General features: G+C 53.9%; 40 protein-coding genes and 2 pseudogenes. 24 read left to right on the forward strand and 18 right to left on the reverse strand.

Features of this window, described 5'->3' with window-relative positions:
* The 6 genes from ACFPPD_RS08970 to ACFPPD_RS08995 form a co-directional block, all read left to right on the forward strand.
* Positions 1-1,500 (forward strand): WIAG-tail domain (locus ACFPPD_RS08970; protein WP_378081917.1); only part of this gene is annotated, 1,500 nt, incomplete at its 5' end.
* 207 nt (positions 1,501-1,707) lie between these two features.
* Positions 1,708-2,535 (forward strand): glycosyltransferase family 2 protein, encoded by an 828-nt coding sequence (locus ACFPPD_RS08975; RefSeq protein ID WP_378081920.1) that lies wholly within the window; start codon positions 1,708-1,710, stop codon positions 2,533-2,535.
* 3 nt (positions 2,536-2,538) lie between these two features.
* Positions 2,539-3,606, forward strand: a complete 1,068-nt coding sequence (locus ACFPPD_RS08980; protein ID WP_209749610.1) for a glycosyltransferase family 2 protein — start codon at positions 2,539-2,541, stop codon at positions 3,604-3,606.
* Positions 3,603-4,340: a glycosyltransferase family 2 protein gene (locus ACFPPD_RS08985; protein WP_209749609.1), complete on the forward strand. Its 738-nt coding sequence runs from the start codon at positions 3,603-3,605 to the stop codon at positions 4,338-4,340. Before ACFPPD_RS08980 ends, ACFPPD_RS08985 begins: the two co-directional genes overlap by 4 nt.
* Positions 4,341-4,518: 178 nt before the next feature.
* Positions 4,519-5,760 carry an S-layer homology domain-containing protein gene (locus ACFPPD_RS08990; protein WP_209749608.1) on the forward strand — a complete coding sequence of 414 codons (1,242 nt, stop codon included), beginning with the start codon at positions 4,519-4,521 and terminating at the stop codon, positions 5,758-5,760.
* Between the two features lie 121 nt (positions 5,761-5,881).
* Positions 5,882-11,062 carry an Athe_2463 domain-containing protein gene (locus tag ACFPPD_RS08995; RefSeq protein WP_378081959.1) on the forward strand — a complete coding sequence of 1,727 codons (5,181 nt, stop codon included), beginning with the start codon at positions 5,882-5,884 and terminating at the stop codon, positions 11,060-11,062.
* Between the two features lie 203 nt (positions 11,063-11,265).
* Here the strand turns inward: ACFPPD_RS08995 and ACFPPD_RS09000 are convergent, their stop codons facing one another.
* Positions 11,266-12,246: a ketoacyl-ACP synthase III gene (locus ACFPPD_RS09000; RefSeq protein WP_209749606.1), complete on the reverse strand. Its 981-nt coding sequence runs from the start codon at positions 12,244-12,246 to the stop codon at positions 11,266-11,268.
* A gap of 210 nt (positions 12,247-12,456) precedes the next feature.
* On the opposite strand from ACFPPD_RS09000, the gene ACFPPD_RS09005 reads away from it, so the two are divergent.
* The gene (locus ACFPPD_RS09005; protein WP_209749605.1) at positions 12,457-13,050 is read left to right on the forward strand and encodes a YhcN/YlaJ family sporulation lipoprotein; all 594 of its coding nucleotides are present in this window, start codon (positions 12,457-12,459) and stop codon (positions 13,048-13,050) included.
* Between the two features lie 165 nt (positions 13,051-13,215).
* Here the strand turns inward: ACFPPD_RS09005 and ACFPPD_RS09010 are convergent, their stop codons facing one another.
* On the reverse strand, positions 13,216-15,030 hold the full coding sequence (locus tag ACFPPD_RS09010) for a helix-turn-helix transcriptional regulator (RefSeq protein WP_378081925.1): 1,815 nt from the start codon (positions 15,028-15,030) through the stop codon (positions 13,216-13,218).
* Between the two features lie 398 nt (positions 15,031-15,428).
* Here ACFPPD_RS09010 and ACFPPD_RS09015 point away from each other — a divergent pair, with 398 nt between their 5' ends.
* The 3 genes from ACFPPD_RS09015 (at position 15,429) to ACFPPD_RS09025 (ending at position 20,782) form a co-directional block, all read left to right on the forward strand.
* A complete protein-coding gene (locus ACFPPD_RS09015; protein ID WP_209749604.1) occupies positions 15,429-17,192 on the forward strand; it encodes a dockerin type I domain-containing protein in 1,764 nt (587 codons plus the stop codon).
* Between the two features lie 12 nt (positions 17,193-17,204).
* Entirely contained in the window at positions 17,205-20,354 is a 3,150-nt protein-coding gene (locus tag ACFPPD_RS09020) for an S-layer homology domain-containing protein (RefSeq protein ID WP_209749603.1), read from the forward strand.
* 203 nt (positions 20,355-20,557) lie between these two features.
* Positions 20,558-20,782 (forward strand): helix-turn-helix domain-containing protein, encoded by a 225-nt coding sequence (locus ACFPPD_RS09025; RefSeq protein WP_019422432.1) that lies wholly within the window; start codon positions 20,558-20,560, stop codon positions 20,780-20,782.
* A gap of 446 nt (positions 20,783-21,228) precedes the next feature.
* Here ACFPPD_RS09025 and ACFPPD_RS09030 read toward each other — a convergent pair whose 3' ends face one another.
* The 6 genes from ACFPPD_RS09030 to ACFPPD_RS09055 all read right to left on the reverse strand — a co-directional run bounded on the left by ACFPPD_RS09030 (position 21,229) and on the right by ACFPPD_RS09055 (position 27,611).
* On the reverse strand, positions 21,229-21,489 hold the full coding sequence (locus ACFPPD_RS09030) for a hypothetical protein (protein ID WP_209749602.1): 261 nt from the start codon (positions 21,487-21,489) through the stop codon (positions 21,229-21,231).
* A gap of 154 nt (positions 21,490-21,643) precedes the next feature.
* Positions 21,644-22,744 carry a GerAB/ArcD/ProY family transporter gene (locus tag ACFPPD_RS09035; protein ID WP_209749601.1) on the reverse strand — a complete coding sequence of 367 codons (1,101 nt, stop codon included), beginning with the start codon at positions 22,742-22,744 and terminating at the stop codon, positions 21,644-21,646.
* A 23-nt stretch (positions 22,745-22,767) separates the two neighbouring features.
* Entirely contained in the window at positions 22,768-23,007 is a 240-nt protein-coding gene (locus tag ACFPPD_RS09040; RefSeq protein ID WP_209749600.1) for a hypothetical protein, read from the reverse strand.
* A 13-nt stretch (positions 23,008-23,020) separates the two neighbouring features.
* On the reverse strand, positions 23,021-24,193 hold the full coding sequence (locus tag ACFPPD_RS09045) for a Ger(x)C family spore germination protein (protein WP_378081930.1): 1,173 nt from the start codon (positions 24,191-24,193) through the stop codon (positions 23,021-23,023).
* Between the two features lie 29 nt (positions 24,194-24,222).
* Positions 24,223-25,677, reverse strand: coding sequence for a spore germination protein (locus ACFPPD_RS09050; RefSeq protein ID WP_378081962.1), 1,455 nt, complete (start codon positions 25,675-25,677; stop codon positions 24,223-24,225).
* Between the two features lie 266 nt (positions 25,678-25,943).
* On the reverse strand, positions 25,944-27,611 hold the full coding sequence (locus tag ACFPPD_RS09055) for a GMC oxidoreductase (protein WP_378081931.1): 1,668 nt from the start codon (positions 27,609-27,611) through the stop codon (positions 25,944-25,946).
* Between the two features lie 65 nt (positions 27,612-27,676).
* Between ACFPPD_RS09055 and ACFPPD_RS09060 the strand changes: the two are divergent.
* Positions 27,677-28,390, forward strand: a pseudogene (locus ACFPPD_RS09060) (ThuA domain-containing protein); the annotation flags it as partial.
* 93 nt (positions 28,391-28,483) lie between these two features.
* Positions 28,484-29,515: pseudogene (locus tag ACFPPD_RS09065) on the forward strand (aldose epimerase family protein); the annotation flags it as partial.
* 8 nt (positions 29,516-29,523) lie between these two features.
* On the opposite strand, the gene ACFPPD_RS09070 reads toward ACFPPD_RS09065, so the two are convergent.
* From ACFPPD_RS09070 to ACFPPD_RS09095, 6 genes are all read right to left on the reverse strand, one after another.
* Positions 29,524-30,618 carry a GerAB/ArcD/ProY family transporter gene (locus ACFPPD_RS09070; protein WP_378081934.1) on the reverse strand — a complete coding sequence of 365 codons (1,095 nt, stop codon included), beginning with the start codon at positions 30,616-30,618 and terminating at the stop codon, positions 29,524-29,526.
* A 21-nt stretch (positions 30,619-30,639) separates the two neighbouring features.
* Complete coding sequence (locus ACFPPD_RS09075) at positions 30,640-31,818, reverse strand: Ger(x)C family spore germination protein (RefSeq protein WP_209749596.1); 1,179 nt, start codon at positions 31,816-31,818, stop codon at positions 30,640-30,642.
* Positions 31,815-33,344: a spore germination protein gene (locus ACFPPD_RS09080; protein WP_209749595.1), complete on the reverse strand. Its 1,530-nt coding sequence runs from the start codon at positions 33,342-33,344 to the stop codon at positions 31,815-31,817. Before ACFPPD_RS09080 ends, ACFPPD_RS09075 begins: the two co-directional genes overlap by 4 nt.
* 339 nt (positions 33,345-33,683) lie before the next feature.
* The gene (locus ACFPPD_RS09085) at positions 33,684-35,390 is read right to left on the reverse strand and encodes a GMC family oxidoreductase N-terminal domain-containing protein (RefSeq protein ID WP_209749594.1); all 1,707 of its coding nucleotides are present in this window, start codon (positions 35,388-35,390) and stop codon (positions 33,684-33,686) included.
* Positions 35,383-36,042, reverse strand: a complete 660-nt coding sequence (locus ACFPPD_RS09090) for a hypothetical protein (protein WP_209749593.1) — start codon at positions 36,040-36,042, stop codon at positions 35,383-35,385. The genes ACFPPD_RS09085 and ACFPPD_RS09090 overlap by 8 nt, the downstream gene beginning before the upstream one ends.
* 292 nt (positions 36,043-36,334) lie before the next feature.
* Positions 36,335-37,711 carry a sensor histidine kinase gene (locus tag ACFPPD_RS09095; protein WP_209749592.1) on the reverse strand — a complete coding sequence of 459 codons (1,377 nt, stop codon included), beginning with the start codon at positions 37,709-37,711 and terminating at the stop codon, positions 36,335-36,337.
* A gap of 138 nt (positions 37,712-37,849) precedes the next feature.
* Here ACFPPD_RS09095 and ACFPPD_RS09100 point away from each other — a divergent pair, with 138 nt between their 5' ends.
* Positions 37,850-39,199 (forward strand): DRTGG domain-containing protein, encoded by a 1,350-nt coding sequence (locus ACFPPD_RS09100; RefSeq protein WP_209749591.1) that lies wholly within the window; start codon positions 37,850-37,852, stop codon positions 39,197-39,199.
* A gap of 21 nt (positions 39,200-39,220) precedes the next feature.
* Here ACFPPD_RS09100 and ACFPPD_RS09105 read toward each other — a convergent pair whose 3' ends face one another.
* The 3 genes from ACFPPD_RS09105 to ACFPPD_RS09115 form a co-directional block, all read right to left on the reverse strand.
* On the reverse strand, positions 39,221-39,517 hold the full coding sequence (locus tag ACFPPD_RS09105) for a YtpI family protein (protein WP_209749590.1): 297 nt from the start codon (positions 39,515-39,517) through the stop codon (positions 39,221-39,223).
* A 78-nt stretch (positions 39,518-39,595) separates the two neighbouring features.
* A complete protein-coding gene (locus ACFPPD_RS09110; protein WP_378081941.1) occupies positions 39,596-40,093 on the reverse strand; it encodes a hypothetical protein in 498 nt (165 codons plus the stop codon).
* Positions 40,094-40,099: 6 nt separating this feature from the next.
* Positions 40,100-40,426 (reverse strand): YtrH family sporulation protein, encoded by a 327-nt coding sequence (locus ACFPPD_RS09115; protein WP_209749589.1) that lies wholly within the window; start codon positions 40,424-40,426, stop codon positions 40,100-40,102.
* Positions 40,427-40,556: 130 nt separating this feature from the next.
* On the opposite strand from ACFPPD_RS09115, the gene ACFPPD_RS09120 reads away from it, so the two are divergent.
* The 9 genes from ACFPPD_RS09120 to ppk1 all read left to right on the forward strand — a co-directional run bounded on the left by ACFPPD_RS09120 (position 40,557) and on the right by ppk1 (position 52,312).
* A complete protein-coding gene (locus tag ACFPPD_RS09120) occupies positions 40,557-44,180 on the forward strand; it encodes a DNA polymerase III subunit alpha (protein WP_209749588.1) in 3,624 nt (1,207 codons plus the stop codon).
* Between the two features lie 100 nt (positions 44,181-44,280).
* Positions 44,281-45,015 carry an alpha/beta hydrolase gene (locus ACFPPD_RS09125; protein WP_209749587.1) on the forward strand — a complete coding sequence of 245 codons (735 nt, stop codon included), beginning with the start codon at positions 44,281-44,283 and terminating at the stop codon, positions 45,013-45,015.
* A 223-nt stretch (positions 45,016-45,238) separates the two neighbouring features.
* The gene (locus tag ACFPPD_RS09130) at positions 45,239-45,427 is read left to right on the forward strand and encodes a glutamate decarboxylase (RefSeq protein WP_135151778.1); all 189 of its coding nucleotides are present in this window, start codon (positions 45,239-45,241) and stop codon (positions 45,425-45,427) included.
* Between the two features lie 58 nt (positions 45,428-45,485).
* A complete protein-coding gene (accD, locus tag ACFPPD_RS09135; RefSeq protein ID WP_209749586.1) occupies positions 45,486-46,352 on the forward strand; it encodes an acetyl-CoA carboxylase, carboxyltransferase subunit beta in 867 nt (288 codons plus the stop codon).
* Positions 46,342-47,307, forward strand: a complete 966-nt coding sequence (locus ACFPPD_RS09140; RefSeq protein ID WP_209749585.1) for an acetyl-CoA carboxylase carboxyltransferase subunit alpha — start codon at positions 46,342-46,344, stop codon at positions 47,305-47,307. Before accD ends, ACFPPD_RS09140 begins: the two co-directional genes overlap by 11 nt.
* Before the next feature lie 48 nt (positions 47,308-47,355).
* Complete coding sequence (gene pyk / locus ACFPPD_RS09145; protein WP_209749584.1) at positions 47,356-49,110, forward strand: pyruvate kinase; 1,755 nt, start codon at positions 47,356-47,358, stop codon at positions 49,108-49,110.
* A gap of 105 nt (positions 49,111-49,215) precedes the next feature.
* Positions 49,216-49,707, forward strand: coding sequence for an acyl-CoA thioesterase (locus ACFPPD_RS09150; RefSeq protein ID WP_209749583.1), 492 nt, complete (start codon positions 49,216-49,218; stop codon positions 49,705-49,707).
* The gene (locus tag ACFPPD_RS09155; protein ID WP_378081946.1) at positions 49,698-50,108 is read left to right on the forward strand and encodes an FxsA family protein; all 411 of its coding nucleotides are present in this window, start codon (positions 49,698-49,700) and stop codon (positions 50,106-50,108) included. The genes ACFPPD_RS09150 and ACFPPD_RS09155 overlap by 10 nt, the downstream gene beginning before the upstream one ends.
* A 107-nt stretch (positions 50,109-50,215) precedes the next feature.
* Entirely contained in the window at positions 50,216-52,312 is a 2,097-nt protein-coding gene (gene ppk1 / locus ACFPPD_RS09160) for a polyphosphate kinase 1 (protein WP_209749582.1), read from the forward strand.
* A 24-nt stretch (positions 52,313-52,336) separates the two neighbouring features.
* On the opposite strand, the gene ACFPPD_RS09165 is transcribed toward ppk1, so the two are convergent.
* Positions 52,337-53,878: a Ppx/GppA phosphatase family protein gene (locus ACFPPD_RS09165; protein ID WP_209749581.1), complete on the reverse strand. Its 1,542-nt coding sequence runs from the start codon at positions 53,876-53,878 to the stop codon at positions 52,337-52,339.
* Between the two features lie 549 nt (positions 53,879-54,427).
* On the opposite strand from ACFPPD_RS09165, the gene citZ reads away from it, so the two are divergent.
* Positions 54,428-55,543, forward strand: a complete 1,116-nt coding sequence (gene citZ, locus ACFPPD_RS09170) for a citrate synthase (RefSeq protein WP_209749580.1) — start codon at positions 54,428-54,430, stop codon at positions 55,541-55,543.
* 285 nt (positions 55,544-55,828) lie between these two features.
* Complete coding sequence (gene icd, locus ACFPPD_RS09175; protein WP_209749579.1) at positions 55,829-57,121, forward strand: NADP-dependent isocitrate dehydrogenase; 1,293 nt, start codon at positions 55,829-55,831, stop codon at positions 57,119-57,121.
* Positions 57,122-57,671 lie beyond the last annotated feature (550 nt).

Below are 57,671 nucleotides of genomic sequence, written 5' to 3' on the forward strand. Positions count from 1 at the left end.
ATTAACTTGTCCGCCGGAAGCGTCGGCAGTGCGCATTTGCAGCTGGAAAGCATCGGCGGCGATCATTTGAAGCCGGAATCAGTGCAAGGTTTCCATCTAAGTAAAGGGGCGGTTTCAATATCGCACCTGGCGCCCGATTTGTTAGATTTGACCAAGATGGGAGAACGCCGGATCGATGCGGAGCGGCTGGAACCGAATGCGGTCGGTTCGGTTCATCTGCAGGACGGAGCCGTAGGCACCGCTCATTTGGCAGCCGATAGCGTGGGCGAACTAAACATTGCAAAAGGCGCGGTAACCTCCGAGAAGCTGGCAGAGGAAAGCGTGACCTCCCTTAACCTGTCCGCCGGAAGCGTCGGCAGTGCGCATTTGCAGCTGGAAAGCATCGGCGGCGATCATTTGAAGCCGGAATCGGTGCAAGGTTTCCATCTAAGTAAAGGGGCGGTTTCAATATCGCACCTGGCGCCCGATTTGTTCGATTTGACCAAGACGGGAGAACGCCGGATCGATGCGGAGCTGCTGGAACCGAATGCGGTCGGTTCGGTTCATCTGCAGGACGGAGCCGTAACGGAAGAAAAGCTTGCGGACGGTTCGGTCACGATGGAGAAGTTGGCCAAAGGTTCAGTCGGAGGGCAGCAGCTAGCGGAAGGTTCGGTTACGGGATTAAAGCTGGCACAGGGTGCCGTAAACCCCGACAATCTTTCTTATTCTCTTCTCGAGTTTATCTCTTTAGCAGGAAGTCCGATCAACGAAGATCGATTGCAGGATCATTCCGTTACTGCCGAGAAGCTTGCTTTCGGTGCAGTCGGAACCGAGCAAATTGCCAACGGCTCTATTACCGGAGAGAAGTTGCAGAATGGAAGCATCGGATCGGATCAATTGGCCGCGGGATCGGTTGACGCAGAGAAGATCTCCGTACGGAGCGTCAGCTCCTCGCACATCATCCCGCGTTCCATTCAAGGCTATCACCTAGGAGAACAAATTATTACCTCCAGACATCTTGATGATGAGGTTGTGACGGAGTCGCATCTCGCCGACGGCAGCGTGAGCAGCGCGAAGCTCTCGACAGAGGTGCAACAATTGCTGACGCAATTACAGCAAACACGGCAAGATTCAGTGGTAAGGCCCTCACCAAGAGACAATGACGCTCATCTCGGTGCAGGCAGCGTGACGACAGAGCATCTCGCCGACGGAAGCGTCAGCGGGGCGAAGTTGGCATTCTTTCCGATGGCGGCTCAATTGCCAGGAATCTCCCTCGCCTTCGGGAGCCAACATTATGCTTTTCAAGGCGCAATGGAAACAATCAAGCTTACCGTTTCCTTCTCATCCCCATTCGCAGATGATTCATACATCTTGATTGCAATGTCGGACCATCCTTCCTGCAGATGCGTTCTCGGCTGCAAACAGGCACATGAAGCGGAGCTGGAAATCATCCGTACACGCCTCGGACCGGAGCCTATAGGCTATATTCAATGGATTGCAATTGGGACAAAAAAGGATTAATCATTCCCTTATGTCATTTAAGAAATGAGCGCTAGCGGCACCGAATTTGTCGGTGCCGTTTTTGGTTTGCCGATGACGAGCTTAAAACAGTACATATGCCGTTACGGATTGATACATCACACATACAATATCATGTATACCGTTGCCCGAGTCTGAGGGGGGGATGGAATGGCGAACCAGTTCCGGAAAAACCGGAGACGTTCCCGATTGTCCGGCCGGAGCAAGTTAACGCGACGATTGTTGAAAGGAAAGCAAGAGTTCAATAAGGAAAGACCCATCATCGACACTCCTGCCGGACAAGAATCTTCTCCCGTCGTTTCCGTTATTGTGCCAGTCATGAATGAAAGAAAAACGTTGCGAAGAGTTCTGGAGGAAGCCTCCCGAGTGCATCCCAAAACGGAAGTCATTGTTGTCGTTAACGGTTCAACTGACGGATCACTGGAAATTGCCAGAAAAAGCGGCGCGAAGGTGTTGGTATATGAAAGTCCGCTTGGTCATGATGTAGGAAGATCGATAGGAGCAAGGGAAGCGCAGGGAAACATCTTATTGTTCATTGACGCTGACATGGTCATCCCTGCAGCTATACTGAGAGCTTTCGTTAATTCCATATCCCAAGGAGCGGATGTTGCATTAAACGATTATTCCGGTCCGGTGAAGAAGTTTACTGTTCACGGCGTCGTTCTTGCGAAGCATGCTTTAAACCAGTTGCTCGGCCGACCCGATTTAGAAGGCTCTTCCATTACAGCGGTTCCTCATGCGCTAAGTCGCAAAGCGCTTGATATCATCGGCACGTCCGCATTGTCCGTTCCTCCCTTGGCGCACACGATGGCCATCTTTGCAGGGTTGAATGTCCGTCGGGTCATTCACGTGAATGTCGGACAGCTTAATCCAATGCGTCAGGAACGAGAGCGCAAGCATTCCTTGGCTCCGTTAATTATGGGAGATCATTTGGAGGCCATTCAGTGGTGGTTGAGAAAGACGGATTCCCGGGGCGGATATGAAGACGAAGACCGTCAACGATGGATGGTGAGGTAATGGATGAATAAAAGGCAAAGCAATCGGAACAGTAGAAATATACGTACCTCCTCGTTCAGCCGCCTTATGTCCCCAAGCCAGATTCATGCGAAAAATGCGCTTTCGCGAGATCGGAATTATGGTGTAAAACATGGAAAAAAGTGGCGCGAAAAAGAAACGGTTGGCAATATCCGGGAGCGGCTGCAAGAAACTGCTCATAAGAAATGGAGCCGATATTTTCATAAGGAGGATGCCGGGAAGGGGGCGGATTGGAAGGTTGTTCTCCAAAGAGGTAAGGAGTACACATCCGGTTTTATGAAAGGTGCCGGCGTATATACAAAAATGGTTCCGGTGCCTCTCCGAAACACCGCCGCCGCTATCGTTTGCGCCAGCCGTCATACGAAGACTTTGCAAAGCGTTCTAAAAGAACTAAGCGCATTACCCCTACAAGAAATCGTCGTTGTGCTTCATAACGCATCGGACGAAACATTTTCCCATGTGCGGAGTTACAGCAATACATTGATTGCCCATTTTCCCGAAGCGATAGATCCGGACGTCGAACGGTCTTTGGGTGCTAAGCTGACTAGTGCGGATACGCTTCTGTTCGTCGATGGGGAATTCGCTGTGAATGCGGAAAATCTGGCACGTTTCCTATGGGAATGCGACAGCCGCATGGATATTGCGTTAAATGACATTTCGACAAAAATGGGATTGTTTAATCAAAGAGCGGGGACCGAGTTTTTCCGTGAATTCTTGAATAGAAGCTTAAACCGCAAGGATTTAAGAGCCAATTCTTTATTGTCGTTGCCTTTTGCCCTTTCCCGAAATGCGCTCGATACGATAGGGGTTTCGACCCTTTCGGTACCGGTCAAAGCGCACGCAACGGCTATTCTAAGAGGTTTGCGTATCGGTGTCGGCGGCTCGGTGAAATCCCGTGTCAATCGCAAGCCTATGGTTTCCGGCGAGAAATGGAGAAGAATAGCGGGGGATCATGTCGAAGCGTGGCGGGAAGCCATGACTGCCAAGGGCAGCAGATTGAATTTTGCCGATTCGATCCGTAATCGAAGTGTTCTGGGGGACTGGGAAAGATGAAGAGAGCCTCGATCATTATTCCAACTAATAATCAGCTTGATTTTCTGCAAAGCTGTATTTTATCCATACGCAAGCATACCGACATTCCCTACGAAATTATTGTTGTCGACAATGCATCAACAGATGGAACAGCAGAATGGTGCCGGAAAGAGAAAATCCCTTTTATTTCCATCTCGCGAAATAAAGGGTTTTCGTCTGCTTGCAACAAAGGCCTGTTGCTTTCATCCGGGGATACCTTGGTTCTACTGAATAACTATTCATTGGTTACGCGCGGATGGTTAAGTAATTTAACCGCGGCGCTATATAGCGGATCTGATGTCGGAATTGTCGGTCCGGTAACCAACTATGCGATCGGATCGCAGCAGGTCCAATATCCTTTTGAGAATATCGATGATTTTCAAAGAATCGCTGAGGAAGTAAATGTTTCCAATCCGGTTAAGTGGAAACGGGTCGAAAGAGTCGCCGGTATTTGCTTCGTGTTTCGGCGGGAACTCATGGACAAAATCGGCCTTCTTGATGAGCGGTTTACCCCTGGACATTTTGAATATAATGACTATTGCCTTCGCGCGAGGCAAGGAGGGTACAGTCTGCTCATTTGCCATGACACTTTAATTTATCATGAGGATAGTGCCGTCCTTCGGCAAGAAGGCATTCAAGATCAACATTCGCTGGCGGATCGAAATTACCAATTGTTTATGGATAAATGGCAATTGGATCGAGGGTCGTTTATTTAATCTTTTACAAATTACTTATTGACGAGCGTAGAATGTTGTTTATATAATAAATTATCTAAATATTGGATATTGATGCGAGGAAGCACCCGCAAACGTTGTGACGACGAGGGCCTGCTTTCTTTTTTATTGCCTTCGGCAAGTAATCGTTGATCCTAATTGAGCAAAGGGGCGTTTATTCGTGAAAAAAGGTTTGTTGATTTTGTTGGTGGCGGTGCTTATTTCAGTAATTCCTATGCGAGCTGGCGCAGTTGAGGTAGCGGTAACTTCTGCTGCATTTAAGGATGTGCCGACAACGCATTGGGCTTATGCCTATGTAATGGAGGCCGTCGAGAAGGGGATCGTCAAAGGGTTTCCGAACGGAACCTTTAAACCGAACGATCCGGTAACCGTTGCGCAGTTTTTGCAGATGATGTTTCTCTCTATGGCCGAGAAGGACGAGAGCGGGAAACTTTATTGGGCGAAGGCGCAGGTAGCGCTTGTTCCCGATTGGGTGATCGATAGTCTTTATGATCCGAGTATTAGTTTTACGCAAGGATCGCCTTGGTACATCAATTACGTGAAAAGTGCAAAAGCACTGGGAGTTATTCGTGAACAACAATACGATGGCAGGTTTAATGAGAATCTGACTCGAGAGCGTGCGGCTTGGATGATCAATACGTTAGATGGTTACTTCCGTGGGCCTATTGGTGATGATTATGCAAAAGTTGCCGGGCCGCAGTTCTTTAAGGACTTGAGCAGGGCGCTGGACGATTATTCTCGCTATGAAATATCCAAGGTTGCACTTCGGGGGATCATGACGGGTAATAATGGCTTCTTTAATCCAACAGCTTTTATTACGCGCGCTGAAGCTGTAAAAATCGTATCCTTGTTGCCTGACGCTTCCAAGCGCAGCCCTGCGAAGGTTAACTTGACTGGAGTTCCTTACTCGATGGTCAAAAACCCAGGATATGATGATGGGGTCTTTGTTTTTGCAAATGCTGAAATGAAAAAAGTATACGATACTCTTCGGTCTTCTCAATCCTCATTTGCTGGCGTAACAGATAGTGCATTTGCGCATCTTGGGTATTATCAAAATGATGAAATGAAGGAAAAAGCATTTAAACAAAACTTCTATTTAGACTTCAATGATCAAAACATTTACGATGATTTGAATTTTGGTTTTACTGGAAACAATTATACGATTTCTTTGGGAACAAATTCCGGTTTTGCGGAGAGGGCTTCCAAACCATTGAATGAAATGTTAGCGATGATATATAAGGATCCGGATCCGGTAAAAAAACTGATTGACACTGCTGTTGTATCAAGCCGAGATGCCTATCAAGTCAATCTCAAAAAAACATTCGAGCATCGAGATATTCTTATCACTTCTACGGGGAGAAAATTTTTGTTGATCTCCATTGGTGCATACAGTGATATGTAAGGTGCGGAAGTCTATGAAATTGAAGGGAAATCAAAAGGTTCTCTTCTTCTTGTTAATGGTACTATCTGTATCGATAGTTATGCCATTAGGTCCTGAACCGGCTGAAGCTGCTAGTATGGACATGGCGCAATGTATTCAAAAGAATGCAAATTTGAAACCGCCTCCAGGTTTCGATATTTGTATTCGTTTGTTGTCTGATGGCTCGATTAAATCATTTAATCAAAAGCTGTTTGATGACCTACGTGTTGTTGCTTATGGGACCATTGTAGAACTGAACACGAGAAGCAATGATTTTAAGGAAAATTGGCAAACGCTTGATGGCGATGAGCGTAAGAATACGGAAACCAGTATCGATCCACCACATCCTTATTTTTCGAAGAACGGAGAGCGAGGGGAATATCGTTATTATGGATACGATCGGAATGGGAGTAAATACACCAATCCGTATTTCTTAGACGATGCGAAAAGCGGAACAAGTCCCAGCTTAATGAAGTGGGTGTATCGTCCTTGGGAGAGCAATTTGACTGAAGGAAATCGACAAAAACCAAACAGTTTCACACCAGTTTTTGGTAGAAACTTCAATAGAGCAGAAGATGTTTATCGTGCGGGACCACAAGCTATAAACACATTCGATAAAATCGTCCAAAACGATTACTTCAACGGCGGAATCATCGAATCCTCAAGCAAAAACCGTACCCCAAAAGACCAAAATACATCCAAAACATCAAGACATCTATTCGACTACATGTATGTGGAGCAAGTCCCTTCCGTATGGGCCGGCGGACAGGGGCGAATGTTTCATGAAAACAACGACGGTAGCGTATGGTATCAATCGTTTACATTGGACAAGCTTTCCGGCAAGAAGAAACCGGGTCTGAAATCCACGACCATCAAGCCCAAAGATAAACTGAAGGAGCAATACATCCTATCTAGCGATAGTTTGCAGACCCAAGTGGATCTGACGAAGGCGCCGACCACGTGGAAATGGGCATTTTCATTTGACTCCATCATCCATGATGATCGTAAAATAGACCTGGGCGACCAGGACGTGATGTACAAAGATCCTTTCCGGAAGCTCGAATACTATACGCGAAACGACGTCTCGTATTGGGAGTTTACGATTACCTACAACGTGGCCGGAACGCCGACGACGAAGACGGTCAAGACGAACGCCAACGGTCAAGTCATTTTCGACAACGGCCGTCAGATCGGACGGTTTACCGATCAGGCTATCACGTTCAACAAAGCTGATTTCACCAAAGACGATCAGGTCGTCATCCAGCTTCATGCCGAAGCTCACTACGAATCGCCAAACCCGTCTGCGACATTCGATGCCGGCAACTATACGTACACGATTCGATTCGGAGAGACGGTACTGCCGATTATCACGGACAAGCCCGGACGCGTTCCGCTTCCGGACTATCCGGAGATGCTGTCGTGCGTGGCGACGATCCCGAAGGATGCGTTCGATATCGTGAAATATAGTCCCTCGGACTCCACTGACGCAAGCAAGGTTCAATCACGACGAGTTTGGATCGATGGTATCCCCATCAATGACAGTGACTTCTTCGCCGGAAACTATATTTTCGGAGACGAAGCGGACGGGATACATCAAATAATGGTTCAGTGGACGCCATTCCCGTCCGCGGATCCGCTCGTTCCGCCCGATTACGATCCCGGCTGCCAGAGAACGCAATGGGTTAACGTCCATGACACGATGCCGCGCGCGCAGTTCCTCTTAAACGGCGGATTGTTCAAAGAAAACCGGAAATGGACGGTAGACGACACGTCCGCGCTTGCGATCGATCCTTTCGTCGAAGCGGCTTACCCGCTTAACGATTGGCAGTGGTCATGGATAGCTCTCGAGGATAGCGATCTTGCGGATCGAGTGCTGCCGCTGGACGGAACCCGGCACAAAGAATTCATGTTCAAAAAACCGGGACGGTATCAGCTCGCGCTTACGGTCACGAATGCGCTCGGGCGTACTTCGGACCCTTACGTTCTGCCGTTCAGCGTATTGCGCGACGAGGACCCGGCAGTCGTCTTCTATCCGTATTCGAGTCAGATCAGCAGGGAAGACGCGCTGACGCTTTTCGACGATCCGGTAAGCACGGACGGCGATATCATTACGAATCAAAGCTTTAAGGTCTATTACGACGCCGACGGAGACGAGACGTATTCGCGGCTCATCGACTCATTCGATAGCGTCGCTTCGATCTCCCAGTATAAACCGCCGTCTTCGTTGCTCGGCAACTATCGGATCGTCGTTACCGTCGAAGAAACCTTCGGTCAAGAGTCGTTCCCGGAATACCTCGCGCCGGCGGACAAACGCTCCACTACGAAGCAATTCGAGTTCGAGATCGATAACTATATTCCGTATAACGATATTTATACGGACGTGCCCGCGACTCGCGCTCAGGTGGATACGTACTTCCTTGCCGACAAGAATCTGGCCCAATCTAAGATCGATTACCTGAACGGTAACGGAGTAACGATTAGCAATATGCTCAGGCAAACGGGGACGGATCCTCAAGTAAACGTCTGGGACATGCATACGTACACGTACAGTCAGCCTTCTTCGACGGTTTACAACACCGGAACGAGTTACCCACCATCTACTTATTATTTCTGCAGTAGCGGCTATTGCGGCACGCTTAACCGCGATAGCTTGACGGATAACGGCTCCAACGTCGATTTCGGGCACGACGAAACGAAAACAAATTCCGATAGCCATGGAGCGTCTGCATCGTGTTCCGTGGGCGGATTCGTTGCAGCCGGACAACCGAACGACCCAACGTCATGCGATAGCACGTATTCTTATAGCGACGGCAGCGGATATTCGGGCACGTTGTCCTGCAATTACAATTATTCGAGCAGTGGCGTATACGATAGCAAAGGCAAATACTTGGGGTTCAACTGGACGAGGACGTGCTCTTATTCCGGGACGGTAACAAAAACGTGGGAGACAACGTTTCACGTCTACGATTGGCGTTGGGTCAGCAATTATTATGGTTATTACTCCGGCACGATTTACAAGGACGTGAGGCAGCCGTTCGCCAATCCGTTTACGCGGACGACATCGGTCAAATACGTGATTTACGTTTCCGATGGCATCGTGAACGATTTGGCCGATTTTAACAAGATCAAGGGATTATCGGACGCATCGATCATCTTGGTCGGATCGGATGCCATTAAGGCTCAATCAAGCCCAGCCGAACACATCAAGAACACCGGTCAACCAATCGAAGAGCTCGTCAAAAGTATCGTGGATCTGATTGCTTCGAAAAATCCCCCGTCGGCCAGCCAGATCGTCCAAGTCGACGAAAGCTTTAGCTTGTTGACGGAAGAATCGGACCCGGAATCCGACCCGATCGTTCAGCGGCAAACGATGTACGTCCACGACGAGAGCTATTTCGATCATCCGACCGGTCAAGCCGCATTCGCGATAAGCGAATACGATGCGAGCGGCTGGACGACGGAAACGTTGAAAAGCAAGTTCGGTCAGACAGGGAAGTACGACGTGTATCGACGGGTAAAGGACCTTCCTTCCCCCGATCCGAAACTGGCGAAATACGGCTACTACTCGAACGAAGCGGTAACGACCCTCCTCGTCCATCGGAAACCGATCGCTCAAGCAACGCTCGATTGGACGTACGATACGGGCTGCAGCTGCTATCGAACGAAGTGGGTAGACAAATCGTACGATCTGGATCACAACGTTAGCGACCCGGTGAAGAAAGGGATCGTAGACCGTAAGATCCGTTATAGCTTCGAAGGGGAATGGTATTACAAAGTTCCTGACGAGCTCGCTCCGGGAACGTACCATTTGGAATATACGGTGAAAGACGTCGAGGGCGCTTGGAGCGATCCGTTCGTGCTGGATTTCTCGTTAGCCGCCTCGCCACCGCCGCAGCTCGAGGCGAAGCTCAAAGCAACGGATGCGGCGTTCGCCATCTCCACGGGCGTGCCGGCCAGCGAGAGCGTAACCGCCTACGAGTTGTGGACCCGGTTCCCGTTTTCCGTCGATCTGAACTTTACGATGGGATCGCATATCAATAAAACGGCTCCGTACTTCACGGGAACGAAAACCGGCAGCGACGTCGATTGGAACGACTACAATACGACGATTCCGGCGACGACGCCCGACGGGACGTATTCGTACCGGATCCAAGCGAACGGTTCGAACGGGACGAACGCGTACAAGGATTTCAGCGTCAAAGTATTGACGCCGATCCGGCTCGCGCCTTCTGTCGTCTCTCCTGAAGGGGATGCCGTAGGGACGATCGTTCTCGGTTACCCGGTGACGCTGGCGGCGGGCACGACGGAGTATCCGAGCCAGACGACCGTCGTCGCCTTCAAAGGCCAGCCGTTCCAACGCACGGTTACGCTAACCGGGCAGGTGACCTCCGTCATCGGCGCCGGCAAGCAAAATTGGAGCGCGCCCTTCACGCCTACGGGAGCCATCCCGGACGGCACGTATACGTTCGAATGGACTTCACGGACGCCGAACGGCAATTCGGAAACGAAGACGATGCAAATCGAACTCATTCATAATACGCCGCCATTCGGAGACTTCAAGCTGTATTCGTACGACGCGAACGATTCGGCGATGCCGATCTTCGAGGGCGACGCGCTCCACGTTCGCCCCGTCGGATTGGGGGATAAAGAGCGCGCTCCGTTGACCGTACGTTACGAGCTGACCGATCCCGCGGGCACGAAAGCCTACGATCGCGTTTTCCCCGCCGTCTATCCGTACCCGGCGACCGTAGGCCCGGATTACGGACTGCCGACCGGAGCGGCGGCGGCCGGAACGTGGACCGCCAGAATGACGATCAGCGACGGCAAAGCCGCGCCGGTCGTTCGCGAGAAGACGTTTCTCGTCCGGCCTCTCGGCGTGCAAGGGTACGTAAACCATACCGAAGCGTGGGAGCTCAACCGGCTACGATATAACCGGAAGAACCCGGACTCGCCGCGGCTGCCGAATGTGTTCTGGGCGGGAGAGGTGTTCGCGCTCGAAGCGACGGTCACCGATACGTCTTCGTCCGGCACGAAGCCGACGTCGGTCGTCGCCGCGGCGTCCCCGGAGCTCCGGAAAGCATTAAGCGCGGTCGGCGCCGGCCTGTTCTGGCGCGGCCTGTTGCGGGAGGCGGACACGAATCTCGTGTTCAAAGAACTGCCCGGGGGCGCTTACTCGTTCGTTTTCCAAGCGACTTACAGCAACGGCGTCGTTAAAACGTCCGTCGTCCCGATCGAAATACGCGGCACGGTGGACGAGTACGCTTCGGTTCATCGCGTTCAATAACCGCCGCCAGCCGGCAACGAAACCGGAAGCGCCCGTTTTCTTCGTCCCGAGACGAAAGAACGGGCGCTTTTTGCCTGCTTAAATTCGCCTTCCGGACGAGTAAGTATCCAAGTCCAACCATGCCCGATTGCGGGTGATGACCGGACGGACTGGCGGAGTTATTCACGCGACAATCGGAATCGCGTTAGATCCGTTCCGATCGATTAGATCGTCCAGCGGAGCAATAGGCCGGAGCGCGTCAGACCTGAGCCAAAGCCGTAGAGCGCCATCAATTGGCCTGCCGCCAGCTTGCCTTCGCGGTAAGCGGCGTCCAAGGCGAGCGGGATGGACGCGGCCGACGTATTGCCGTTCAAGGCAACGCTTTGCAACGCTTTATCCATTGGCAAGCCGAGACGCTCGCAGATCGCTTCGATCATGCGCAGATTCGCGCTGTGCGGCACGAACCAGTCGAGCTGCTCCAGCGGAAGACCGGCGCGTTCCAGCAAATCTTTAACGCCTTCGGGCACGACGGTGAGCGCCCACTTGTATACTTCGCGGCCGTTCTGGACGATCTTCGCTCCCGGGTCGCAATAGACGTGCAAGCCTCCCGAACCGTCGGTGTCGGCGTTGGCCGCGAGCAACGAGCCTTCGGCCGCCGCTTCCAGAAGGACGGCCCCCGCGCCGTCGCCGAACAGAATGCAAGTCGAACGGTCGGCGTAATCGGTGATTCTCGTCAGCGTCTCCGCGCCGATGACGAGCGCTTTGCGGTACGCGCCGGACAACAGCAGTCCGTTCGCGAGCTGAAGCGCCGAGACGAAGCCCGCGCAAGCGGCGCTGACGTCGAGCGCGAACGCGTGCTTGGCGCCGATCGCCGTCTGCACTTGAGAGGCGACGGAAGGGAACGGACGCTCGGGCGTCGTGGTGGCGACGAGAATCGCGTCGATCTCTTCCGCGAGGACGAGAGGGAACCGGGCAAGCAGATTGCGAACGGCCGCGACGGCCAGATCGCTCGTCGTCTGATCTTCCGCCGCGCGATGGCGGACCTCGATGCCGGTTCGGCGAACGATCCACTCATCGTTCGTGTCGACCAACCGCTCCAAATCCACGTTCGTGATCGTCGCCTCTGGAACGTAACTGCCGATGGCCGCGATGCGGGCATTCGAGACGAATGCGTCTTTACGATCGTTAACGGTGGCGGTGCTCATGGCGATCACTTCCTTTTGGTGTGTGGATTTAGTACCAGGTATTAGTATCTGTTGCTTATAATCTAACGCCATTCGCCGATTCTGTCAAGACGAACAAAGGCCTTTCCGATTCGATTCGCCGCGCATATTCCGGAATGCCGGAGCGCAAGCTATGCATTGGCGAACGTCGCCGATTTCAAGACTAGCTATCGAACAAGGGGGCAACGACGAATGAAGGCTAAACGAGCCGGCTCGATGATGACGTGCATGCTAATAGGATTGACAATCGCGCTATCGGGATGCATGGAAAAGACGGGAGATCTCGGCAACAAGAACATACGGCCGAACGCCGTCGGTAACGGCAAGCAGATGAGGTTCGCGAACGACCAGGATAACGAGCGGAACCGGATAGACGGCAACCAGCGCATCAACAACAACATCGTCGGTATGCACGGCAACTCGAATCTTCAACTCGGAGAGAAAGTCGCCGCGAAAATCGCCAAAATGCCCGGCATCGACTCCGCATACGTCATGATCACGGAAAACAACGCATACGTCGCCGTGAAAGAGAAAGCCGGAGGGACGACGAAAACGAACAGCGTTAACGCGACGCAAGCGCGGAAGGACAAAATCGCGGACTTGGTCAAAGCGTCGTCGCCGACGGTCGAGAACGTGTACGTGTCCGCGAATCCGGAGTTCGAAAGCCGGATGGCCGGCTATGCCGCCGACGTGCGCATGGGGCATCCGCTTCAAGGATTCCTCAGCGAGTTCAACGCCCTCGTCGAGCGGGTGTTTCCCGCGGCATCCGGCAGCCGGGACCGCTAATCGCCGAATACGATCGGCGATCGTCGGCCGCGACGCCAATTAGTTGACAGCGAAAAGCCGTAAACGCGAGGTGACACACCTGCCGTTTGCGGCTTTTTACGCTGCGACTGCCCTATTTTTGCAATCACGCATTACGACCCATGACTTTGCACAATCCGAGATTTCTTACCGATTCGCCGCAGGGCTTGTCAATCGTTTAAACAACTGTGTTCTCGACCTCGCTCCCGCTTTATTCAGCAATTTGCTTACATGTTTTTTCACGGTGTTTTCATTAATGAACAGCTTTGCGGCTATCTCTTGGTTTGACATGCCTTCCATAACGAGGGCTGCTACTTCTTGTTCTCTCTTCGAAAAATCGAAACTTCCGGCAGCCGGCATGGGCTTGTTGGGGAAAGCATTCCGAATCAGCGCATCGCAATACTCGAGCAATTTCCGTCCGCGCAAATCCAAACGGAATGTCCGCGACGGGTACTTCTCGCCATAAAGGTAATGGGCCGCCCCTTCGACTTCTTCGTAGCCTAGGCGACTGGCGATTCGCCAATTTTCTTCGAGCGGAGTCGAAAATAATATCATTTTCCTTTTGGAGGAGAGATTCATAAGCAAGCGGGAAATCTCGGATTCCACGCCATGATCCGCATCTTTGCGGGTCTCAGCGTGGAAGATAAACCAACCGGCCGGTTGATCGGGAGGGGAACGGTGTTCCTCGAACTCCTTGGCCGATAGTACTTGAAAATAATTTTTAGTGGTCGGAAACGTGCTTAAGTAGGCAATGGAATCGCGATGAATCGGGATGGTGACGAATACGCCCATCATTTCGTCGGAATGGTTTTTGACCATGCGGATCGTATCGCGGCCTAACGGGAGTATTTCGAGCGGCTCCAGAAGCGGAAGCAGCTTTTGCTCGTAAGCGGCCATGAGTTCATGGTGATTGCCGTCCCAAAACATTTTGCGGTAATTTTGGCTGTTTTTCCGGCGCTGTTCCATGTACTGTAGCATTTCTTTGACATTGTCGCGACGGACCTCTTCTACATAGCACGCGTTCTCGGGCGTGTTTGCCAAATAATTCGAGCGCATGACGGAACCGCCCAAAATATAGAAGAGGTTCGTAATGACGAACGAGTCGTCCGTAAGCTCGGATTGGTCAAGCTGCCGAAGGTAGTATCGGGCGCTTCGTTCCATCAGCTTGCCGTAGTACTCGGGCGAGCTGTTTTGCAAATGATTCGCGAGCGCATGACGCAGTAAATCATGCATGACCCAGCCGTTCCCTGGATGCAATCGCATAAACGAAAGCCGGGTAACCGCATCAAAGCTTGAAGAGGAAAGGGTACAGGACAATAGCCACTCCAGCAGCTCCTTATTAAAACTGCGCACCACAGACCCCGCTTCGATCAAATGCCGGATTTCTTCCGGCACTTCGCGCAGCCAACCGGCCGCAATCTCCGCGAAGGCATGAGCCGGTTCTCCGCTTCGCCCTGATTTTGCGAATTTTGGCCGTTCCGACGGCGATAAGGCCATCACGAGCGACAACGTTAATGGATGTCCTTGCGTAAAACGATAGATGTCGTCGGCCCGCACGTTTTCCAATGTTCCGAATCGTTGGATATATTTCATGCACGTCTCGCGGTCGAATGGGCTAAGCGGTAAGGCTTGTAAGATTTGACGCCACGCCGGCGAGGCGATCCAGCTACCGGCAAGGGGCTTCCTGCCGGCAATGAGAACTCGGACGCTCTGGTCCAGCCCGGAGACGAAAAAATCCCGAATCCAAGCATCGACATCATTCATTTCTTCATAGGTATCGAAGGCAATGACGGCCAGTCCGTGTTGTCGGGCGAGTTCGTTGACGATGTCGACGCAGTTTGAACCTTCGTCGCATGGATTCGGATCTCGAAAAGGCCTAGAAGCAAAGATGATCGCGCGCGCAAGAGCGAAGGGGCTGTGATGGAAGTCCCTGCTGTCTACGCGTATTAACGGAACGCTCATGTCCGCTGCTCTTCGATCAATCTCATCCAACAGAAAACTTTTGCCGATGCCGCCTGTCCCGTGAATGTTCAGCACTCTTTTTCGATGTTCGTTTCCATAGAGAAATTCATGAGCGATACGAAGCTCGTCCGTGCGCCCCGTAAAGTAATGCCGTTCCGCATGTTGAATTTGCTGTCCGATCGTAAGCGATTTCTTGATGTGAGGTCACCTTCCATGGGTTTATGCAGCTTGTACCCCATATATCGGATGCCTGATGCCGCCGGATGAGAGCCGGAGCCAAGAAAAGTACACTTTCGTGTAATAGGAATTTTAGGAGTTTTCTTTAAAATTGGAGTAGAGAACGTGTCAAATTTTGTCGGAAAGAGAAAGAAATCGACGAGAATGGAAAGGGGAAAACGATGAAACGAAAACTGCTTAGCTCATCGGACAAGAAAATAGCATTGGGGGTCTTGCTCGCTGTTGTTGTCGTAATACAACTAATGATCGGCAATAACAGGGCTTTGGCAGCATCCGGTTGGTCGATGGTGGATGGCGGAGGTACGAGCGGGTTGAATGCGGATCCTTCATGGAGCGCATATTCCTCCAGTCTGATCGTCTTCGACAATGCTTTATATGCCGCGTGGTTGGAAAATAACGGAAACGGAAATCAGGTTCAAGTAAAAAAATACGACGGAACGGTGTGGACAAGTACAGGCGGCGGATTGAATGTAGATTCGACGAAAAATGCGACAATGCCCAATCTGTCTGTGTTCAAAAACTCTTTGTATGTTGCCTGGTCAGAATTTAACGGAACCGCGTATCAAGTTCGGATCAAGAAATATGACGGAACGAGTTGGACAAGCGCGGACGGCGGCAGCGGGCTGAATGCGGATTCTTCAAAAAAAGCAGAAAATCTCAACCTGGCTGTCTTCAACAATGATTTATATGCGGCTTGGAATGAAACCAATGGAACCGTCAATCAAATTCGGGTCAAGAAATACGACGGGACGAGTTGGACAAGCGCGGACGGCGGCAGCGGATTAAACGCGGATTCTTCGAAAAATGCTTTAGATGTCAAACAGTTCGTATTCAACAACGCTTTATATGCGGTGTGGCGTGAACATAACGGCACTATCTATCAAATTCGGGTCAAGAAGTATGACGGCGCAAGCTGGACAAATGCAGACGGAGGCAGCGCATTGAATGTGGTTTCTGCAAACGGCGCACAAAATCCAACTTTGATCGTATATAACAATGCCCTGCATGCGGCGTGGGAAGAACATAATGGGGCATCCTTCCAAATTCGGGTTAAGAAATACGACGGCACGAGTTGGACAAGCGCGGATGGAGGCGGGACGAGCGGGTTGAATGTGGATTCTTCCATAGCGGCCTCTTCTCCTAATCTGGCCGTATTCAACAACGCTTTATATGCGGCGTGGTATGAAAATAACGGTTCCGCCGATCAAATTCGGGTCAAAAAATACGATGGTACGAGTTGGACTAGTGCAGACGGGAACGGTATAAGCGGATTGAATCTAAGTTCTTCCCAATATGCAACTTTCCCCAATCTGTACGCATTCAACAACGCTTTATTTGCGGTATGGTCGGAACAAAACGGAAACGCCTATCAGCTTAGAGCGGCCATGTTGCCGGGGTCGACGGCAGCCGACGAGACGAACAATAGTGTCAGCGCCAGTCCGGCGAGCGTTGAGGCAGGCGGTTCGGTGACGTTGACGGCGGCGGGAGATCGGCAGTCGGCGATCGGAGCGGTGAGCGGGGACGAGAGGTATATTCCGGCAAGCTGGACTTCGACGGAGAGCGGGAAAACGGGAACGTACAGCTTGAACGGAAGCAATTACGAGTCGACTTATACGACGACGGTTGCGGGAAGCTACACGGTGACAGTGACGTTCACGAAGCAAACGTGGAACGGCAGCGTTTGGACGGATACATCGATAACGGATGAGAAGACAGCCGGCGTCAATGTTAAGAAGCCTATTGTAAAAGGCGACGGAAATGGAGACGGGGTGCTCAGTCCGGCAGACGCGCTGATGATCAGCAAATACGTAAAAGGCAAAATGACGTTGACGGATGAGCAGAAGCAGGCGCTGGACATGGACGCCGACGGGGATGTCGACGCCGCGGACGCGAAGCTTATTCTGGAAATTTACTCAGGAAAGTAAGGGGGGGTAAAGGTGAACCGTATTTTTACAAAAATTTTCCTTGTCCTGGCAATTTCGATGGCGGCGGGAAGCGTGCCGGGATTCTTTGACCCGGGAGCAGGCAAAGCCTTTGCGGAATCGGCGCATACGATTGAAGCCGGAAGCTTGCCGGGAGTACCGGGGAATTTCGTTGAGGTTCCGGTCTATGTGACGCCGGGAAATTCAATTTGGCAGTATCAAATTATCGTAGACTACGATTCTTACGTGTTGGAGCCGGATGGCGGGGACAGTTCGGTCATAGATGAAGCGAATGCCGATCATTTCACCGGCGATACATCAAGCGATAGTAGCATTAAGGTGACAGCTTCCAATTTCGGGGATTCCGGTTTCATAGACGAAAAACAGAAAGTATTTACGATTCGTTTCAAAATTAAAGATGTTGCTGCGCCCGGGGACTCGGTAATCGGTTTGTCCGGTACGGTCACAGAAGATACGTTGCCGATAACGGCTACGGCATTGTCTGGAAAAGTAACGATAACGGAGCGCGCCAAGGTTACGGTAGCTATTGGCAGCGTTGCCGGACAATCGGGTTCGACGGTGGAAGTTCCGGTAACCGTAACCAGCGCGACGGCAGGCATCGGGTCCTACGGGATTCGGATCGATTTTGATAAGGATGCGCTGGAGGTTAGTGGAATCGAACAGGGGTCCGGCGGCGACCTGTTTGTTTCGAACTACAGCAATACGGACGGAAAGCTGCTGGCGGCATGGGCGGACGCAAATGGCGGAGATAGTCCTATTGAAACGGCAGAGAAGCTGTTTGCCGTGACCTTTAAGATTAAAGATACGGCAACAATGGGCGTTAAAAGTCTCACTGTACAAACAGGCTCAATACAGAATTTTACGGTCACGGACGCATCGGCCTTTGAAATGGAAAAGACGCTTATTCCCGGAAAGGTAACAGTTGAGGTTATTCCCGCTAACTTGACCGCAATCCCCGGAGACAGCCAAGTCTCCTTGAACTGGAACAGTGTTGCCGGCGCGACCTACTACAACATTTATATGGGAACGCAATCCGGCGAATACGGTGATGCTCCAGCGGCAACGGCTTCCGGTACGACTTATGACATAACCGGACTGACAAACGGCACTGCCTATTATTTCGCTGTTAAGGCTGGCAACGAGGGAGGAGAAAGCGCGTTTTCCAATGAAGCGAGCGCAACCCCGCAGGCGGATGTAGAACCTAATCTTACCCTGGTCAGCATTGCCAGCGATAATACGAACTCTGTTTACGCAAAGACAGGAGACACAGCGACGCTGAAGTTTAAGACGAATGTTAGTCTAAACAGCCTGCCAACGGCAACAATCGCGGGCCAGACGGTAAACGTCGTAACGAGCGGAGACGGATACGAGGCTTCGTATACGTTTGCGGGAGACGAGACCGAGGGGATCGTCGCCTTTACGATTGACATCGGAAACGATCAAGCTGCGGAAACGACGGATGGCAGCAGCGTGATCTTCGATAAAACGGCGCCGACAGGCAGCTTGAGCTTGAACGGCGGAGCGGCTTCGACAAACACGGCACCCGTTACTCTCACAATCAATAGCAGCGATGGCACAGGTTCGGGAAGCGTCAAGATGCGTTTCTCGAATGACAACGCATCCTGGAGCGCTTGGGAATCGGCGGCGAGTACGAAAGCGTGGACGCTTGCTTCCGGCAACGGCGCGAAAACGGTATACATGCAACTGATGGACGCGGCGGGCAACACGACTTCCACCGCTATTGCCGACACGATTGAGCTGCGTGTTTCCACGTCGGACAACGACAATAACAGCACAGGAACTACTTTGCCGACAAGAGAAGTGATTACAGTAGATGTTGAGAACAGCGGATCGGATGAAGGCGGAGGTGTCTCGAAAGTTGTCATCAACCGCACAACGGACGCGAACGGACAGAAAAAGGACGAAGTGATGTTCACTCCCGAGCAGGCGGCCCAAACGGTGGAGCAGCTAGCGGCTGCCGGTTCATCTTCCGCGAAGATCGTCATTCTCGATCCGAAGGACGAAGTGGCGGAACTGGACTTGACCGTGCCGAAGGCGTCGACGGAGCTTCTGGCAAACGGAAACGTGAACTTGGAGTTTTACACCAATAACGCGCGGATTGAAATTCCGAGCGCGTCCCTGCAAGGGCTCACGGACGATCTGTATTTCCGGGTCGTGCCGATCAAGAAGGAAGACGAGCGTAAAGAAGTGGAGCAGAGGGCCAAGACGGAGCAGGTCGTACGCGAGGCGGCGGGCAGCGACAACGTCGAAGTGGTCGGCCGTCCGATGACGATCGAGACGAACATGCAGAGCCGCCGCGTCGAGCTTGTGCTGCCGCTGGGAACGACGTCCTTCAGCGAAGCGCAACTGCAGGATATGGGCATTTTCATTGAGCACAGCGATGGAACGAAAGAGCTGGTCAAAGGTGAAATCGTTCCTTACGACAATACCGGAAAGCTTGGCATCAAGTTTACGGTCAACAAGTTCAGCACGTTTACGATCGTGCATATGGAAGGCTGGCAGCAATCGCTGGCGGATGACGGCATGCACAAGGCCTATATCATGGGTTTCCGTGACGGTACGTTCAAGCCGGAAAAGGAGATCACCCGCGCGGAAATGGCGGCAATGCTGGCACGGATCTTTGATACGGATACTAGGCTGACCGTCAAAGCCTATACGGACGTAGCTGCAGCCTATTGGGCCAAGGACGCGATCGACATGGTTACGGCCATGGGCCTGATGAAGGGCTACACGGACGGCAGCTTCAAGCCGGAGCAGAAAATCGCCCGCGCAGAGATGGCTACCATCCTTTCACGGTTGCTTGAGAACGCGCAAGGCAGCGGCAAAGGCTTCACGGATACCGCGGGCCATTGGGCGCAGGCGGCAATCGAGGAAGCGCAGTCAGCGGGCATCGTCAGCGGATATGCGGACGGCAAGTTCCGTCCGGACCAAAGTTTGACGCGCTCCGAAGCCGTCACGATGCTTAACAAGCTGTTGGGCAGAGGTCCGTTGACAGGGGCTGAGCCGAAATGGAACGACGTTCCGGAGAAGCATTGGGCGTATGGCGCGATTCAGGAAGCTTCGATCGACCATTCGTTTGAGAAGAATGAGGGCGTCGGGGAAAAATACGTTCCCGGACCGTAATCCAGCAAGAGAGACAGAAAAGCCTCAAAGATCATTTGATCTTTGAGGCTTTTTCGTTGCGCGACACTAATGATGTTAAAACAAGGCGTTAGCCCATTTTCTTGGACCTTCGCACCACGGGAAAACCCCTTTCATATGATAAAGTTGACTGTATCCCTATACCTTGTAATCACACATTCCCGGGCAAGGAGGGGTGACAAACGTTGAAAGGCAGCGACCACAAGAGCAAATTCCTACTCACCAATCGGGAACGCGAAGTCTTCGAACTGCTCGTGCAGGACAAGACGACCCGCGACATTGCGCAGCAGTTGTTTATCAGCGAGAAAACGGTCCGCAACCACATCTCGAATGTGATGCAAAAGCTGAATGTCAAAGGTCGTTCGCAAGCGGTTGTCGAGCTTATTAAGCTCGGGGAGCTAAAGATCTAAAGCAGCAGTCGCAAGTTCATTGCCGCTTCATCGCTGGCGCAAGCCTTCTTTTTCGCTACCGAATCGGGGCGAGGGGGAAGGCTTTTTGATTTGTAAGCGTAAAATAGCTTCCATCTGATTACCAGGTGGGGCTATTTTACGCTAACAGTGGATATGAGGTTGAAGTTTCACATAGATAGCAAAAAACAAGCGATGTTTAATATCAGGGCATCGCTTGTTTCATAAAATCAATCCCAAGTATCCCGTCAAAACCGTATGGCTCTTGTATAGATCCGAGTTGGACAGGAAAATCGTTCAAAGCAACATGTTCAATTTGAAGCTCAGGGATCATCTGCTCATAGCAATTTTCACTTGTTCCCCTACTCCATACATTCGCTTTGCTCTGCCATTGATGAAATCAATGTAAATGCCAATCTGAGTAGGCAATCCATTTTGGAGTTGTATCTTCATGGGCGCTGCCGCACGCCTGAGAAGAACTCTTCAACAACCTCTACATCGCTTCGACTGGTATGGAAAACGTACAGTTCACGTGACGGATGCAGCTTGTGAAAATGCTTGTACCCGCTCCACGCTTCTTGCGGATTGTCGTAATTCTGTATAACCGCCATATCCTCCAACTGACGCACACGGTTATTGGAGCTTGCTTTTATCGCCTCCACTAATACAAAACGACTTGGATGCAATGCGGTTATTTCTCCCCATTTCATCGGCTCCACCTCGCTTGGTTTTCTTTGTTTGTATTATATCATAAACGTTAAAAGAGCAATGGATGTGGGGCAATGACTTTATTTGATCGATAAAATTCTCCATTTTCAAAATTTGATGGGGACGGGTCACCAAGGTTATTTTCACGTTCAAGGTTTATTGCGGGATATTCTTTCTCACGGAGGCGACGGCTGCAATTAGGAGAAAAGGGATTAAGTAAGCAAAGGTGGCCCATAACGGATGAATGACCGCGACGGAATTAATCCAAGGGGTTTGTCCTTTTTCAAGCTGCATCATTGAAAATAGAAAACCGGTCAACGAAAGCGGGAAAACCAGGATACGGTCGTCCTTGAGGTTAAACAATTTCGTAAACGTTAAATTGAGCACGAATAGAGTAATGGACGCCTTCATAAAAGAAGCCATAATCAAGGAGATTCCGACAAGGGATTCGATCCGTTGAATGACTTCAAGCAGATCGACGGTTCGAGCGACCTCGAACATCGAATACTGCCGTTCTCCTGCCAATGGCCCGAACACCAATATCGTGCTCACCGTCACTGCCACTAAAAAAATTCCGTTTATCAATAAAGCCAAATACATGCCCTTCGACAGATTGGCTAGTTTTTCCTTGCGTACGTAAGGGAGAAGCATGGCCATAAGCACAAGCTCGACGTAGGGGAAGCCATATGAGAAATAGGTGCCGAGCACAATCGGTTTGATACCGTCCGGCATAATGGGCAGGAGATGCTCTACTTGATAATGGGGGATGGATAAAACCAGTATGACGATGATGGAAAGAAGGACGCTGATGATTGGAATGACGAACATTCGGGCCATCGTTTCGATTCCTGACCGAACCGTAAGTGCGACAACAAAAAAGACGAGCAATAAAAAAAGAAATAGCGGGGTTTGCCGCATCATGGAGGTCGTCATGAATAACCCGATATCCAGGACGATTCCGGATGCCATGTGGAATTGAAAGGAAATAAAGGGTATGGCGAGAAGAACTGTAATAAAACTTCCAACCGTAGCTTTGCTGTATTCGATGAAAGTCAATTCGGGAAATTTCCGGTACAAATACAATAAGCAGGCTAGAAGGATCATACCGATGGATATGGAAAGGAGCAGGGAAATCCATGCTCCGTTTTTGGCGTATCCGATTAACGGTCCGGGGATGTTTACGATAGAAGAACCCGTCATGAAACAAAAGAACAAGATGGACATTTGCCCGGAGCTGATCTGCTCTCGTGCTTTCATTTCAAGCCCCCCCTTGCTGCGGATTAGGATGGAACCGTCAATAATTTAACGATGCGCCCGGCGGTCGTTCCCAAGAGAAAACTGGCGGCATCTTCAATAAAGGGCCATTTCAGGTCCAATGCATAATCGATACCTAGGTAAAGCGAGAGCAGCAGCATGGCCGCGTAAGCAACGATCCCGCGGCCGCCCAGCTTTTTCAGCTTCTGTTTGTCCGCGATCCAAATGGCCGCGTAAATCAGGATCAGTAATATCATCTTTCCCAAGCGTCAGCCACCTCTATTTTTTAATGGCGGTCTTAGGTATGGAAGTTCCGCTATTGGTGATTTTGACCTTGACATCAATATCGAATTGAGCGCGGGCAAATCGGTCATCCCAGTCCGGTTTCCATTGTTTCCACAAATGCGGATTTTTAATGTACACTTTGTTGCCTAATCCGACTGCGTCGAATTTTTTTTGTTTTAACCAATCGATCGTTTCCTCGATTTGCCCTTTTATCGTCTCTTCAACATTTCTCGTAAACTTCTTTTGATCTTCTATTGTCATGATATCGGAGCAGGCTAGTTCGATTAGAGCGAGCTCTAACTTGATCCTTACGCGAACCTTCAGTAAATCCTCCGTGAGGATTGTAGGCTGCAATTTGCCTTGGAATTTGATGATCTCCACGACTTCCGTCTTCTTGGAGTTATTTGTGGGTCCCGGGCAAGGAATATCGATCATCCCGCTTTGATATTCGCCCAATAGCATTTGCAAGTTTTCCGTCATCTTCGGTTCCATTCGGCCGACAAGCTTCCCTTTCTTGATCAGCGCCGTTCCGGCTACGTTCGTGACAGTCGGCGGATCGTCGGTAAAGTAAAGATAAGGAACTAGGGCGTTGCCGACTTCGCTCTTCAACTGTATACCAAGCTTCAATAGGTCGGTAAAGATGGCTTTTCCGCTGCTTGACGAAGCCGATTGGGCACTTTGAAATAATTGCTGGCTTGTCGTATTTTCGATAAGCGGTTCGATTTTCAAATACTGATCGGCTTTTCCCTTCGCAATCAGTAAAGAAATCGTAAGCCGAGGCTCATGATCCCGATAAAAGAAATGCAGAACATCATATATTTCCTGTTCACGGGCCAGCTTTTCTCCGATAATAATGAGTCGGATATGACTCCATTGGGCTTTGCGACCGAGATTGATGGGAATATCGCGAATGGCTCTGGAAACCGTATCATTCTCGGTCGTAACATTCATGTAAGCTGTGTCGGCTGCTTTGGCGCCTATCGCGCTGACTCCTTGGGATGGCCTGTATATTTGCGTAGTCAATAAAATTTTTCCTTCGTCGGTTTTATCTATCGCGATTCCCATGACGAATCCTTTCTCCGGAAGCTCTGCCCGATCCCAGCATCCCGTCAATACGAATAGCGCCGATAAGCTTATGCATATCCATATCCGTCTGTTCATGATCATTGTTCTCTCCCAAGCAAACTCATGTTGTCTTATTTCGATGTCTTGCGCATATGGCGATTCCGCGGCGAACGCATTAATACACCAAGCGGCGCGCGAACGAATACATCCTTCAACTGCCGCGGAATAAACGGACCTATCGAGTTTAGATAGGGCTGGCCTAAGGAACGCAAATTCGCCAAATGGAGCCAGATGAGCAGGAAAGCGATCATAATACCGAAAATGCCCAAAAAAGCGGCGAAAATCATAAGAGGAAACCGTAAAATACGCAGTCCGATGGCGAAGTTGTACTGGGGGATGGCAAAGGACGCGATGCCGGTCAAGGAGACGATGATCACCATGATCGGCGACGCGATGCCGGCGCTGATGGCCGCTTCTCCGATCACGAGCGCTCCGACGATGCTCACCGCGGAACCGACCGGACGCGGCAGCCGAATGCCGGCCTCGCGAAGCAGCTCAAAGAAAAATTCCATGATCAAAGCTTCGATGACGGCGGGGAACGGAATGCCTTCCCGGGAGTTGATGATGGCCAGCAGGAGAACGGTCGGAATTAATTCCGGGTGATAAGTGGAAAAAGCGATATATATGCTCGGCAACGCGATGGCAATCATTAAGGCGAACAGTCTTATTATTCGGATAAGGCTCGAGATAACGGTTCTTTGATAGTAATCCTCGCTGGATTGCAGCAATTCCACCAACAGGCCGGGACAGATTAAGACTGACCCGGTTCCTTCGACCATTACGACGATTTTCCCATCCAACAACGATGCTGCGGCGACATCGGTTCTTTCCGTGTAACGGTATTGGGGAAACGGAGAGTACACGGAATCTTCGATGATTTCTTCAATATACGAAGTTTCCAATACCTCTTCGTTCTTAAGCCTGGTTATTCTCCTTTGAAACTCGGCTAACATTTCGGGATTGACCTTTCCCTCCAAATAACAGTAAGCGACCTTTGTTTTCGTTTCTCCTCCCGTTGCAATCGTTTCGATTTTAAGATTCGGGGATTTTATGCGTCCCCGCAGCATTCCCAGATTTTTCGACAGATTTTCAACGGTACCCTCACGGGGGCCTTGAACGACCGGTTCGGTAGTCGATTCGGTGACTTGTCTCGTTTCAAGGCCAATGGCCTTGTAACCGAGCGCTTTGTTCCAATGGTCGATGAAAATGACGATATGTCCGTCAAGCACTCTGTTGACCGCATCGTTGAAATCATCGATTAGGATGGCAGAGTGGTCGGATGCGCCTTTGTTATTGAAAAATAAAATGACATCCTCCGGGGTAACCGTCGTCCCCGGCCCAATCGGGTGCGGGACCAGGTCTTGAAGAGAATCCTTAAAGTAGTTGTGTTCTTTTTTTTGAATGAGAGCATCGGTATAAATGGAGAAGGCGTTGTATTTATAATCGGGACCGTAATGCCAGGGAAGGATGACAACGTCGCTGCAACGTTCGAACGTCGTCTTCATCCGCTGCAGGTTAACCGACATACGGGAAGAAATCGGCGAATTGCCGCTCGCGTCGGCAATGTTCTTCTCCGCTTGATTGCCTGCGATCTTCCCGCGGTAATGGCGTTTGACAAGCCATTTGATTATGTTCATCGCTATCACCCTTTCCCGATGTTGGTATTATTACCAAAATCTCGAGAGTAATTCCGGGGATAGATTCGGTTGTCCGAGCGTTGTGGGCGATCACCCAATTGCGATCCGGTGAATAACCTGTAGCAATCCATATCGATGGAGGATAAATTGTTCGGTTAAGAAAGTCTTTTCATCAAGTAGTCCGCCGTCCGAATCGCAAGCGCGACCGTCGATAACGTCGGATTGGATGCGCCCATCGAAGGCAGGACGCTGTTATCCGCGATATAAAGTCCGGCTACTCCGTGAATTTGCCCATAACGGTCCGTGGCCGAAGTAAGCGGATCGTCGCCCATCCGGCAAGTGCCGATTTCGTGATTATCCGCTCCCGGCGGCATCAAACAAATCGCGAGCGAACCGTCGATCTCGGCAAGCTGCAATTGCATCGCGGCGGAAGCTTGCTGAATCCCGGCATACATCTGAAGCAAAGTCTCTTCATCCTTCGCGCTATAGGAGAAGCTGACTTGCAGTTCCGGCATCCCGTAGACATCCAACTTGCTCGGATCGACATAGACTTTGTTCTCGTAACGCGATTCCACCTTGCCGGATGCGCCGTAGAAGCTGATATTCCAATTATCTTTAACGGGTTTCTTGTCGTAAGAGTAATCGAAATATTGTTCCGGTCCTTGAAGTTGCAAGCGGTAGGGACGATCCGCAAGCTCCGGTACGACGATGCCGAGCGCTCCCAACGGTTCGGGGAAACCTTTGGTGTCCAGACTTGCCGTGGCGATCAAGTACGAGTGATTGCTCAGATAGTGGCCTATCGCTCTTCCCGGAATGTTCGAGTTCAGTAATATTCGCGGGGTTTGTAATGCGCTTGCGGATAATACGACGTTTTTCGCTTTGATGAGGTAAGACTTCTTATCCGGGGTCATCACCCGAACGCCCGTTGCTTTCGCGCCTTCCGTAACGACTTCCGCGACATAGGCATTAACGGCCAAGTCGAAGGGTCGCCAGCTAAGCGCTCTCGCCATGAACAGAATGGAACTGAAAAAGACGTTAGAGTTAAGCCTGCCGTAGCGGGTCTGATCCAGATCGGCTGCAATCGGAATATCGTCCGCATTCAAATATCCGTTTTCCCGAAGACGTTCTAGAAGGATCTGCGTAATGGAAGAATTCTTCGTGTACGTATTGGTTACGTTCATGACTTCCTCGGCGATGTTGTAATAAAGCTCCATTTCCCGAATCGGAACCGGCCAAGTCGCGAGCTCGAAATCGGGAATGCGGGGAGAGATCGCTCCCCACAACAGGGTTCTTCCGCCTAAAGCGTATACCAGCTTCATGCCGGAATATTCCGGGAGTCTGTTCCCGATGAGATCGGTGATTTGCGGCGGCGCATACAGTCTGAAGCTGTCTCCGTTTATCGTCGCTACGTTCGCGATATGGGTGGGCAAGAAGACGGGCCCTCTTTCCACGATTCCGATTTTCTTTCCGTTATCTTTCCATTGCTCGCATAATCGCCAGAGCGCCGCTCCTCCCCCTGCGCCGGAACCGACGATAAGCACATCGTATTCGGTTTTGGCCATCTGCTCTAAGGAAGCGAGAGGAATCCAATTCGGAAGAAATTCGGACTCGGGTACCGGCGGGCAGAATGGGGCGACGACCCGGTATCCGGTCGGTCGATCGGGCTCGGAAGGCATATTGACGTGTTTGCCCGCGATGATGACATAAGGGCTGGAAATGTGGGGATTTAAGCTTATCAATTGTTCCAATCCGATTCGATATTTATATGAAATCGTGAAAAGCGTGTCCATTCGGGCGGCAACATAGATTTTCAATAGGATCACTTCCTTTTTTATAAAAATATATGCCTCGGACGCCCATGATCATGACGTAAAGGAGCTACAAGACAATGAGTAAACCTATCCGCGTGACGGTTTGGAATGAATACGTTCACGAAAGAACGAATCCGCAAATCGCCGCCGTTTACCCGCGGGGAATTCACGAAGCGATTGCCGCCGGAATCGGGCCTTACGGATTCCACATCCGAACCGCCACGTTGGATCAACCGGAGCACGGACTGACGACGGAGGTGCTTGACCATACGGACGTCCTGATCTGGTGGGGGCATTTGGTTCACGGGCAGGTGTCCGACGAGATCGTCGATAGAATCCAGGCAAGGGTGCTGCGAGGAATGGGACTCGTCGTTCTGCATGCCGGACATCGCTCGAAAATATTCCAAAAGCTGATGGGGACGACCTGCGATCTGAAATGGCGGGAAGACGCCGAAAGGGAAAGAATTTGGATCGTCGACCCCTCGCATCCCATTACCGAAGGACTACCCGAGTATTTCGAGGTGGAGCCGGAGGAAATGTACGGAGAGTTTTTCGAAATCCCCGCTCCGGACGATCTCGTATTTATCAGTTGGTTTCAAGGAGGCGAAGTGTTCCGCAGCGGGTGCGCGTATGAACGGGGACTCGGTAAAATCTTCTACTTCCGGCCAGGGCATGAAGCCTATCCTACGTACTATAACCAGTTTGTGCTGCGGGTTATCGCGAACGCCGTTCGCTGGGCGGCGACTCCCCATGGTCCGGAGCCGGTGTTCGGAAATACGGCGCCTTTGGAGACGTTTGCTCATTCGCCGAATCCTTTGCCGACTCCTTTGCCCAATAAATCCGCCTCATGCTCGATCGCCAAACAATTTTTCGGTAAAACTCCCGACGGTCAAGCCGTTTACCTCTATACGCTCACGAACAAAAACGGCATGCAAGCCTCCATCATGACATACGGCGGCATTATGACAGCCCTCAAAGTACCGGATCGGGAAGGGAAACTCGAGGATATCGTTCTGGGTTATCCTACGCTGGAGCAATATTTGCAATCCGGCAATAAGCCTTACTTCGGGGCGGTTCTCGGACGGTATGCGAATCGAATCGCCAACGGCCGGTTCACGTTGGACGGCGTGACTTATCGACTGTCCGTTAACGAAGGCTCCAACACGCTGCACGGCGGTATTCGGGGATTCGACAAGAGGGTGTGGGAAGCGGAGGAAACGTGCGGAGAAGACGGAGCAGGGCTCATTCTGAGATATAGGAGCAGAGACGGCGAAGAGGGGTTCCCGGGCAACGTCGCGGTGAGAATGGCGTACACCCTTACGAACGACAATGAGCTCGGAGTGGACTTTGCGGCCGCCGCCGACAAGAAGACGGTGTTGAACCTGTCGCAGCATAACTATTACAACCTGGCCGGAGCGGGAAACGGGGATATTCTCGGGCATATTTTAACGATCAACGCGGATCGGTTTACTCCGGTTCGTCCGGACCTTATTCCTACGGGGCAATTGCAAAGCGTCGAAGGCACGCCGCTCGACTTTCGCCATCCGACGTCCATCGGTTCCCGGATCCGTTCGGACGATCCGCAGATGCGGTATGCGGGGAACGGCTTTGATTTCAACTATGCGCTGAACCGGACCGGGCATCCTATGGCTCATGCGGCCAGCGTGTATGAACCGAAGTCTGGACGCATGATGGAAGTATATACGACACAGCCGGGCATCCAACTGTACACGGGGAACAAGCTGGATGGGAGCGATGTTGGCAAAGACGGCATTAGGTATCCCCAATATGGGGGTCTTAGCCTTGAGACTCAACATTTTCCGGATTCCCCGAACCAACCCCGTTTTCCGAGCACGGAGTTGAATCCCGGTCAGATTTACAGGCAGTCTACCCTCTATAAGTTTTCCGCCCGATGAGGAATTCGTCACGCGGATTGCGTCTTCCGCTGTTTGATTTTCCCCACGACAAGCAATAGCAAAGGCAGGCCGAGCATGTTAACGGGAAGCGCGATCGGCACCCAGTAATTAAGCAAATAATTGGCGGTCGCTTCTACCGCGTTTTTGGGGAGCATGGCAAAGGCCAGCATCACCGGAGCGATAAACCAGATTAACGCCTTCCAATTCCGAATCCGCAAAAATTGGGCCGTTCCGTAACTGGAGACAAATAAATAGATGGCCAATTTGATGAAAACGCTGGATACCCATATAACGATGGTTAGCGGATCGAAATTTTCAAGAAAACCGAACAGAGATATCTTTCTCGTCATCTCGAAAAAGGGGTACCACATGTTGGAGGACAGATTGACCCCGACCGTGGCAACGGCCATCAGCGTGGAGAGGAGCACGGCGAAAGATGCGACAATGACAGCCCAGAAGGCATACGGACTCCCCTTATGCGGCTGCTGGAGAAACGCCGCGAGCATAAGATATTCAACCGAGTGTCCAAGATAGGATGCGGGAGCTAGGGAGCCTTTAATAATACTTGTTATCCCGCTGTCCGCATAAACCGGCAACAGATTTCTCAAATCGATATTCTTGGCGCTTGCGGCCAGAACGAGCAAGACCATCAATAGAATAATCGGCCCCAAAATCTCACAGCAGCGGGCAATCCCTTCGATCCCTCCCGCATAGGTCGCATAGACGATCAGCAGGATCAAGATGATCATGATCGCTAGCTTTGGCGTATTTCCAAGGAGCATGATCGAAACCAAATCGTTGAATTGGCGGAGAACAATCGGGATGATCGTATACCACTGAATCATGTAGATGACGATAACGATGCTGCCAAACCCTTTGCCCAGAATTTCTTGACTGAATTGAACCAACGTCTGACCCGGGTGAAGAGGCGCTAGCTTCGTTACGAACAAAGTGACCAGCAGCACGATACATCCCGCAACGAGCATGGAAATCCATACGTCTTGTTTGGCGGCTTGCAAGCTGGGCGTGAGCGTCATGATCAACGTCATGCCCAAATCCATGATGGCGATCATCCAGAACACTTGAAGTCCGGTCACTTTCATCGGTATTAACCCTCGATTCGATTATTTGACGAATTCCCTTTTCAGATGCGGAGGCGCTTGCGTTCTGCCCATTCGTTCTATCGTAAAGTCAGCCTTGACGATGACGGGAACTGTAGGATACAGGTCGATCCATTGATTTTTGATTTGTTTCCAGACATAGGGGTGCTCGATATGAACTTCCCTGCCGAAATCGAAGATGTCCGCTTGATATTTTTTTTGCGCGCGGTCGACCAAACTCTCGACCATTTTTTGAAGCTCATCCGTAAATTTCTTTTTGACAAGGTTTAAGTTTTCGGCTTTCGTCAAATTCAGGTTCGTATCGTTCTCCCATACTCTTCCTTTAACCTTTAAGCTTACCGATATTTCAGGCGTTCCATTCTTAATCGTCGTGCGTATTTTTTTGTCAACCCCCAATATACTAATGCCTACTGTGCCCTTGAATGATTTTTCCTTTGGTACGATCTGCGTTGACATTTTCATCCTTTCGTATTGCCCTCTGAACAGGAGGTATGCTTTCAGTTCGTTCCTCGACAGGAACCCGGCCAATTTGTTCTCTCTATATACCGCAATCCTATCAATCGAGAAGATTTCATCGTCCGTACCTTTGTTGATGATCCGAATGCCCGCGGTAACCGGCGATGATCCGTCCGAGGATAAAGCGCTCAGAAAATCATCGATTTTGACGTTTAAATTGACTTCGCCGTACATGACCTTGTTGATTCCGATAGCCGGTATTTGTTCCAGATCATAGGGCATTTTCATGATTTCTTTGGCTTCGCATCCATAGGTGGTCACGATAAAGGCATTGGCACGCGCGTCGGGCGTACGCAATAAGTTATCCAACACTTGATCGACGCCTTGCCTCGCGTATTTCTCGCCGATCACAATCACCCCCCGGTGGCCTAGAAAGACTCGCCGGGACAACTGCTTCTGCATCTTATGCTGAACGTCCATACCGTCCTTCCCTATAGTCGAAACGACCAGAACGGGTTTTTTGTCTTTCCCTCCGCTCTGCATGGAGCCGGTAGTTCCCGTTGGGAGGGCGATTTGGAGCGAAACATCGAGCTGGCCGTCATCCGTGATGTCTATGCCGCTGCCCATCACTAAAGCGATATCGTCCATCTCGATGCGATCCCAGCAGCCCGTCAATAAGCCGAAGCCGGCGAGTAGGGCCGAGTATTTGCACAACTTCCGGATCATTTGTTTTCCAACTCCCGTTTCTGTTGAAGGTATTGCTGCCGCTTCTTCATCGACGACCATGGGACTCTCACCAATACGTCTTTGAGTCCGGAAAAATTGACCGGCGCCAGCGGCGACAAATAAAGAACGCCGAAGGACCGCAAATTAACCAAATGGATCAAAATGGCAAGCAAAACGGCGCTGAGGCCGTACAGGCCGAAAGTGCCGGCGAGCAAGATCATCGGAAAGCGCAGGATGCTGACCGCTTGGCTCATCCCCGGGTGGGGGATCAGGAAAGAGGCGATTCCCGTCAAAGAAACGATGATCACGATCGGGGCGGAGATGATCCCTGCCTGGACCGCGGCTTGTCCGATAACGAGAGCGCCGACGATGCTGATCGTCTGGCCCACCGGACGGGGAAGCCGGACTCCCGCCTCGCGCAGCGCTTCGAACGTAACCTCCATGATCAGCGTTTCCAGCATCGCCGGAAACGGAACCACTTCCCGTGCTGCGGCGAGGCTCAAAGCAAGGCTGGTGGGGAGCATTTCATTGTGAAAGGTCGTAATCGCAACATAAATGGAGGGTAGGCACAGCGCGAGAAAGGCAAACAAATACCTTAGCCATCGCAGCATCGTTGCGAAAATAAAGTTCATATAATAATCTTCGACCGTTTGAAACCCGTACCATAAAGTGATTGGCGCGATTAGCACCATCGGGGTACCGTCCGAGAGGATCGCCACCTTGCCTTCGATCAGGGAAGCCGACACCGAATCGGGACGCTGGGTCGATTGAATGACCGGAAACGGCGAATAGGGATGTTCGCTGATCAACTCTTCAATGTAGCCTGATTCCAGTATGCTATCCATTTCAATTGCCGCCAGACGTTTCTTGATCTCGTCGATGACGGTTTGCGGGGCCCTATTCTCGATGTAGGCTATCGCGATATCGGTTTGGGAGACTGAACCGATACTCATCTTTTCCATCTTTAGCTGCGGGGTTCGGATTCGATGGCGAATCAAGGCCATATTGATATCGAGTTTCTCGATAAACCCTAGCCGGGGACCGCGAATCACCGCCTCCATATTCGGTTCCTGCAGCTCGCGATGCATAGGGTCCGGTATGTTAAGAGTAATCGCCTGCTTGCAGGATTGAACGAATAAGAGGGTTTCTCCCTTGACGATATGCTGTGCGGCATCGTTCATTTTATCGATGATGTTCGCTTTAACGATCGGAACCAACTTGGATTGCAATCGTTCAATAATTTGGGCGGGAGAATCGAATTGCACCGTTTCCTGCGCCATTAGAGGGATCAAAAAACCGTCGTTCAGGCGATTGATATCGACCAATACTTCGAGAAATACCAGCATGCAAGGGATCGAATCGAACACATGGAATTTGCGAACCATAAGATCGGAGCAGCTTGTAAAGGTTTTCCTTAATGCGGCTTCATTGTCATCCAGACTGTCGAACAGCTCCGATTCGTTGGTGCTTTTAAGCTCTTCCAGTTTTTTTTCGAGTTGCTCCGGCATCGTTCTTTTTCTTCTCATTCGGGATCACCTTGTTAGATCGGCTCATATTGGCAATGTATGGATGGGTAGGGTTGTCCAAGGTAATGTACCCTGTCCGCTCCGAATTATTCAGCATTTGGATACAAATAACAGGCCAACCCGAATCGGGTTGGCCTTTCATCGGGGCGATATGTTTTGAAATAAATGGATATGATATCTGCTTGGAGTGCAAGATGAATGTAGATCGAAGGTTGCCGAAGAATGAACGGGCAACGAGGGAGGAGTTATGAAAGGCGTTTTTTGGAAGGCTGTCGCGTTTGCGCTCATTCTCGCTTTGTCGGGGTTGATCCTTTATTTTTCCATTTCGACGCCATCGGGTTAACAAAAATATTTTTCGGCGATCTTTTCCGATGTGCGAGTCGCGAGCGCCTGCGTCGTAAGGGTCGGATTCGGTCCTCCGATGCCGTTGAAGTGCACGCTGTTATCGGCTATGAACAAGCGTTTGACTTGATAAGCTTCGCAATTCGTATCCACGACGAATCCCATCCGCATCGTACTCTCAAGATGGAGCATAAAGCTAAACGGCGTATCCGAGCGGATGATTTTTTTGGCTCCGGATTTCTGCATCGTTTCGCAAGCGAGCCTGGCCAATTGATCGCGCCTTTGCAGCGTTTTTTTGCTGGGGGTATAATGGACGACCGGAATCGGCCCGTTCTCGTCTTTCAGCAGCGGATCGACCTCCACCCTGTTGTGGTAAAGCGTTTCGTCGTCGGTGAGGAGCAGATAACTCATTGTTCGGGTGTAGTTCAGCATCAGTTCTTGCAGAGCCGGACCGACCACCCGGCCGCGAATGTCCCACGGCGCACCCGGCTCGGGAGGGTTAAGGGCGTCGTAACCCGCCTCGCTGAAGCCGTAAGTCAAATAGGACATCAACCCGGGACTCAGGCAAGACACTTGAAAGATCCCGGTCCCCGGAATATCGACTCTGGCACCGGAAGTATGACCCATATATGGGTAAACGGATGGCATGCCCATAATGCTCATCAGATCCTTCTCGTCATATACGCCCGCGACCCAGTCGAAACAATGATTGGTCAGTCCTCTTCCTACCCACGCGTTGTGAGGCAGCCCGGAATTCAACCAAAGGCGAGGGGATTCGATGCAGCCGGCGGCCATGACGACGGATTTGGCCGTCAGCTCGCCGATTTCTCCCGTCCACGTATCCCGAAATTGCACGCCGGTCGCGGAAAGCCCATCTTTCGAATCCTGCGCCGTTAATATTTTGATCGCGAAGGAATTGGGCCGGATCGCGACGTTACCTGTCTTGAGAGCGAGGGGAATATAGCTGACCAGAGTGCTCCTTTTGGCAATTGTGTCTACCGTAGGGCCGGTCGTGCATCCGTTGACGCAGTGACCCCTCAGGGTGCAGCCGACCATGTTGGATAACTGTTCCATCGAATAGTTGGGGTCCATCAGATGTTCGTTGGCTCGCAGAATCGCGTTCGGATTCGGGCGGTAACCCGGCGTCGTGACATTTAACGTCGGAATGAGCTGATACCCGGCTTTTTTGGCGCCGTAGTAGAACAATTCTTCCTTCGGCGTCGTCGGCGAGAACTGAACGGGCAATGTGGCTTCGGCTTTCTCGTAATAAGGAATCAGCTCTTGGTAACTGATGGGCCATATTCCGTCAACCGCGCTAGGAAAAGCGCGCGGCGACTGCGTCCAGTAATGCTGCGTCGTTCCCCCGACTCCGGACAGCTGCCAGATATCGCCCTTCTGCTTCATGACCCGATGCCAAGGCGTGCGGCGACGGTCCGAGGGCCCGAATCGGAAGGCACCCGACACTCCGTCGTTCATGTTGTTCTCGTACGAATTGTAGATCCTTTTGTATATCCCCACGTCCAGATCGTCGTAGCTGGAGCTCCATTCTCCGCCTCTCTCGCTGTTCGGATTTTGCCATTTCTTGTTCCCGTACCATGGCCCGGCTTCCAGCACCAATACTTTTAATCCCGCTTCTCCGAGCTCCTTGGCCGCGACCGCGCCGCCGCCTCCGGAACCGATCACGATCACGTCGGCATCATACAATGGTGGATACGCCTCCTTCGCGTACGATTGTGAGCGGAAAACCTAGAAGGGCCCGATAACCGAGAGATACGCCCGGATAACCGACCTGCCTCCAACTGATCGGGAAATACTCCAGCCTTCGTCTGGTCGGGGTCATAAGCCGGGTCGTCCCGTAAGCCGACCACTCCGAGAAAGTGCCGAACATCGTCTGCCGGTTTAAGAAATCCACCATGAATTTGACGAGCCCAAGGTCGTATTGATACGGAGGGGGCAAGGCGCCGGGATCGACGTTCGACGACTCCAGCAAGGCCAAGGTCCGGATTCGATCCGACGGCGACAGGGCGGCGAAAGGAATAGCTCCCGGGGCGGTGTTGTAGGGCGCGAATTGCGCCTGCCCAGAGGCGATGAGTTGAACCGCGCCGGCATTGAGGAGCATGGCGGTAGGAGCGGCTAACGGGATGACGCTCGGATACACGCCGACGACGAGCGTCAGGCTATGATCCAATTCCCAAATCATGTACTCGTGAACATGAAGTTCGACTGCGCCGACGGTCGGGATCATCCCCGTTTTCGTAGGTACGGCCGTACTCGGAACGATAGCGTCGACCAGGGCGCGAAAGGTCGCGTCCGTATAAGGATCGGTAGATGCGGCATAGGCGACGGCAGGCTGCATTTGATCTCAACCCCTTCTCGAAAGCCTCGTTAATCAACCTATTTAAGAATGTATTCTCGATTGATGGCGATATGAGCAATGAATTCAGACTGAGCTCTATAACTACGGATGATGCGTTTACAAGCCAACCTATCGACGGTAGCCTAGACGGAGTAGCGCACGCGAATCATACGTGACCGGGAGCACGAGTCGGAGTTCTTCGTGCAACAGGCGATGCGGAAGCTCGTCAAATGAACGAAAGAAAGGCTGTCCCGGGAGTGTCGCGTAAGCGCGAACCCTAGGCAGCCTTTCTTTATGTAGCCGCGGTGGCGACGGCATATTTGACGGGCAACCTGACGCGGATCGAGATGCCCTTAAGTTCGTCGGACTCGATGTCCATCGTCCCGTTGTAATATTGCACGCGTTCGCTCACGATCGCAAGTCCCAGGCCGGAGTGGCCGTTTTTTTTGGTCGTGTAGCCCGGGCGGAGAATCATGATTTTGTCCTGTTCGGACAACGTCCGGCCGGAATTGCTGACGACGATCTCCAGCTCGCCGGTCGACGAACGGATCGCTAAGCCGACCTGGCGTCGTTCCGGCTCGAGCGTCTCGCTCTCGTCGAAAGCGTTGTCCACGAGATTGCCGATGATCTTGACGATATCGACGGATTTAATCGCGTCGTCGATGTCTACGGAAGCCGGGATGTCGCACGAGAAGCGAATGCCTTTGGCGATGGCCTGCTCGCTCTTGGCCAGGATGAACGCGGCGAGCGCCGGAGAGGAAGTCGGCGGAACGAAGTCGCTGAACGCGCGCGATTCCGAGACGAGATCGTCCATATAGCTTCTGAGCTGCGATATTTTGTTCAGCTTCAGCAGCGATGACATCACTTGCACATGGTTCAAGAAATCGTGCCGCTGTCCCCGGATCGAAGCCAGCATTTTGCCGAGCTCCTCCACGTAGACGTCCTGCGTCCGGCGAACGGCGTCTTGCCGGACGCGGACGATCAGCCTGAGCGAATAGATCAAAGCGGCGAACGACATAAGGGCGAGCAAGTAGATGAGCGTCCGGAAGGCATAGTCCGAATAGACGTGCTCGCGTTCGAAGGCGGGAACCAGCATCGTGCCGAGCAGGATGAACTGAAAAGCGGTCAGCCAAAGCAGCTCCGTCATTTTCGATTGTTTAAGATCAAGCAAATATTGATATAATTGATTGAAAAATACGAAGTTCCGTTTCTCGACGTAGACCGATAAACCATAGAGCAGCAAGCCTACGGGCCAGAATACCGATAAGGGCCGGACGAGATGGTTTTCCATCATGCTTTGTTGGCTGACGACGTCGTAGAACAAGCTAATCATCAATCCGCCAAGCATTTCGACTAAGATGATCGCTATCGTGAAAGTGAAGTACAGAATCGCGATTTTTTTCAACCCGTACGGACGGAACATCATGTACAGAACCGCGAAAGACAGCAAGAACGAGGTCGCGATATGCACGTCCGCCGGGACGCGGAGCAGATCCAGGTCGATCAGCAAGGAATTGACGAGGCCGAACAGAAAAAGCTTCGGAAAATGGTTTTTCGGCTGCAGGCCCCAGATCGCGAACGCGAGGCGAAGGTGGATATAAGCTTGCGGAATGGATAAGAGCACGACGATCTGGAAGTATAGGGCAAGCTCGTGCGGCGTAAAAGTCATGGCGATCGCCTCGAATCCATGGGTATTTTGTCATAAAAAGCTATTCCTACTTTACTGTTTTTTGCGGGTCGATGGAATACTCGCGAACGCGATTTGCTTTAAAATTAACTAAAGTCCATTCGGAAAGCGGGAACGATCATGCCGGGAAACGATATTCCGACGAACGAACCGACGAAGCACGAGCAATTGCTTCAATATATACGGGAGCTTCCGATCGGCACGAAGGTGCCGGTGCGCCAGATGGCGAAGGAACGCGGCGTGTCGGACGGGACGGCCTACAGGGCGCTCAAGGAAGCCGAACAGCTCGGGCTCGTCAGCACCAAAGAGAGGATCGGCACGGTACGGGTCGACAAGAAACGCCGCAGCAATCCGGAGCAATTGACGTTCGCGGAGGTGCTGGAAATCGTTCAAGGGCGTCTGCTCGGCGGGCAGGAAGGGCTGGAGAAGACGCTTCATAAATTCGTGATCGGTGCGATGGAGCTCGGCGAGATGATGGCCTATATCGACGCCGGCAGCCTTCTTATCGTAGGCAACCGGGAGAACGCGCACCGCGTCGCCTTGGAGCAAGGCGCGGGCGTGCTCATCACGGGCGGATTCGGAACGAGCGACGAGGTCAGGGAGCTGGCGAACGAGCGCAGGCTGCCGATTCTCACTTGCCGGCACGACACGTTCACCGTCGCTTCGATGATCAACCGCGCCATGTACGACCAGTTGATCAAGCGGAAAATCATGATGATCGCGGATTTGCTCGATCCGGGTTCCGGCGCGCGCTCCCATGCTCTGAGGCAGTCGTCGCAGGTGGCGGATTTCCAGAGGTTAAGCAAAGAGACGGGGAACGGACGTTTTCCCGTCACGGACGAGTGGAATCGGGTCGTCGGGATGATTACGTCCAAGGACGTGATCGGCTCCCCGCCGGGACAAGCGCTCGACAAGCTCATGACGCGAAGGCCGATGACCGTGACGTTGAGCACGCCGGTCGCCTCCGCGGCCCACCGGATGGTGTCGGAAGGCATCGAGCTGTTGCCCGTCGTCGACAGGCAAAGGAAGCTCGTCGGCACGATCAGCCGGGGCGAGGTGCTTCGCGCGATGCAATTCGCGAACAGGCCGGCTCATCTGGGAGAGACGTTCGACGCGCTCATGTGGGGCGGGTTCGAGGAGCGGCGCGACGCGGATAACCGGCCGTCCTACACCGGGCTGGCGACGCCGCAAATGTCCGGTCCGCTCGGCACGATCTCGGAAGGCGTGCTGACGACGCTCATGCAGCAGGCGGCGAGCAGGGCCGTGGAAGACTTGCGCAAGAGCGAGCATGTGCTGGACAACATGACGACTTATTTCCTGCGCACCGTACCGGTAGACGCGAGCCTATCGATCGTGCCGCATATCATCGAAGCGAGCAGAAGGTACGTGAAGGTGGAAGTGGAGGCATTGCACGAGGGAGAAGCGGTCGCGAAGGCGATGCTGACCGCGCAAACGATCGACCCGGCTTGAGGCCGGGTCGATCGTTTATTTTTATCGGGGCAGTCGTGAGAAGTGGGAGTGATTGCGCATGCCGGCGAACAGGTTAAACAGGCCGAGCAGCATGAACACGGAGCCGACGACGACGCGAACGGACGAGCCGGTGAACATGAACATTTGGATGACCGCGATGAAAATGAGCATGAGTCCGATGCTGATGTTCATGCGCGAAGCGTACAATCCGCTGTCGCGACGATTGCCGGAACGACGGGAGCGGAAGCTGTAAAAGGCGGACGAGCAGCAGGTAACGACGATCAAGATGCCGACGACCCATTGCAAAGCGGAATTCATGGAAACGAGCAACTCCTTCTCGGGCGGACGAATTGTCCATCATGCGGACGATTATACCACAATCGGAGTCGGTTCGCCCTACGTATGGGGCACTTCCTCGGCGGAAGCCCACACCTGCAGCACCCCGTCGACGAGCAGCATCGTGCGGATGACGACTTTGTAGTCTTTGCCGCCGACGTCGGCGAACACTTTGTTGCCGAGCAGCTTGCGGGCGAATTCGGCGTGCGTGTTGATCTTGTAGATGCTGAGCCCGACGAAAATCTCGAGATCGCGCTTCAGCTTTTTTTTCAGCTCGGTCTGCGTCAAGATGTCGATGTTCCCCGTCTCGCGGTCGCTTTGCTCCAAGATCGTCACGATTTGCCTGACGACGTTCTCCTTGCGCGTTTCCTTGGCCAGCTTCATATCGTTCTTCAGCGTCTCCAACTGATCGCGGATCTCGTAATTTTCCTTGTACACCTGCTCGACGATATCCAGCTTCAACGCGTTAAAGACGGCGGCGCCGACGATCGCCCCGCAGACGAAGAAGGCGGTCGCCTGCATGAATCGGCGGAATTTCGAAAAGGAAGGCACTCTCACCGTCCGTCACCCCCCGCTGCGGCACATCCACAGGACGAGCTCCGTCCCCATGTGCGCGCCCAGGAAAGCGAACATAATGTAGCCGACCTGGTGCATCGCGGGAGTCAGGTAACCTTCCGTCACGTTGGACTCGATGACGCGGATCGGATCGATCGTGCCGCCGACCGCGGCGACGATCGCCCAGATTTTCAGGTTTTCGGCCACCTGCACCATTTTTACCTTGGGCGGAGTCATCAAGAGAACCGAGCCGATCCCGGCCAGCAATGCCGCCCCGACGACGACGCCGAACGCGATGAAGAAGCTGAAAGCCGCTTTCGTCATGAACCCGTCCATGCGAATCCCCCTCCGACGGTTGTCCTCTCTAAGATATGTATGGGACTCTCCCGCTTCCTTATGATACAATTGCAAGAAGAGGAACATATGTTTTCGTAAGGCCTTCGGGGAAATGGATGGAGGGATAACGATGTGCGATTTCGTTCATCTGCACGTTCATAGCGAATACAGCTTGCTGGACGGGGCCGCCCGCATCAAGGAGATGACGGCGAAGGCGGCCGAGCTCGGCATGAAGTCGCTCGCATTGACCGATCACGGCGTCATGTACGGGGCGATCCCGTTCTATAAAGCTTGCGTCGAGCACGGCATCAAGCCGATCATCGGCATGGAAGCCTACGTGGCTTCCGGCTCGAGGCACGAGAGGCAATCGCGCAAGGAGCAGCCGATCTATCATCTGACGCTGCTGGCGCGCAACGAGACCGGCTATCGCAATCTGATGAAGCTCTCGTCGATCGGCCATCTGGAAGGCTTCTATTACCGGCCGCGAATCGATTTCGAGGCGTTAACGGAGCATGCGGAAGGACTCGTTTGCCTAAGCGGATGCATGAGCAGCGAGCTGAGCCGCAAGCTGATGGACGACGATTACGAGGCGGCGAAGGCAACGGCGGTCCGTTATCGCGAGTTGTTCGGCGAGCACTACTATCTCGAGCTTCAAGACCACGGCATTCTCGAGCAGAAAAAAGTATCCGCGGGCGTGCTGAAGCTGTCGGAGGAGCTCGGCATTCCGCTCGTCGCGACGAACGATTCGCACTATGTTCGCGAAGAGGACGCTTCGTTGCAGGACGTCCTGCTGTGCATCGGCACGGGCAAGACGATCGACGATCCGGACCGGTTCAAGATCGCGACGAGCGCGCTGTTCCTGAAGAGCGGCGAAGAGATGGCCGGCCTGTTCCGCCACGTGCCGGACGCGATCACCAACACGCTCAAGATCGCGGACAGCTGCAAGCTGGAGCTCGAGTTCGGCCGGCATATCCTGCCGGCGTTCTCCCCGCTTCCGGAAGGACGCACGGCCGGCCTGTATTTGCGGGAGCTGTGCGGGCAAGGCTTGCTTTCCCGGTACGGGGCTTTGGCGGAATGGAAGGACGACGACTTCCGCGTGAAGGCGGAGGAACGTCTGGCTTACGAGCTTCGCGTGATCGGAGAGATGGGCTTCGACGATTACTTCCTGATCGTCTGGGATTTCATCCGGTTCGCGCACGAGAACGGCATTATGACCGGACCCGGGCGGGGATCGTCCGCCGGCAGCCTCGTGGCGTATTCGCTACGCATCACGGACGTCGACCCGATCAAGCATAAGTTGCTATTCGAGCGATTCTTGAATCCCGAGCGCGTGACGATGCCCGATATCGACATCGACTTCAGCGACGAGAGACGCGAGGAAGTGATCCGATACGTCGTCGATAAATACGGGTCCGAGCACGTCGCGCAGATCATCACGTTCGGCACGCTGGCCGCGCGCGCGGCGGTGCGGGACGTCGGACGCGTGCTGAACTTGCCGTACGGAGACGTAGACAGGGTCGCCAAGCTTATCCCGCCGATGCCGGGCATGTCGATCGAACGGGCGATGAAGGAAAGCCCGGAGTTCAAGACGATCGCGGACGGCGACTCGGCGAGCGCCGGATTGATCGCGATGGCGCGCCGCGTCGAGGGCATGCCGCGGCATGCGTCCACGCACGCGGCGGGCGTCGTCATCTCCTCGGACCCGCTGACCGATTACGTTCCGCTGCAAGAAGGCACGGACGGCGTTCCGCTGACGCAATATTCGATGGAGAACCTGGAAGCGGTCGGCTTGCTCAAGATGGACTTCCTCGGCTTGCGTACGCTGTCCATCATCGAGCGATCGCTCGCCTCGATCAAGGAGCAGACCGGACGCGACCTGCGCTGGGAGGACGTCAGCTACGAGGACGGGCCGACGTACGAACTGCTCGGCCGCGGAGACACGACCGGCATCTTCCAATTGGAGTCGACGGGCGTCAGGCGCGTGCTCAAGGAGATGAAGCCGAGTTCGTTCGAGGATATCGTATCGGTGCTCGCGCTGTACCGTCCGGGACCGATGGAATTCATTCCTCAATTCATTCGCGCGAAGCACGGACTGGTCGAGGTTGAATATCCGCATCGCAACCTGGAGCAGATTCTGGGAGATACTTACGGCATCATCGTCTATCAGGAGCAGATCATGCAGATCGCCTCGACGATGGCGGGCTTCTCGCTCGGCGAAGCCGACTTGCTGCGGCGCGCGGTGAGCAAGAAGAAGCGCGAGGTGCTGGACGAGCAACGGGCCGCCTTCGTCAGGGGCAGCTTAAAGCTTGGCTACGACGATCAAGTCGCGAATAACGTGTACGACTTGATCGTTCGGTTCGCGGACTACGGATTCCCCCGAGCCCATGCCGCGGCCTATGCGGTGCTCGCGTTCCAGACGGCCTATCTGAAGGCGCATTACCCGACCGCTTTCATGGCTTCCATGCTGACTTCTGTCGTCGGCAACCAGCGGAAGACGGCGGAATACGTGGACGAATGCCGGCGGATCGGCATCCAAGTGCTGAAGCCGGACGTGAACGAAAGCGGCGTATTGTTCACGCCGACGGCGCGGTCGGCCGATGGCGCGGGCACCGTCGGGGCAATCCGCTTCGGGCTGGCCGGGGTGAAGAACGTCGGCACGCAGGCGATCGAAAGCATCCTGCGCGAGCGCAAGGACGGACCCTTCGAAAGCTTGAGCGATTTCTGCAGGCGGATCGATCCGCGGACGTGCAACAAGCGCGTCATCGAATCGCTCGTGCAGGCGGGCGCGCTCGAAGCGTTGCCGGGCCATCGCTCGCAGCAGCTGGCCGCGCTCGAGCCGACGCTCTTCGCCGCCGCGGCTTGGCGCAAGGAGCGGGAGGAGCTGCAGATCGAGCTGTTCGGCTTGGAGGAGGCTCCGAATTGGGACGTCGAGCTTCCCGCGGTTCCCCCGTACGACCGGACGCAGATGCTGGAGCTCGAGCGCGAGCTGCTCGGCCTTTACTTGTCCGGCCACCCGTTGGACGCCTACGACGAAGAGTTCGAGACCCTTAAGCTGGATCGGCTCGTCGACATCGCGGAAGCGTCCGACGGTGCGACCGTCTTCACCTCGGGGATGATCGTCTCGCTCAAGCCGTTCGTTACGAAGAAGGGCCAAGCGATGGCATTCCTCGAAATCGAGGACCGGATCATGGCGACCGAGCTGGTCGCCTTCCCGACGACGTGGGCCAAGGCGGCTAACGTCGCCAAGAAAGGCTCTCTCGTATTCGTCAGGGCCAAAGTCCAGCAGGGAGACGAAGATTATAAGCTGTTGGCGGACGATATTCTGCCGTTGGAATCGCCGGACTTGAAGATGCAGGTCGAGCGGTTGCGCAGGATCGGGCAGGGCTCGCGTTACGGCGGAGGAGGGTATGCGAACCGTCAAGGCAACGCTTCGTCCCCGCAGACTCGCGGCGGGACGTCCGCCGCGCCGGCGCCCAAAGGACGTCCGGCTCCGGCAAGCCAAGCACCGGCGAGTTCCTCGGCGCGGCCGCGGCGCGTCTATATCCGGATCGACGAACCGCACGAGCTGCCCGCGACGCTGATCCGGCTGAAGCTGCTGCTCAAGGCTCATCCGGGCGAGCTGCCGACTGTGCTGCGCTACGAGCGCGAACGCCGAACGGTCGCGCTGAGCGAGGAATTCAAGGTGAGCCCGACGCCGGAGCTGATCCAAGAGATGGAGAAGCTGCTCGGCACGGGTAGCATCGTCGCCAAGTAACAAGGAAAAGCTCGTTAAACCGAAAGTTCGGCAGTCGCCGAAGAACGGATTAACGAGCAAAGAGACGAACGAATACTCCTGACGATGGGACGTGAACGAGATGGCCTTTATCCAATGTCAATTTTATTCGGAAGCGTTGCAAATCCAAGCTACCATGAACGTGATCCTTCCGCAGCCCGCGACCGGTCCTCTCCCGACGCTGACGCTGCTTCACGGCTTGTCCGACGACCAATCGGCATGGAGCCGGAACACGTCGATCGAGCGTTACGCGACGGCCCGCGGCTTGGCGGTCGTCATGCCGGCGGTCAATCGAAGCTTCTACGCCGACATGAAATCGGGGGCCGCCTGCTGGACGTTCGTGAGCGAGGAACTGCCGAGAATCGCGAGATCGTTCTTTCCGTTGTCCGCGGAACGTAAGCATAACTTCGTTGCCGGACTGTCTATGGGCGGCTATGGCGCGTTCAAGCTCGGACTCTCCCATCCGGAACGTTACGCGGCCGCCGTCAGCTTGTCTGGAGCGATGGACGTCCAACGCCTCGTCGAAGAGGAGTTCGGCGGCGATATCCGGCTCGCGCTAGGGCAGCCGGACGACGTCGCGGGGTCCGGCAACGATTTGTTCGCGCTGGCCGAGCGGGTCGTCGCCAAGAGGCCTATCCCGATGCTCTATCAGCGATGCGGCACGGAAGATTTCTTGTACGCGGACAACGTCCGCTTCCGGGACCGTTGCCTGGATCTCGGATTGCCGCTCAACTACGGGGAAGGGCCCGGGGATCATAATTGGGCGTATTGGGATGCCCGGATCGCGGAAGCGATCGAATGGTTGCCGATGGAGTAAGGGGCGGCTCGCGGTAATATTGCTGGAAATGAGAGGCGGCTCGCGCGACGAGTCGCCTTTTTCTCGCGTATGCTCGCCTCGGCGGGTTCCAAGCGATCGGCGGATCGCTCCGCAACGTTGTTCGGTTGCTAGTCTCGGGACATCTGTGCTATGATTTCTTTATCTTTTCTTTATATGAATCGCCGCAACGAATGAAGGATCTTGACATTGGGGGTACCGCATCATGTGGACGGTCATCTACATCGCGCCGACCGCTAAGATCGCCGAACGGATACAAAAGCGTCTTACCGACGAAGGCTTTCTCGTACAAGTTCGCCCCATCAACCTAACGAAACCGCAGTACGAAATATTAGTCCCATCCGGCGAAGTACGGGAAGTGCAAGAGGTATTAGGCAGCATTCTGCACCTGTAATCCAGTTCGATACCTACAGCTTGACGGTCGCCATTTAACGCTAGTGAGAGGTGTCGCTGTGTTCAAGGATTTATTCCAGAAGAAGAAATACGCCGTCGTTCCTTCGGAACGGACGAAAAGGGATATTCCCGAAGGGCTCATGAACCGCTGCCCGAAATGCGGAACGATCCAGTTCAGCAAGGAACTGGAGAAGAACCTGAAGATTTGTTCTTCCTGTGGACACCATTTCCGCTTGAACGCCTGGGAGCGCATCGCGATGACGCTCGACGACGGGCGTCTTTTTGAGATCGACGAGAACTTGATTTCCGAAGATCCGCTCGAATTCCCGGGATACGCTTCCAAGCTGGAACAGCAGAAGGCGAACTCCGGGCTGAAGGACGCGATCGTGACCGGAGAAGGCGAGATCGGCGGGTTCCCCGTCGTCATCGGCGTCATGAGCTTCGATTTCTTCAGCGGCAGCATGGGATCCGTCGTCGGCGAGAAAGTCGCCCGCGCGATCGAGCTGGCCACCGAGAAGAAGGTGCCGTTCGTCTGCTTCTCGACTTCCGGCGGCGCGCGGATGCAGGAAAGCATATTGAGCTTGATGCAAATGGCCAAGACGAGCGCTGCGCTGGCGAAATTCGACCAGCAAGGCGGCTTGTTCATTTCCGTGTTCACGGATCCGACGCTCGGCGGCGTATCCGCCAGCTTCGCGAGCCTAGGCGATTACAATTTGGCCGAGCCCGGCGCGATCGTCGGCTTCGCCGGACGCATCGTCATCGAACAGACGATCCGCCAGAAGCTTCCCGACAATTTCCAGACGGCCGAGTTTAACTTGAAGCACGGACAATTGGATAAAGTCGTTCACCGCAAGGATATGAAAGCGATGCTCACGAAGCTGCTCGACATGCACGCAGGGAAAGGAGAGCCGGCAGATGTCCAGTGATCTTCCCTTTGAGAAGCCGCTCGCCGAACTCCGCAAGAAGATCGACGAACTGAAGCATTTCGGCGCCGAGAAGCAGATCGATTTCTCCGATGAAATCGGCCGTCTCGAGGAACGCTATAAACAGTTGGAAGCCGAGGTCTACGGCAACATGAACGCGGCCCAGATCATGCATATGGCTCGCCATCATCAACGCCCGACGTCCCTGGAATACATAAATCTCGTATTCACGGATTTCATCGAACTGCACGGGGACCGCGTCTTCGCGGACGACCTGGCGATCGTCGGAGGACTGGCGAAGCTGAACGGCGTCCCGGTTACCGTCGTCGGCCACCAGCGCGGCAAAGATACGAAGGACAACATCCTGCGTTTCTTCGGCAGCCCCCATCCGGAAGGCTTCCGGAAGGCGCTCCGTTTCATGAGGCAAGCGAACAAATTCGGCCGTCCGATCATTACGTTCATCGACACGAAGGGAGCTTATCCCGGAGATACCGCCGAGGAACGCAACCAATCGGAAGCGATCGCGCGCAATCTGTTCGAGATGGCGCAATTCGGCGTGCCGGTCATTTGCCTCGTCATCGGGGAAGGCGGCAGCGGAGGCGCTCTCGCGCTCGGCGTGGGCAATCGCGTCCTGATGCTCGAGAACGCGATCTACTCCGTCATTTCGCCGAACGGGGCCGCTTCCATCTTGTGGAAGGATGCCTCCAAGGCGGACCAAGCGGCGGAAGCGATGAAAATCACGGCCAAAGATCTGCTGCAATTCGGCGTGATCGAAGATATCGTTCCCGAACCGCAAGGCGGCGCCCATCGCGACAAAGCGAAGCAGGCCGAAGCGATCAGGGAAGCTTTATGGCGCCATTTGCAGGAATTGATGCGGATGACGCCGGACCAACTGAGGGAAGACCGGTACGCGAAATTCCGCAAAGTCGGACGTTTCGGTACCGCCGGGCTCGAATAGCCCAATATAAACGCGACCATGGATAGGTAAACGGAGGAAAAAGAAATCATGCGTAAAACGAAAATCGTCTGTACGATCGGCCCTTCCAGCGAATCGCTCGAGAACACGAAAAAGCTGATCGCGGCAGGCATGAACGTCGCCCGCCTCAACTTCTCCCACGGAGATTTCGAAGAGCACGGCAACCGGATCAGAACGATCCGCCAAGCTTGCAAAGAGTTGAACAAAACGGTAGCGATCCTGCTCGACACGAAAGGCCCCGAGATCCGCCTCGGCAAGCTGAAGGAAGAGCCGCTCGAGCTCGTTCAAGGCGAGTACCTCACGCTGACGACGGAAGAAATTCTCGGCGACATCAACCGCGTTCCGATCACGTACAAGGAATTGCCGGGCGACGTTCACGTCGGCTCGACGATTTTGATCGACGACGGCTTGATCGGCATGACGGTCGTGGACATCCAAGGTACGGAGATCAAGTGCCAGATCGTCAACAGCGGCCAAATCAAAAGCAAAAAAGGCGTTAACGTACCGGGAGTCGCGATTTCGATGCCCGGCCTGACGGAAAAGGACATCGGGGACATCAAGTTCGGCATCGAGATCGGCGTCGACTTCATCGCCGCTTCGTTCGTCCGCCGCGCCAGCGACGTACTCGAAATCCGCGAGTTGCTCGAACGCCATGACGCTCGGCATATCCATATCATCTCGAAAATCGAAAACCAACAAGGCGTGGACAACCTGGACGAAATCCTGGAAGTGTCCGACGGCTTGATGGTCGCGCGCGGAGATCTCGGCGTCGAGATCCCGGCCGAGGAAGTGCCGCTCGTTCAGAAGCTCATGATCGAGAAGTGCAACCGCGCCGGCAAGCCGGTCATCACGGCGACTCAAATGCTCGACTCCATGCAACGCAACCCGCGTCCGACGCGCGCGGAAGCTTCCGACGTCGCGAACGCGATCTTCGACGGCACGGACGCGATCATGCTGTCCGGCGAGACGGCTGCCGGCAAATACCCGGTAGAGTCGGTCGAGACGATGTCCCGCATCGCGGTTCGAGCGGAATCCGCGTTGCACTACCGAGAAATCTTCACGAAGCAAGCGAACGCGCAGCAGACGTCCGTTACCGAGGCGATCAGCCAAGCGGTCGCGAATGCCGCGCTCGATCTCGACGCGAAAGCGATCGTGACGTCCACGGAGAGCGGCTATACGGCCCGCATGATTTCCAAGTACAAACCGAAATCCCAGATCATCGCCGTTACGCCGGTAGAGCAAGTGCTTCGCCGCTTGCAACTCGTATGGGGCGTTAACCCGGTGAAAGGCGTTTCCGCGACGACGACGGACGAAATGTTCGAGATCGCCGTGAAAGGCGCCCTCGAAACCGGCTACGTTCGCCTCGGCGACACGATCATCATTACGGCCGGCGTTCCCGTCGGACGTTCCGGCACGACGAACCTGATCAAAATTCACAACGTCGGCGAACTGATCGCCAAAGGCCAAGGCATCGGCTCCCAAAGCGCGACCGGCAAAGTCGTCATCGCGAGCAATCCGGAAGAAGCCGTTCGCAAAATGGTTCCGGGAGCGATTCTCGTCGCGCCTTCCACGGACAAGGAATATATGCCGGCGTTCGAGAAGGCCGCCGCGGTCATCACCGAATGCGGAGGCATTACTTGCCATGCCGCCGTCGTCGGATTGAACTTGGGCATCCCGGTCATCGTCGGCGTCGATAACGTCGTTTCCTTGCTTCAAGACGGCATGGAAGTGACGATCTACGCGGAACACGGCGTGATCTATTCCGGCCAAGCGAAGGTTATGTAACCGACTTTCACAACGTCTATCGAATTCCCCGTAGCCACGCTGCGGGGGATTTTTATATCGGCGTCGGTTTCCGTGCGAGCCGGCCGCGCCAAGGAGGAGTGGAGCTTGGGCAAATGGTTTTTGCATCCGCTGCGGGTCAGATACGAAGAAACCGATCGGATGGGCGTCGTCTACCACGCCAATTATTTGACCTGGTTCGAAATCGGAAGAACCGAATGGGTCAGACGCGCCGGCATCAGCTATCGGGAGATGGAAGCAAGGGGACTGCTACTCCCGGTGACGGACGTGGAAGCCTCGTTCAAGCAGCCGGCTGCTTACGACGATTGGATTACCGTCTACACGCGGGTGGCCGAGATGAAAGGCGCGCGCGTCCGGTTCGAATCCCGGGTCGTCGCGGGCGATCAGACGGAGACGCACGGGCAATGCTACGAGGGCGAAGAACCTCCGGGCACGATTCTCGTGAAAGGCGGTACCCGCCACGTCTGGGTGAACGAGAACTGGAAGCCCGTTCGTCTGTCGCGGGAAGCTCCGGATTGGCATGCGGGGCTCGTTCGATTGTCCGGGTTGATAAAGGGGGAAGATGACGGATGCAGGTAAAAAGAAAATGGATGGCGCCTATCGTGATCGCCGTCGTACTGGAGTTATGGGGAATCTATATGGTCGGCCGCTGGATCGGAGGCTGGGCGACGTTCGTATTGGTGCTGTTGGCCGCGTTCCTCGGAACCCGGTTGATCCGCTCGGAAGGCAAGCGCGTCCTGGCGCAGGCGCAAAGGCAGATGCAGGCGGGGGAGCCGCCGGGTCATACGCTGCTCGACGGGCTGTGCGTGCTTGCCGGCGGCATTCTGTTGATCGTGCCCGGCTTCTTGTCGGATATCGTCGGCCTGACGATGATCATTCCCGCGACGCGGCCGCTTTACCGGCTGTTCTTGTACCGCTGGCTGGAGCGGTTATACCGGGGCGGGCGGCTTACTTTTCGCGGTGGACCTTACGGATCTTGACGGTTCGGGCGATAAGCATCGTATGGCTTGTTCGTTTTAACCTTTCGTTTACCTCGCGTTAACGTCTCGTTTACAATCGACTGACATAATGATAGAGATGGGAGGGAATGAACGTGACTAGCGCCAAAAAGTACATCAATCGCGATTTAAGCTGGCTGGAGTTCAATCGCCGCGTGCTGGAGGAGGCCGTCGATCCGGGAACCCCTCTGCTCGAACGGTTTCAGTTTTTGTCGATCGTCCAGAGTAACTTGGACGAGTTCATGAGCGTTCGCGTCGCCGGCCTGCAAGCGCAAAGCCGGGCGGGTTACACGAAGACGGATTTTACGGGATATACGCCGCAAGGATTGATCAAGCGGCTCATGAAACGAACGACAAGCATGGTCAGGGAGCAATATCGGACTTATCGCGAGCTGCTGCGGTTGCTCGCGAAGGAAGGCGTGTCTCTGACTTCGTTCCGGGAGCTTCACGACGAACAGAAGGAAGCGCTGACCGCTTATTTCAAGGAAATCGTCTATCCGGTACTGACGCCGATGGCCGTCGATCAGAGCCGTCCTTTTCCGTTATTGCACAGCAAGGAGCTGTATTTGGCCGTCGTTCTGAAGCAAGAGGAACAGCGGGAGCCGGAGGAAGAGGAGTCGGTGTGCGCGATCGTGCAAGTGCCGTCGATCCTGTCGCGCGCCGTTCCGGTCCCGGGACGCAAGAACAGCCGCAAGTTAAGCTATTTGCTGCTCGAAGACCTGATTAAAGAACATATCGACTTGTTGTTCAGCGGTTTCCGTACGGAGTCCGCCCATGCTTTCCGCGTAACGCGCAATTCGGACCTGACGCCGAACGAGGAAGGCGCGGAAGACTTGCTTCAGGAGATCGAGAAGGAGCTTCGCCGGCGCAGAAGAGGGCTGCCGGTCAGGCTGGAAATCGAGAAAGGGATGCACGGGGACGCGCTCGAGCTCTTGCGCGACGAACTCGAGATGGAGGTCGAGACGTTCGACGAGATCGACGGGCCGCTCGATCTAGGGTTCCTATCCAAATTCGCCGGTTCCCTGCCGAATTACGAGCATCTACGTTATCCGAAGCAGGAGCCCGTCTATCCGGACGAATTCGAAGAAACGGACGACATACTTTCGGTTCTAAGGGAAAAAGACGTGCTCGTCTACCATCCGTACGAATCCTTCGAAGTCGTCAACGACTTCATCCTCGAAGCGGCGGACGATCCCGAAGTGCTGGCGATCAAGATGACGCTGTACCGGGTGAGCGTCAACTCGGTGCTCGTGCAGGCGCTCGCGCGGGCCGCCGAATCGGGCAAGCAAGTGACCGTCGTCGTCGAGATCAAGGCGAGGTTCGACGAGGCGCGCAACATCGCATGGGCCAGGCAGCTCGAGAAAGCCGGCTGCCACGTCGTGTACGGCTTGGTCGGCTTGAAGACGCACGCCAAGATTACCCTCGTCGTTCGCCGCGAGGCGGATACGCTGAGAAGGTACGTGCACGTCGGCACCGGTAATTATAACGAGAATACGGCCAGACTCTATACGGACGCCGGCCTGTTCACGAGCCATCCGGACATCGGAGCGGACGCGACGGCCTTGTTCAACGAGATGACCGGCTATTCCGCGCCGCGGCTCTGGTCCGCGTTCGCGGTCGCTCCGGTAAGCTTGAAGCCGCGATTGTTCGAAGTGATCGACGCGGAGATCGGACACGCGAAGACGGGCAAGCCGGCGCGCATTATCGCCAAGATGAATTCGCTGTCGAACCAGTCGATAATCGATAAACTATACGAAGCTTCCCAGGCGGGCGTCAAGATCGAGCTGATCGTCAGGGGCGTATGTTGCTTGCGGCCCGGGGTGCAAGGTTTGAGCGAGAACATCCGGGTCATCAGCATCGTGGATCGCTATTTGGAACACGCGAGAATTCTCGCGGTCGCCGGTGGCGGAGACGAGATGGTGTACATATCCAGCGCGGACTGGATGACGAGGAACTTGAGCCGCAGGGTCGAATTGATGTGTCCCGTGTACGACGCGGGCATTCGGCTGATGCTCATGAACTTGCTTCAACTGAATTTGCGGGATAACCAGAAGGCGAGAGAGCTGTCTTCCGCGGGGACGTACGCGAAGGTGGCGAGCGCCGACGAGCCGCTGCGCAGCCAATTCCTGGCGGGAGACATCCCGCTGTGGAAATCGGTCGGCGCAGCGCAGACGACGCGAAGATAAACATAGAGAAGGGCGCTAGGGGGATTATCTGACCCGGACTTGAAGTTCGGGGGAGATCCCCCAATTTTTTTTGATTTCTTTGGCCATGCCGTCCACCTCCGTCTTCTCGACGGGAAGGGAGTGAGCCGCGTTCGCCAGCAGGCGGAGCTTGTTGCCCTTGACCGCCAGTTCCAGCGACGTGATGGCTTGCGACTCGCTCCGGTCGAGTGCGGCCGCCAACTGAAGCAGGGAGCCGAGCTTGGCGATCGTCTGGAAATCTCCGCCCCGAACGATGGAGCGGTAAGGCGCAAGCTTGCGCCGGAGCGTGTTCGCTCCGCGGTAAGAGGCGATGGCGGCGGTCATGAGCATTTCCCGGTGGGAAAGACCGTTCCAATGGGTATGAAGCAGCATGTAGAACGTATGGTCCGCGCAATCGTTGAAGTCGATGACCGCGCCGATCTTGAATAGCCTCGAAGCGGCGTCCAACAGCGTACGGGACGACTCGGGCATCGAAGTTCTGGCGGACAGTTGGTCGAATAAGGCAAGCGCCAGCATGCGCACTTGCTGAAGATGCTCGACGGGAGCGGCGGGATATAACGCGGTCAGATTGCGAATGCTCTCTTCCAACGCGTAATTGTCCGCTTGCGGCTCGTTGCCGGGCAAGCAAGTCTCGAAGAACAACCCGTCCCGCAAGCCGGCGCCGCAAGCGACGATCCGGGAAGACTGCGTCTGTTGAACGACGGCGAGAAGAATGGCCATCCCGGGAACGATGACGTCCCCGCGGTCCTTGGACAATCCGGGCAGCTTGCGCCTTTGGTTCACGGGAACGTTGGCCAGCCTGCCGAGCGTCGAGGCCAATGCGGACTTGTCCAGCTCATAGCCGTGCAAATACGGAAACGGGTAATTGGATTGGCGCTGATGAAGCTTGGCAAGGGCGCGGACGGTGCCGCCGAGACCGATCAACGGCAAGCCGTGATGCCGGGAAATCCACTTCTCGCTGGCGAAGAGGCGCATGGCTTCGGCTTGAATCTCGGTCAAGATGGCCGGCGATACGGGAGACGAGCCGAGTCCGAATCGGCCGGACACGTTCACGCAGCCGATCGGGAACGAGACGGCGGATACGACTTTGCGGTTGCGGACGAGGGTGATTTCCGTACTGCCTCCCCCGATATCGACGACGAAAGCGTCGCGGACGCTCAGGCTGCTCAGCATCGCCTTGCTTCCGATGCGGGCCTCGTCTTCCCCGGATAATATTTCGACGGACAGACCGGCGTGCCGGCGAAGCCTCTCGATGACCGATTCGCGGTTGCCGGCCTGGCGGATCGCCGCCGTCGCGACGGCCCGTATCCGGCTGGCGCCGTGCTTCTGGCAGATGCGGCGGAAGTGCCGCAACACTTCGCAAAGCTCTTCGACGGCCGAATCCGGAAGCGTTCCGTCGGCTTCCATTCGCTGGCTCAGGCGCGCGGGCCAACGGCCTTGATCGACGACGCGGTACGCGCCGTTGTCGTTGATATGATAGACGGACAGGCGGACGGTATTCGAACCGATGTCGATAATGCCGGTGACTTGATTGACGGGATGTTGCACGAGTTCGACCTCCAGCCGAGCGGAATCCGGTTTTTCTTCGCTCCATTGTATCACATACGCCGGAATGGAATAAATATACGGTTTCGGCGCATCACTAATAGAGTTATGGAGGGGCGAAGGCGCCTGGATCAAGAACGTTTCGTTATGAAACCGATAAAGCATTTTTATGTCCCGATCGGTTCCATTCCCTGTAAAAATCGATTATCATTAAAAAAGGTCAAAAAATGCGAAAGAACTCGCGGTTTACGTTCATTATTGTGTTATCGTAGCTTCTTGCTCGCGCGCAGACTGTTATCGGAACCGCAATGCTCGTCTTATGGAGACAAGCCGTGGAACCGAGTTACGACGATAAAGGTGCGCGTTCAAAAAGTTCGGTTATCAGCACCGAGAAGGTTGAAAGAAGCTAGGGAATGAGGATCGGAGCGTAGGCAAACCTACGTGAGAACCGGAAGTCCAGGCTGAATTCAAGATTCGATGCCGAATATGCTTCTTGATTCACATCGTGATCATAATCGGACTTTTTGAACAACCTCTAAAGGAGAGAGAAATATGACGGCAACCAAAGGTCTAGAAGGAATCGTGGCGGCAAAATCGTCCATCAGCTCCATTATCGACGGCGTTCTCACTTACCAAGGGATCAACATCGACGAGTTGGCGGAGAAAGCGACGTTCGAAGAAGTCGCTTATTTGCTGTGGCACGGCAAGCTTCCGACGCAATCGGAACTGGACGGGCTGATCGCGGAATTGAGCGAATACGCGGCGATTCCGGAGGAAGCGATCGCGGGCTTGCGCCTGTATCCGAAAGGCAGCAATTCCATGGCGGCGCTCCGTACGGCGGTGTCCAGCCTTGCTCTGTACGACGGCGAAGCGAACGACATGAGCGCGGCCGCGAACGCCCGCAAAGCGGTGAAGCTGCAAGCGCAATTGCCGACGGTCGTCGCGGCTTACGCCCGCATCCGCGAAGGCAAAGAGCCCGTCGCCCCTAAGAAAGGCGTAGGCATCGCGCACAACTTCCTCTACATGCTGACGGGAGAAGAGCCCGCGGCCGTAGCGGTCGAAGCGATGGACAAAGCGCTCGTGCTGCACGCCGACCACGAGCTGAACGCTTCCACGTTCGCCGCTCGCGTGACCGTGGCGACGTTGTCCGATATTTATTCCGGCGTAACGTCGGCGATCGGCGCTTTGAAAGGCCCGCTGCACGGCGGCGCCAACGAAGCGGTCATGGTCATGCTGGACGAGATCGGTTCCTTGGCTAACGTGGAATCGTACATTCAAGGCAAGCTCGACAACAAAGAGAAAATCATGGGCTTCGGACACCGCGTTTACAAAAACGGCGATCCTCGCGCCAAGCACCTGATGCAAATGTCCCGCCAGCTCGGCGAGCTGAACGGCGACATGGAACTGTACGAAATGTCGATCAAGATCGAAGATCTCGTGACCGGCCAGAAAGGCTTGAAGCCTAACGTGGATTTCTACTCCGCGTCTTGCTATACGATGCTCGGCATCCCGCGCGACCTGTTCACGCCGATCTTCGCGATCAGCCGCGTATCCGGTTGGAGCGCGCATATTCTCGAGCAATACCAAGACAACCGTCTGATCCGTCCGCGCGCCGAATACGTCGGACCGGTAGACCAACGCTACGTTCCGATCGCGGAACGCGGTTAAGTGCGTGTTCAAAAAGTTCGATGTTCAGCACCGAGAAGGTTGAAAAAAGCTAGGGAATGAGGAGCGGAGCGTAGGCAAAACCTACGTGAGCACCGGAAGTTCCGTGCAGCATTCAAGATTCGATGCCGAATAAGCTCCCTGACTCACTTCGTGATCAACATCGGACTTTTTGAACTACCTCTTTAATCGAAACGAAGCTCTCCGGCGGCTTGTCCTTCGCCCGTTGAAGGAGTCAAGACGCCGGTTTCTTGCGAAAAATAATCGACCTATCTGGAGGAAAAACGAATGCAACTCGAAAAATTCGCTACGCCGGCTTCCGGCGAGAAAATTACGGTAGACAACGGCGTTCTGAACGTCCCTAACAACCCGATCATCCCATTCATCGAGGGCGACGGCACGGGCCGCGACATCTGGAAAGCTTCCAAACGCGTTCTTGACGCGGCGGTGGAGAAAGCATACAAAGGCGAGAAGAAAATTGCTTGGTACGAAGTGTTCGCGGGCGAAAAAGCTTTCAATACTTACGGCGAGTGGCTTCCTGCCGACACGCTGACTGCGATCCGCGAGATGATCATCGCGATCAAAGGACCTCTGACGACTCCGATCGGCGGCGGCATCCGTTCCCTGAACGTGGCGCTTCGCCAAGAGCTGGATCTGTACGTGTGCTTGCGTCCGGTTCGTTACTTCGACGGCGTGCCTTCCCCGGTTAAACGTCCGGAGCTCGTCGACATGGTCATTTTCCGCGAAAACACGGAAGACATCTACGCGGGCATCGAGTACCAATCCGGCACCGAGCAAGTGAAAAAAGTGCTCGAGTTCCTGCAAAAAGAAATGGGAGTCAACAAGATCCGTTTCCCCGAAACGTCCGGTATCGGCATCAAGCCGGTTTCCGAAGACGGCTCTAAACGCCTCGTTCGCGCGGCGATCGAATACGCGATCAAACACGGCCGTAAGTCCGTTACGATCGTGCACAAAGGCAACATCATGAAGTTCACGGAAGGCGCGTTCAAAAACTGGGGTTACGAAGTGGCCGAGCAAGAATTCGGCGACAAAGTGTACACTTGGTCCGAGTACGACCGCGTGAAGGCGGAGCAAGGCGAAGATGCGGCTAACGCTTCGCAGAAAGCCGCTCTCGACGCCGGCAGAATCCTCGTGAAAGACGCGATCGCCGACATCGCCCTGCAACAAGTATTGACGCGTCCGACAGACTTCGACGTCATCGCGACGCTGAACCTGAACGGCGACTACCTGTCCGATGCTTTGGCCGCGCAAGTCGGCGGCATCGGCATCGCGCCGGGCGCCAACATCAACTACTTGACGGGCCACGCGATCTTCGAAGCGACTCACGGCACGGCTCCGAAATACGCGGACAAAGACGTCGTGAACCCGGGCTCCGTTATTCTGTCCGGCGTTATGATGTTCGAGCACCTCGGCTGGCAGGAAGCTGCAGACCTGATCTACAAAGGCCTGGAAAAATCCATCAACAACAAAGTCGTTACTTATGACTTCGCCCGCTTGATGGATGGCGCGACCGAAGTGAAATGTTCGGCGTTCGCGGACGAAATTATTAAAAATTTCTAAGGGGAGTATCCCCTTAGGGAGCCCCTTTAGAATTTCCCCTGCAGGAAGCTTTCTCCTTGCGGGGGTTTTTCTCCCTTGCGGGAAGCTTTTTCTCCGTGTCACGGAGAGGTCCATCCCCCTAAGTCAGGGGAGTCCAACCCCCTAAGTCCCCCTTGCTAAGGGGGATTCCGAGGGCTGCTGCCCTCTGGACACCCGCTTTTGTGCGTTGCGTTACGGCGTAGCGTTTGGAGTTGGTGAGGTGTGTGGAGGGAAAGCGCCGGGGGAGGGAGGTCGCCAGCTATCGTTGGGCGCCTTCGTCGGGAAAACTAAAAACGAAATGCTGCCTCGTACCAAACAGCCTCTCTTGGATGGCGGTTTCGTTGTTGGGAAGAGTGGGTTACTGTAAAAGTACAGTTATTTTGAGAGGGGACGGTACTTATGGAGGAAGTAGCTACATAAGTACAGTTATTTAGACTCCGGACTTGCTTTTCGGGGATTTTCCGAGGAAATAGATGTACTTTTACAGTTGTTGCGATGGATGGCGGGAGTTTGAGGAGAATAACTGTATTTT

This window comes from Cohnella suwonensis (assembly GCF_042655365.1).
Taxonomy (GTDB): domain Bacteria; phylum Bacillota; class Bacilli; order Paenibacillales; family Paenibacillaceae; genus Cohnella; species Cohnella suwonensis.

What these genes read in the sequence shown, in the direction of transcription:
- ACFPPD_RS08980 (WP_209749610.1), top strand. Translation starts at nt 2,539, where the DNA reads ATGAATAAAAGGCAAAGCAATCGGAACAGTAGAAATATACGTACCTCC.
- ACFPPD_RS08985 (WP_209749609.1), top strand. Translation starts at nt 3,603, where the DNA reads ATGAAGAGAGCCTCGATCATTATTCCAACTAATAATCAGCTTGATTTT.
- ACFPPD_RS08995 (WP_378081959.1), top strand. Translation starts at nt 5,882, where the DNA reads ATGGCGCAATGTATTCAAAAGAATGCAAATTTGAAACCGCCTCCAGGT.
- ACFPPD_RS09000 (WP_209749606.1), bottom strand. Translation starts at nt 12,246, where the DNA reads ATGAGCACCGCCACCGTTAACGATCGTAAAGACGCATTCGTCTCGAAT.
- ACFPPD_RS09005 (WP_209749605.1), top strand. Translation starts at nt 12,457, where the DNA reads ATGAAGGCTAAACGAGCCGGCTCGATGATGACGTGCATGCTAATAGGA.
- ACFPPD_RS09010 (WP_378081925.1), bottom strand. Translation starts at nt 15,030, where the DNA reads ATGAGCGTTCCGTTAATACGCGTAGACAGCAGGGACTTCCATCACAGC.
- ACFPPD_RS09015 (WP_209749604.1), top strand. Translation starts at nt 15,429, where the DNA reads ATGAAACGAAAACTGCTTAGCTCATCGGACAAGAAAATAGCATTGGGG.
- ACFPPD_RS09030 (WP_209749602.1), bottom strand. Translation starts at nt 21,489, where the DNA reads ATGAAATGGGGAGAAATAACCGCATTGCATCCAAGTCGTTTTGTATTA.
- ACFPPD_RS09035 (WP_209749601.1), bottom strand. Translation starts at nt 22,744, where the DNA reads ATGAAAGCACGAGAGCAGATCAGCTCCGGGCAAATGTCCATCTTGTTC.
- ACFPPD_RS09045 (WP_378081930.1), bottom strand. Translation starts at nt 24,193, where the DNA reads ATGATCATGAACAGACGGATATGGATATGCATAAGCTTATCGGCGCTA.
- ACFPPD_RS09050 (WP_378081962.1), bottom strand. Translation starts at nt 25,677, where the DNA reads ATGTCGGTTAACCTGCAGCGGATGAAGACGACGTTCGAACGTTGCAGC.
- ACFPPD_RS09070 (WP_378081934.1), bottom strand. Translation starts at nt 30,618, where the DNA reads ATGAAAGTGACCGGACTTCAAGTGTTCTGGATGATCGCCATCATGGAT.
- ACFPPD_RS09075 (WP_209749596.1), bottom strand. Translation starts at nt 31,818, where the DNA reads ATGATCCGGAAGTTGTGCAAATACTCGGCCCTACTCGCCGGCTTCGGC.
- ACFPPD_RS09080 (WP_209749595.1), bottom strand. Translation starts at nt 33,344, where the DNA reads ATGAGAAGAAAAAGAACGATGCCGGAGCAACTCGAAAAAAAACTGGAA.
- ACFPPD_RS09090 (WP_209749593.1), bottom strand. Translation starts at nt 36,042, where the DNA reads ATGCAGCCTGCCGTCGCCTATGCCGCATCTACCGATCCTTATACGGAC.
- ACFPPD_RS09095 (WP_209749592.1), bottom strand. Translation starts at nt 37,711, where the DNA reads ATGACTTTTACGCCGCACGAGCTTGCCCTATACTTCCAGATCGTCGTG.
- ACFPPD_RS09100 (WP_209749591.1), top strand. Translation starts at nt 37,850, where the DNA reads ATGCCGGGAAACGATATTCCGACGAACGAACCGACGAAGCACGAGCAA.
- ACFPPD_RS09105 (WP_209749590.1), bottom strand. Translation starts at nt 39,517, where the DNA reads ATGAATTCCGCTTTGCAATGGGTCGTCGGCATCTTGATCGTCGTTACC.
- ACFPPD_RS09115 (WP_209749589.1), bottom strand. Translation starts at nt 40,426, where the DNA reads ATGGACGGGTTCATGACGAAAGCGGCTTTCAGCTTCTTCATCGCGTTC.
- ACFPPD_RS09120 (WP_209749588.1), top strand. Translation starts at nt 40,557, where the DNA reads ATGTGCGATTTCGTTCATCTGCACGTTCATAGCGAATACAGCTTGCTG.
- ACFPPD_RS09125 (WP_209749587.1), top strand. Translation starts at nt 44,281, where the DNA reads ATGGCCTTTATCCAATGTCAATTTTATTCGGAAGCGTTGCAAATCCAA.
- ACFPPD_RS09130 (WP_135151778.1), top strand. Translation starts at nt 45,239, where the DNA reads ATGTGGACGGTCATCTACATCGCGCCGACCGCTAAGATCGCCGAACGG.
- ACFPPD_RS09140 (WP_209749585.1), top strand. Translation starts at nt 46,342, where the DNA reads ATGTCCAGTGATCTTCCCTTTGAGAAGCCGCTCGCCGAACTCCGCAAG.
- pyk (WP_209749584.1), top strand. Translation starts at nt 47,356, where the DNA reads ATGCGTAAAACGAAAATCGTCTGTACGATCGGCCCTTCCAGCGAATCG.
- ACFPPD_RS09155 (WP_378081946.1), top strand. Translation starts at nt 49,698, where the DNA reads ATGCAGGTAAAAAGAAAATGGATGGCGCCTATCGTGATCGCCGTCGTA.
- ppk1 (WP_209749582.1), top strand. Translation starts at nt 50,216, where the DNA reads ATGAACGTGACTAGCGCCAAAAAGTACATCAATCGCGATTTAAGCTGG.
- citZ (WP_209749580.1), top strand. Translation starts at nt 54,428, where the DNA reads ATGACGGCAACCAAAGGTCTAGAAGGAATCGTGGCGGCAAAATCGTCC.
- icd (WP_209749579.1), top strand. Translation starts at nt 55,829, where the DNA reads ATGCAACTCGAAAAATTCGCTACGCCGGCTTCCGGCGAGAAAATTACG.